General features: G+C 54.8%; 73 protein-coding genes and 1 pseudogene (1 of these 74 cut by a window edge). 37 read left to right on the top strand and 37 right to left on the bottom strand.

Features of this window, described 5'->3' with window-relative positions:
• From IPG22_06535 to IPG22_06390, 30 genes are all read left to right on the top strand, one after another.
• Positions 1-185 carry the end of a DUF1441 family protein gene (locus tag IPG22_06535; GenBank protein MBK6587956.1) on the top strand. It extends 382 nt beyond the left edge of the window, so the window shows 185 of its 567 coding nt (coding positions 383-567); the start codon falls outside the window, past its left edge; the stop codon is at positions 183-185.
• 466 nt (positions 186-651) lie between these two features.
• Positions 652-3,945 carry a phage terminase large subunit family protein gene (locus tag IPG22_06530; GenBank protein MBK6587955.1) on the top strand — a complete coding sequence of 1,098 codons (3,294 nt, stop codon included), beginning with the start codon at positions 652-654 and terminating at the stop codon, positions 3,943-3,945.
• 293 nt (positions 3,946-4,238) lie between these two features.
• Entirely contained in the window at positions 4,239-4,505 is a 267-nt protein-coding gene (locus tag IPG22_06525) for a hypothetical protein (protein MBK6587954.1), read from the top strand.
• Positions 4,502-6,709: a bifunctional DNA primase/polymerase gene (locus tag IPG22_06520; GenBank protein MBK6587953.1), complete on the top strand. Its 2,208-nt coding sequence runs from the start codon at positions 4,502-4,504 to the stop codon at positions 6,707-6,709. The genes IPG22_06525 and IPG22_06520 overlap by 4 nt, the downstream gene beginning before the upstream one ends.
• 52 nt (positions 6,710-6,761) lie before the next feature.
• The gene (locus IPG22_06515) at positions 6,762-6,974 is read left to right on the top strand and encodes a hypothetical protein (GenBank protein ID MBK6587952.1); all 213 of its coding nucleotides are present in this window, start codon (positions 6,762-6,764) and stop codon (positions 6,972-6,974) included.
• The gene (locus tag IPG22_06510; protein MBK6587951.1) at positions 6,974-8,404 is read left to right on the top strand and encodes a phage portal protein; all 1,431 of its coding nucleotides are present in this window, start codon (positions 6,974-6,976) and stop codon (positions 8,402-8,404) included. Before IPG22_06515 ends, IPG22_06510 begins: the two co-directional genes overlap by 1 nt.
• Before the next feature lie 28 nt (positions 8,405-8,432).
• Positions 8,433-8,789 (top strand): hypothetical protein, encoded by a 357-nt coding sequence (locus IPG22_06505; GenBank protein ID MBK6587950.1) that lies wholly within the window; start codon positions 8,433-8,435, stop codon positions 8,787-8,789.
• 83 nt (positions 8,790-8,872) lie between these two features.
• Complete coding sequence (locus IPG22_06500; protein MBK6587949.1) at positions 8,873-9,871, top strand: Clp protease ClpP; 999 nt, start codon at positions 8,873-8,875, stop codon at positions 9,869-9,871.
• A 17-nt stretch (positions 9,872-9,888) separates the two neighbouring features.
• Entirely contained in the window at positions 9,889-10,233 is a 345-nt protein-coding gene (locus IPG22_06495) for a head decoration protein (GenBank protein MBK6587948.1), read from the top strand.
• A gap of 24 nt (positions 10,234-10,257) precedes the next feature.
• Positions 10,258-11,244, top strand: a complete 987-nt coding sequence (locus IPG22_06490; GenBank protein ID MBK6587947.1) for a major capsid protein — start codon at positions 10,258-10,260, stop codon at positions 11,242-11,244.
• Positions 11,245-11,312: 68 nt separating this feature from the next.
• Positions 11,313-11,546, top strand: a complete 234-nt coding sequence (locus tag IPG22_06485) for a hypothetical protein (GenBank protein ID MBK6587946.1) — start codon at positions 11,313-11,315, stop codon at positions 11,544-11,546.
• Positions 11,543-12,259: a hypothetical protein gene (locus IPG22_06480; GenBank protein MBK6587945.1), complete on the top strand. Its 717-nt coding sequence runs from the start codon at positions 11,543-11,545 to the stop codon at positions 12,257-12,259. The genes IPG22_06485 and IPG22_06480 overlap by 4 nt, the downstream gene beginning before the upstream one ends.
• Positions 12,256-12,711, top strand: coding sequence for a hypothetical protein (locus IPG22_06475; protein MBK6587944.1), 456 nt, complete (start codon positions 12,256-12,258; stop codon positions 12,709-12,711). Before IPG22_06480 ends, IPG22_06475 begins: the two co-directional genes overlap by 4 nt.
• 135 nt (positions 12,712-12,846) lie before the next feature.
• Complete coding sequence (locus IPG22_06470) at positions 12,847-13,605, top strand: hypothetical protein (protein MBK6587943.1); 759 nt, start codon at positions 12,847-12,849, stop codon at positions 13,603-13,605.
• 64 nt (positions 13,606-13,669) lie between these two features.
• Positions 13,670-17,710, top strand: a complete 4,041-nt coding sequence (locus IPG22_06465) for a tape measure protein (protein ID MBK6587942.1) — start codon at positions 13,670-13,672, stop codon at positions 17,708-17,710.
• The gene (locus IPG22_06460) at positions 17,711-18,109 is read left to right on the top strand and encodes a hypothetical protein (protein MBK6587941.1); all 399 of its coding nucleotides are present in this window, start codon (positions 17,711-17,713) and stop codon (positions 18,107-18,109) included.
• Positions 18,110-21,499 (top strand): hypothetical protein, encoded by a 3,390-nt coding sequence (locus tag IPG22_06455; GenBank protein MBK6587940.1) that lies wholly within the window; start codon positions 18,110-18,112, stop codon positions 21,497-21,499.
• Between the two features lie 267 nt (positions 21,500-21,766).
• Positions 21,767-22,096 (top strand): hypothetical protein, encoded by a 330-nt coding sequence (locus IPG22_06450; GenBank protein MBK6587939.1) that lies wholly within the window; start codon positions 21,767-21,769, stop codon positions 22,094-22,096.
• A 3-nt stretch (positions 22,097-22,099) separates the two neighbouring features.
• The gene (locus IPG22_06445) at positions 22,100-22,984 is read left to right on the top strand and encodes a LamG domain-containing protein (protein ID MBK6587938.1); all 885 of its coding nucleotides are present in this window, start codon (positions 22,100-22,102) and stop codon (positions 22,982-22,984) included.
• Between the two features lie 11 nt (positions 22,985-22,995).
• Complete coding sequence (locus IPG22_06440) at positions 22,996-23,502, top strand: hypothetical protein (protein MBK6587937.1); 507 nt, start codon at positions 22,996-22,998, stop codon at positions 23,500-23,502.
• A complete protein-coding gene (locus IPG22_06435) occupies positions 23,415-24,164 on the top strand; it encodes a hypothetical protein (GenBank protein MBK6587936.1) in 750 nt (249 codons plus the stop codon). Before IPG22_06440 ends, IPG22_06435 begins: the two co-directional genes overlap by 88 nt.
• A 34-nt stretch (positions 24,165-24,198) precedes the next feature.
• On the top strand, positions 24,199-24,537 hold the full coding sequence (locus IPG22_06430) for a LamG domain-containing protein (protein MBK6587935.1): 339 nt from the start codon (positions 24,199-24,201) through the stop codon (positions 24,535-24,537).
• A gap of 3 nt (positions 24,538-24,540) precedes the next feature.
• The gene (locus tag IPG22_06425; protein MBK6587934.1) at positions 24,541-24,906 is read left to right on the top strand and encodes a hypothetical protein; all 366 of its coding nucleotides are present in this window, start codon (positions 24,541-24,543) and stop codon (positions 24,904-24,906) included.
• 13 nt (positions 24,907-24,919) lie between these two features.
• Positions 24,920-25,243 (top strand): hypothetical protein, encoded by a 324-nt coding sequence (locus IPG22_06420; GenBank protein MBK6587933.1) that lies wholly within the window; start codon positions 24,920-24,922, stop codon positions 25,241-25,243.
• Complete coding sequence (locus IPG22_06415; protein MBK6587932.1) at positions 25,243-27,180, top strand: hypothetical protein; 1,938 nt, start codon at positions 25,243-25,245, stop codon at positions 27,178-27,180. The genes IPG22_06420 and IPG22_06415 overlap by 1 nt, the downstream gene beginning before the upstream one ends.
• Positions 27,177-27,404: a hypothetical protein gene (locus IPG22_06410; GenBank protein MBK6587931.1), complete on the top strand. Its 228-nt coding sequence runs from the start codon at positions 27,177-27,179 to the stop codon at positions 27,402-27,404. Before IPG22_06415 ends, IPG22_06410 begins: the two co-directional genes overlap by 4 nt.
• Positions 27,405-27,417: 13 nt before the next feature.
• Positions 27,418-27,906, top strand: coding sequence for a hypothetical protein (locus IPG22_06405; protein ID MBK6587930.1), 489 nt, complete (start codon positions 27,418-27,420; stop codon positions 27,904-27,906).
• A 2-nt stretch (positions 27,907-27,908) separates the two neighbouring features.
• Positions 27,909-28,301, top strand: a complete 393-nt coding sequence (locus IPG22_06400) for a hypothetical protein (GenBank protein ID MBK6587929.1) — start codon at positions 27,909-27,911, stop codon at positions 28,299-28,301.
• 4 nt (positions 28,302-28,305) lie between these two features.
• A complete protein-coding gene (locus IPG22_06395) occupies positions 28,306-28,683 on the top strand; it encodes a hypothetical protein (GenBank protein ID MBK6587928.1) in 378 nt (125 codons plus the stop codon).
• Positions 28,683-29,078, top strand: a complete 396-nt coding sequence (locus tag IPG22_06390; GenBank protein MBK6587927.1) for a DUF1353 domain-containing protein — start codon at positions 28,683-28,685, stop codon at positions 29,076-29,078. Before IPG22_06395 ends, IPG22_06390 begins: the two co-directional genes overlap by 1 nt.
• A gap of 281 nt (positions 29,079-29,359) precedes the next feature.
• Here the strand turns inward: IPG22_06390 and IPG22_06385 are convergent, their stop codons facing one another.
• The 36 genes and pseudogenes from IPG22_06385 to IPG22_06210 all read right to left on the bottom strand — a co-directional run bounded on the left by IPG22_06385 (position 29,360) and on the right by IPG22_06210 (position 48,356).
• Positions 29,360-29,572 carry a hypothetical protein gene (locus tag IPG22_06385; GenBank protein ID MBK6587926.1) on the bottom strand — a complete coding sequence of 71 codons (213 nt, stop codon included), beginning with the start codon at positions 29,570-29,572 and terminating at the stop codon, positions 29,360-29,362.
• On the bottom strand, positions 29,569-30,021 hold the full coding sequence (locus tag IPG22_06380; protein MBK6587925.1) for a hypothetical protein: 453 nt from the start codon (positions 30,019-30,021) through the stop codon (positions 29,569-29,571). Before IPG22_06380 ends, IPG22_06385 begins: the two co-directional genes overlap by 4 nt.
• Positions 30,022-30,343: 322 nt before the next feature.
• Positions 30,344-30,490, bottom strand: coding sequence for a hypothetical protein (locus IPG22_06375; protein ID MBK6587924.1), 147 nt, complete (start codon positions 30,488-30,490; stop codon positions 30,344-30,346).
• A gap of 1 nt (position 30,491) precedes the next feature.
• Complete coding sequence (locus IPG22_06370) at positions 30,492-30,716, bottom strand: hypothetical protein (GenBank protein ID MBK6587923.1); 225 nt, start codon at positions 30,714-30,716, stop codon at positions 30,492-30,494.
• Positions 30,717-31,043: 327 nt separating this feature from the next.
• Positions 31,044-31,394, bottom strand: a complete 351-nt coding sequence (locus tag IPG22_06365; protein MBK6587922.1) for a hypothetical protein — start codon at positions 31,392-31,394, stop codon at positions 31,044-31,046.
• A gap of 209 nt (positions 31,395-31,603) precedes the next feature.
• The gene (locus tag IPG22_06360) at positions 31,604-31,792 is read right to left on the bottom strand and encodes a hypothetical protein (GenBank protein ID MBK6587921.1); all 189 of its coding nucleotides are present in this window, start codon (positions 31,790-31,792) and stop codon (positions 31,604-31,606) included.
• A gap of 60 nt (positions 31,793-31,852) precedes the next feature.
• Positions 31,853-32,209, bottom strand: coding sequence for a hypothetical protein (locus tag IPG22_06355; protein ID MBK6587920.1), 357 nt, complete (start codon positions 32,207-32,209; stop codon positions 31,853-31,855).
• A 3-nt stretch (positions 32,210-32,212) separates the two neighbouring features.
• Complete coding sequence (gene thyX / locus IPG22_06350; protein ID MBK6587919.1) at positions 32,213-32,905, bottom strand: FAD-dependent thymidylate synthase; 693 nt, start codon at positions 32,903-32,905, stop codon at positions 32,213-32,215.
• Positions 32,902-33,255 (bottom strand): hypothetical protein, encoded by a 354-nt coding sequence (locus IPG22_06345; GenBank protein ID MBK6587918.1) that lies wholly within the window; start codon positions 33,253-33,255, stop codon positions 32,902-32,904. The genes thyX and IPG22_06345 overlap by 4 nt, the downstream gene beginning before the upstream one ends.
• Before the next feature lie 43 nt (positions 33,256-33,298).
• Positions 33,299-33,646: a hypothetical protein gene (locus tag IPG22_06340; protein MBK6587917.1), complete on the bottom strand. Its 348-nt coding sequence runs from the start codon at positions 33,644-33,646 to the stop codon at positions 33,299-33,301.
• A 4-nt stretch (positions 33,647-33,650) separates the two neighbouring features.
• Positions 33,651-33,887 (bottom strand): hypothetical protein, encoded by a 237-nt coding sequence (locus IPG22_06335; GenBank protein MBK6587916.1) that lies wholly within the window; start codon positions 33,885-33,887, stop codon positions 33,651-33,653.
• A 577-nt stretch (positions 33,888-34,464) separates the two neighbouring features.
• Positions 34,465-36,137, bottom strand: a pseudogene (locus IPG22_06330) (DEAD/DEAH box helicase).
• Complete coding sequence (locus IPG22_06325) at positions 36,134-36,325, bottom strand: hypothetical protein (GenBank protein MBK6587915.1); 192 nt, start codon at positions 36,323-36,325, stop codon at positions 36,134-36,136. The pseudogene IPG22_06330 and the gene IPG22_06325 overlap by 4 nt, the downstream one beginning before the upstream one ends.
• Positions 36,322-36,594, bottom strand: a complete 273-nt coding sequence (locus tag IPG22_06320) for a VRR-NUC domain-containing protein (protein ID MBK6587914.1) — start codon at positions 36,592-36,594, stop codon at positions 36,322-36,324. The genes IPG22_06325 and IPG22_06320 overlap by 4 nt, the downstream gene beginning before the upstream one ends.
• Positions 36,591-37,097: a hypothetical protein gene (locus IPG22_06315; GenBank protein ID MBK6587913.1), complete on the bottom strand. Its 507-nt coding sequence runs from the start codon at positions 37,095-37,097 to the stop codon at positions 36,591-36,593. The genes IPG22_06320 and IPG22_06315 overlap by 4 nt, the downstream gene beginning before the upstream one ends.
• Positions 37,097-37,561: a hypothetical protein gene (locus tag IPG22_06310; GenBank protein MBK6587912.1), complete on the bottom strand. Its 465-nt coding sequence runs from the start codon at positions 37,559-37,561 to the stop codon at positions 37,097-37,099. The genes IPG22_06315 and IPG22_06310 overlap by 1 nt, the downstream gene beginning before the upstream one ends.
• A gap of 186 nt (positions 37,562-37,747) precedes the next feature.
• The gene (locus IPG22_06305) at positions 37,748-38,155 is read right to left on the bottom strand and encodes a hypothetical protein (GenBank protein ID MBK6587911.1); all 408 of its coding nucleotides are present in this window, start codon (positions 38,153-38,155) and stop codon (positions 37,748-37,750) included.
• Entirely contained in the window at positions 38,152-38,445 is a 294-nt protein-coding gene (locus tag IPG22_06300) for a hypothetical protein (protein MBK6587910.1), read from the bottom strand. Before IPG22_06300 ends, IPG22_06305 begins: the two co-directional genes overlap by 4 nt.
• Positions 38,442-38,651 (bottom strand): hypothetical protein, encoded by a 210-nt coding sequence (locus IPG22_06295; GenBank protein ID MBK6587909.1) that lies wholly within the window; start codon positions 38,649-38,651, stop codon positions 38,442-38,444. Before IPG22_06295 ends, IPG22_06300 begins: the two co-directional genes overlap by 4 nt.
• A complete protein-coding gene (locus IPG22_06290; protein ID MBK6587908.1) occupies positions 38,648-39,070 on the bottom strand; it encodes a hypothetical protein in 423 nt (140 codons plus the stop codon). The genes IPG22_06295 and IPG22_06290 overlap by 4 nt, the downstream gene beginning before the upstream one ends.
• Positions 39,067-39,393: a hypothetical protein gene (locus IPG22_06285; protein ID MBK6587907.1), complete on the bottom strand. Its 327-nt coding sequence runs from the start codon at positions 39,391-39,393 to the stop codon at positions 39,067-39,069. The genes IPG22_06290 and IPG22_06285 overlap by 4 nt, the downstream gene beginning before the upstream one ends.
• Positions 39,390-39,704, bottom strand: a complete 315-nt coding sequence (locus IPG22_06280; GenBank protein ID MBK6587906.1) for a hypothetical protein — start codon at positions 39,702-39,704, stop codon at positions 39,390-39,392. The genes IPG22_06285 and IPG22_06280 overlap by 4 nt, the downstream gene beginning before the upstream one ends.
• Positions 39,704-40,003, bottom strand: a complete 300-nt coding sequence (locus tag IPG22_06275; protein MBK6587905.1) for a hypothetical protein — start codon at positions 40,001-40,003, stop codon at positions 39,704-39,706. Before IPG22_06275 ends, IPG22_06280 begins: the two co-directional genes overlap by 1 nt.
• Positions 40,000-40,299, bottom strand: coding sequence for a hypothetical protein (locus IPG22_06270; GenBank protein MBK6587904.1), 300 nt, complete (start codon positions 40,297-40,299; stop codon positions 40,000-40,002). Before IPG22_06270 ends, IPG22_06275 begins: the two co-directional genes overlap by 4 nt.
• 11 nt (positions 40,300-40,310) lie before the next feature.
• The gene (locus tag IPG22_06265) at positions 40,311-40,589 is read right to left on the bottom strand and encodes a hypothetical protein (protein MBK6587903.1); all 279 of its coding nucleotides are present in this window, start codon (positions 40,587-40,589) and stop codon (positions 40,311-40,313) included.
• Between the two features lie 196 nt (positions 40,590-40,785).
• The gene (locus IPG22_06260) at positions 40,786-41,274 is read right to left on the bottom strand and encodes a hypothetical protein (GenBank protein ID MBK6587902.1); all 489 of its coding nucleotides are present in this window, start codon (positions 41,272-41,274) and stop codon (positions 40,786-40,788) included.
• Positions 41,246-43,453: a DNA polymerase I gene (locus IPG22_06255; protein ID MBK6587901.1), complete on the bottom strand. Its 2,208-nt coding sequence runs from the start codon at positions 43,451-43,453 to the stop codon at positions 41,246-41,248. The genes IPG22_06260 and IPG22_06255 overlap by 29 nt, the downstream gene beginning before the upstream one ends.
• The gene (locus IPG22_06250) at positions 43,450-43,659 is read right to left on the bottom strand and encodes a hypothetical protein (protein MBK6587900.1); all 210 of its coding nucleotides are present in this window, start codon (positions 43,657-43,659) and stop codon (positions 43,450-43,452) included. The genes IPG22_06255 and IPG22_06250 overlap by 4 nt, the downstream gene beginning before the upstream one ends.
• Positions 43,637-43,879: a hypothetical protein gene (locus IPG22_06245; GenBank protein ID MBK6587899.1), complete on the bottom strand. Its 243-nt coding sequence runs from the start codon at positions 43,877-43,879 to the stop codon at positions 43,637-43,639. Before IPG22_06245 ends, IPG22_06250 begins: the two co-directional genes overlap by 23 nt.
• Positions 43,879-45,036, bottom strand: a complete 1,158-nt coding sequence (locus tag IPG22_06240; protein ID MBK6587898.1) for a site-specific DNA-methyltransferase — start codon at positions 45,034-45,036, stop codon at positions 43,879-43,881. Before IPG22_06240 ends, IPG22_06245 begins: the two co-directional genes overlap by 1 nt.
• Positions 45,037-45,516: 480 nt before the next feature.
• Positions 45,517-45,927 (bottom strand): hypothetical protein, encoded by a 411-nt coding sequence (locus tag IPG22_06235; GenBank protein MBK6587897.1) that lies wholly within the window; start codon positions 45,925-45,927, stop codon positions 45,517-45,519.
• Between the two features lie 12 nt (positions 45,928-45,939).
• Positions 45,940-46,563, bottom strand: coding sequence for a DUF2815 family protein (locus IPG22_06230; GenBank protein ID MBK6587896.1), 624 nt, complete (start codon positions 46,561-46,563; stop codon positions 45,940-45,942).
• A 133-nt stretch (positions 46,564-46,696) separates the two neighbouring features.
• Positions 46,697-47,377, bottom strand: coding sequence for a DUF2800 domain-containing protein (locus IPG22_06225; protein MBK6587895.1), 681 nt, complete (start codon positions 47,375-47,377; stop codon positions 46,697-46,699).
• 8 nt (positions 47,378-47,385) lie between these two features.
• Entirely contained in the window at positions 47,386-47,730 is a 345-nt protein-coding gene (locus IPG22_06220) for a DUF2800 domain-containing protein (protein ID MBK6587894.1), read from the bottom strand.
• Entirely contained in the window at positions 47,645-48,010 is a 366-nt protein-coding gene (locus IPG22_06215) for a DUF2800 domain-containing protein (protein MBK6587893.1), read from the bottom strand. Before IPG22_06215 ends, IPG22_06220 begins: the two co-directional genes overlap by 86 nt.
• Before the next feature lie 100 nt (positions 48,011-48,110).
• Entirely contained in the window at positions 48,111-48,356 is a 246-nt protein-coding gene (locus IPG22_06210) for a hypothetical protein (protein ID MBK6587892.1), read from the bottom strand.
• Positions 48,357-48,555: 199 nt separating this feature from the next.
• On the opposite strand from IPG22_06210, the gene IPG22_06205 reads away from it, so the two are divergent.
• Positions 48,556-49,047, top strand: a complete 492-nt coding sequence (locus IPG22_06205; GenBank protein MBK6587891.1) for a lysis protein — start codon at positions 48,556-48,558, stop codon at positions 49,045-49,047.
• Positions 49,048-49,252: 205 nt separating this feature from the next.
• Here IPG22_06205 and IPG22_06200 read toward each other — a convergent pair whose 3' ends face one another.
• On the bottom strand, positions 49,253-49,555 hold the full coding sequence (locus IPG22_06200; GenBank protein ID MBK6587890.1) for a hypothetical protein: 303 nt from the start codon (positions 49,553-49,555) through the stop codon (positions 49,253-49,255).
• A 529-nt stretch (positions 49,556-50,084) separates the two neighbouring features.
• Here IPG22_06200 and IPG22_06195 point away from each other — a divergent pair.
• From IPG22_06195 to IPG22_06170, 6 genes are all read left to right on the top strand, one after another.
• A complete protein-coding gene (locus tag IPG22_06195) occupies positions 50,085-50,330 on the top strand; it encodes a hypothetical protein (protein ID MBK6587889.1) in 246 nt (81 codons plus the stop codon).
• 1,105 nt (positions 50,331-51,435) lie between these two features.
• Positions 51,436-51,900, top strand: coding sequence for a hypothetical protein (locus tag IPG22_06190; protein MBK6587888.1), 465 nt, complete (start codon positions 51,436-51,438; stop codon positions 51,898-51,900).
• Between the two features lie 772 nt (positions 51,901-52,672).
• On the top strand, positions 52,673-52,990 hold the full coding sequence (locus IPG22_06185) for a hypothetical protein (protein MBK6587887.1): 318 nt from the start codon (positions 52,673-52,675) through the stop codon (positions 52,988-52,990).
• Positions 52,991-53,003: 13 nt separating this feature from the next.
• The gene (locus IPG22_06180; protein MBK6587886.1) at positions 53,004-53,282 is read left to right on the top strand and encodes a hypothetical protein; all 279 of its coding nucleotides are present in this window, start codon (positions 53,004-53,006) and stop codon (positions 53,280-53,282) included.
• A gap of 5 nt (positions 53,283-53,287) precedes the next feature.
• Positions 53,288-53,923 (top strand): antitoxin of toxin-antitoxin stability system, encoded by a 636-nt coding sequence (locus IPG22_06175; GenBank protein MBK6587885.1) that lies wholly within the window; start codon positions 53,288-53,290, stop codon positions 53,921-53,923.
• Entirely contained in the window at positions 53,920-54,312 is a 393-nt protein-coding gene (locus IPG22_06170; protein MBK6587884.1) for a hypothetical protein, read from the top strand. Before IPG22_06175 ends, IPG22_06170 begins: the two co-directional genes overlap by 4 nt.
• Positions 54,313-54,703 lie beyond the last annotated feature (391 nt).

Here is a 54,703-nt window from a genome sequence, read left to right as displayed (position 1 = left end):
CCAAAGTGTTTCAGTCTGTTGCCCAATCGCTGCGTTCGATACCGGACAACCTTGAACGGAAATTGGGCGTCGACCCGACACTTGCCGAATCTGTTGGGGTGTCTATTGACGAGACAATGGGCGACCTGGCCGACGAACTAGAAAAGATTTTCACCAAGTCAAATGAACTTTCCTCCGCGGATTGACAATGCTACTTCTAAAACCGATTTCGTTGCGTGAAGCAAATTCTTTTGTTCTTGAAAAACACCGCCACCATAAGGGGGTGCAAGGGTACAAGTTCGCTATAGCTGCCCTCACAAAAGAAATGCGCGTTTGTGGTGTGGTGATAGTTGGTCGGCCGGTGTCGTACCGCCGGGATGATGGGTTTACCGCAGAGGTTTCTCGCTTGTGCACTGACGGTACCCCCAACGCTTGCTCCTTTTTGTATGCCGCCGCCGCCAAGACGGCGTTTGGTATGGGGTACCGCCGCATAGGCACGTACACCCTTCCATCGGAGGGGGGTGCCAGCTTGCGGGCTACGGGGTGGTGTTTTGTTGGTGCGCGTGGTGGTGGTTCTTGGAACTCGAACACCCGATTGCGGGTCGACAAAGCCCCAACAGAGGTAAAGCATTTGTATGAAAAAGTGCTCCCGTCCTACTTCTCAGATTTGCTATGAACTTTCCGCCGCGGATTGAAAACCGTGCCATGGCTGACATGGCGGGCGCGTTCGCCGCTTTCCGGCCGCCAAAGAGGGTGTCGGTAAGCCAAGGCGCGCACGAATCGCTGTTCTTGCGACAACCTGGCGGGTATGTCGGCCCTTGGGCGCCTGACGAAACGCCGTACATGGTCGAACCGATGAACATGCTTGCCAGCAAGCGGCATGAAGCGGTGGCGTTCGTCGGTCCAGCACGCACCGGCAAGGCGTTGGACGTTGGCACTCCGATACCTACACCCGACGGGTGGACGACGATGGGCGCCCTAACGGTCGGTGACGAAATCATCGCCCCGAGCGGAAACCCAACGAAAGTCGTTTTTGTCACCGGGTACCAGCACGATCGGCCATGTTACCTAGTCGAGTTTTCGGACGGCGAAACTGTCGTCGCCGACGCAGACCATCGGTGGGGTGTAGAGCGGTTCTACTGGAAAGCCCCGAACTGGCGGTATGAAATCAGAACTACGACTGAACTCCTGGCGGACCTTCACTACGGCGTGAAAGCGAACGGACGTGCGCGCTTTCGGTACCACATCCGCAACACAGCACCAATAGAACTGCCGGAAAGGCAACTGCGGCTCGACCCGTACCTGTTCGGGGTGTGGTTGGGTGACGGTTCAAAAGCGCAGGCCACTTTATCCTGCCACGCGGACGATGCAACTCACTACATACCGTTGTTTGAAGCGCAGGGTTTCAAGGCGTCGCCGAGGAAAGATAAAGGGAACACCCTTTTCATACACTTTGACCGCCGCGAGATACTGACCACGCAATGCCAGCGCGGGCATGTGTTCGCCGAGGTTGGGCAGGCAAAAAACAAAGCGTGCATGGAATGCCTCCGCCAAGGACACCACAGACGCAAATACGGCAAGCAGATGGCGCCGCTCGGGATGTTCAATGACACTTTCCAATCACGGTTGACGGACATTGGCGTACTCAACAATAAGCACATCCCGCAGGACTACTTGCGGAGTTCCGTCGAGCAACGGTGGCAACTCCTTCGGGGTTTGATGGACACTGACGGTTGTAGCTCGCAGGAAGCAGCGTCAGCTGAATTTACGACCACGCTTCCCGCACTGCGGGATGGGTTCTGCGAACTCGCCCGGTCCCTTGGTCTGAAACCAAAAACGGCCGTGAAGGCAACAACATGGGAATACAAAGGGGAGAGCAAAACGGGTACCGCCTTCAGGATTACGTTTCCGATCCCTGTTGGGGTTGAAATATTTTCCCTACCCCGTAAGGTTGAAAAGACGCAGCACGCGAAAGTGGACGTCAGCTTCCGAGCGATCGTGGGTATTACGCCGGTCGAGTCTCGCCCGGTAAAGTGCATCCAGGTCGCAGACGAGTCACATATGTTCCTCGCTGGCCGCGCGATGATCCCGACGCACAACACCCTTGGCCTCTTGGACGGTTGGTTTGCGCGTAACGTGGTGTGCGACCCAGGCGACATGCTGATTCTGCAAATGACTCAGGACAAGGCGCGGGAGTACAGCAAGACCCGCATAGACCGGGCTATCGTACACTCCCCGCAAGTGGCCGAACTTATGAGCAAGTCGGGCCACAACGACAACACGCACGACAAGCTGTTCAAGCACGGTATGTTCGTCAAGATCGGTTGGCCCACGGCGACACAGCTATCCGGTTCCGATTACCGCTACGTCGCGTTGACGGATTACGACCGTATGCCGGATGACGTGGACGGTGAAGGTGCGCCGTATGGCCTGGCGCTGAAACGCACGCAAACTTTCATGTCCCGCGGCATGTGCATGGTTGAGTCGTCGCCTGGCCGCCCGATTGTCGACCCGACATGGAAGCCGACGACGCCGCACGAAGGCCCGCCATGCACCGGCGTCGTCGGCATTTACAACAGATCGGATCGCCGGCGGTGGTATTGGCCCTGCCCGGACTGCGGGGAGCATTTTGAGGCAAAGCCTGGGCTTGAACTGTTTGGACTGCCCGACGAGGACAATCTAATCGAGATAATCCGCGAGGCCGATATAGACGAACTGGCGGGAAAGTACAACCGGATTATTTGCCCGCATTGCGGAACGCTGTTAGAGCAGAAGCATAAGCACCCAATGAACCGCCGCGGTAGGTGGGTCGGCGACGGCCAATACATCACGCCGGATGGTGAGGTTTGCGGCACGCCCATGAAATCTACAATCGCGGGCTTTTGGCTCGGCGGCGTAGCGGCGGCGTACCAGAATTGGCACTCCCTGGTAGTTCGATACCTGCAAGGTTTGCGCGACTACGTTTTGACAGGCTCGGAACTTGCTTTGCAGAACACGGTAAATACAGATCAGGGTATGCCGTATCTCAGTCGGTTGCTTGCGCAGTCGGCCAAGGGCGCCAGTGGCCCGGAAAGCCGAAAAAATGGCGGCCTGCAACGGTTCATTGCACCAGACGAAACGCGGTTCGTAGTCGCGGCCGTAGACGTGCAGGGCGGGCAGAATGCGCGGTTTGTCGTGCAGGTCCATGCGATCGGGCCGCACCTTGAACAGTGGCCGCTAGATCGGTTTGCGATAACCGAAAGCACACGAACCGGCGTCGACGGTGGATACGCGCCGATCGACCCTGCAAGCTATCCAGAAGATTGGGACATGCTGAATAAACTTGTCCTTGATGCGACCTACAGGACGAGTGTTGAGGGCCGTGAAATCAAGATAAAGGCAATGGCGATCGACACCGGCGGCGAGGATGGGGTTACGGGCAACGCATATCAGTGGTATCGCCGCCTGCGTGCGGAAAACAAACACTACGGGGTAATGCTCGTAAAAGGTGCCAGCACGCCCACCGCGCCGCTTGTAAAAGAGTCATGGGTTGGCACCAAACGCCACGGCGAGAAGGGGGATATTCCACTCTACTTGCTAAATTCAAATATGTTCAAGGACATGGTTTCCTCGGCGCTCAAGCGAACGCTACCAGGGCCAACATATATGCACATGCCTGGGTGGCTCCCGCGGTCGTTTTACGACGAACTGAACGCCGAAGTACGGGATGCAAAAGGCCGATGGGTAAAAATCAAGAAACGCAACGAAGCGTTCGACCTATGCGCTTACATTCGTGCGCTCTGCGTTCGGCTCGGTGCGGATAAGCCCGCATTTTGGGAGAATCCGCCACATTGGGCGCTACCGCTTGCCGAAAACTCAGGGATTATCATGCGGGAGGACCGCCAGAAGATGCAAGACGGTGGAACAGCAAACGGCCAAACCGCAAATCTACGCCGGCGGTCTACGAAATCGTCATATCTCAAGTAAAAAAAATGCCCCGCACTAGGCGAGGCTAAGTGTGCTGGTCAGGCACTTGGAGAGAGACAAGGAAATCGGCCACGTCTTTCCGTGGTGTCATCCGGGATACGACTATATGCAGGCACGAAGGCAACTGCATACTCCCGGAGGCGTTCTGTAGGAGGTCATGCCATGCTACAACCGCAAGTATACTTTCGCAAATGCGAAAGTCAACCCTATTTGCTTGTTGCAAAAACTTTAGCAAAGTGTAAAATCGGCATCCTCAACCAACCAACTGAAAATAAGGGGATGACGTGGAACTTTTGAAGAACTTTAGAAAGGCCGCAACGCAAGCAGAGCGCGAGCAGTTGGCCGATGCACTTGGAACGAGCATTTCATATCTGTTTGACCACTTGGGAAAGCACCGGCGTATTTCGGTTGACCAGGCCGCGGTTATCGAGGATGTAACGACCGAAATCGCGGCAAACAACGGCGGCACGACGCCGGTAATCCAACGGGAAAACCTTTGTGCCGCGTGCGCGAAATGCCCGCTGGCGTGTTCTGCAAGGGCGGCCCAGGAATTTGCATGAGCGATCGTTTCGGGGCAAACCCCGGCGATTGGGACCACTTCGACCTCGTTTGCGAACTGACAGAGGATTTGTTGCCGGTCGTAAGCAACCCACATGCCAAAAAATCACCTACAAGCAAGATCGCAGGCCCAGGCAAGACCCCCTCACGGTATAACGGGCGGGGGGAAATGGCTGGCTTTCCCGAATGGACACAGCACCAGGCAACCGGCGAGGACATTGCCCGTTGGTCGAAGATCGAGGACTATGGTATTTGTATCCAGACGCGCCGCATTCACGCTATTGATGTGGACGTGGAAGATGCCGACGAGGCCAGCGCAATCGCCACGGCGATCAGCCGACACGTCGCCGACCTCCCGCTGCGCAACCGGGCGGATAGCACAAAATTTCTGCTTTCTTTCGAGTTGCCGGGTGACTTCACAAAACGCCGCTTCAAAACCAAGCACGGCGTAATCGAGTTCCTGGCGAACGGGCAACAGTTCATTGCTTGCGGCACGCACCCCAAGGGCGCTCGGTACGAGTGGCCCAACGGATTGCCGGCGATCTTCCCCAAGCTGACTGCGGAGCATTTTGAGCGCATTTGGGCCGACCTCAATACTCAATTTGGCATCGAGGATAGCGTCGAAGTCGCCAAGGGAATCACCCCGGCTACGAAACGCCTTGCGGCCGACACAAAAGACCCAACAGTTAGCTATCTTGTCGAAAACTGGACAGTTTTTGGCATCGACCGCAGCGGCCGCGTCGACATTGAGTGTCCGTTCAAGGACGAACATACCTCGGACTCAGGTGAAAGCGCCACAAGCTATTTTCCCGCCGGCGTCGGCGGGTTTGAACAAGGCCATTTCAAATGCCAGCACTCGCATTGCGCCCACCGGACTGACGGCGAATTTAGCGACGCTATCGGGATTGGCGCCGCTGATTTCGACGTGATACCCGACTTGCCCGCTACGCCCGGGCAGAGGGTAAAGCAACCGATCCCTACGGCTATCAACCTGGCGCGGAAGATAAGCAAAAGTGGCAAGGTGACGATAGCAGCTACGCGCTCCGCGGTCCTTGCGGGTATTGCCAGAAGCGACCTGTATGGCACTTGGGTTGGATATGACCTATGCCGTGAGGAACTGATGGTCGCGGAAGTCATTGGCGACAAGACTATGGAGAAACGGCCGTTTTGTGACAAGGATTACTACAAGATTTCGATAGCCCTTGAAGAAGGCAACCCACCGTTTGAGCATGTACCTACTGAAATGGTACGCGCTGCGGTTGAGGTAGCCGCGGAGTTCAACGTATTCGACTCGGCAAAGGAATGGCTAAATAGCCTGCATTGGGACGGTGTTGAGCGCGTAGAAACTTTCCTCCCGCGGTACTTCGGCACGGAGGATACACCGTACACACGCGCGGTCGGGATGTATTGGTGGACAGGGCAGGCCGGCCGCGTGAAAGTGCCTGGCATAAAGGCTGATATGGCACCGATTGCGGTAGGCGGGCAGGGCGCCCGCAAGACTTCCGCTGTCCGGGCTATGGCACCAACGGAGCAGCATCATTTGGAACTCGATTTGAGCAAAAAGGACGATGACCTATCGCGTGAAATGCGCGGGAAACTTGTTGTCGAAATTGGTGAAATGAAGGGATCAAACAGCCGCCAGGTAGAGCATGTCAAGTCGTTTATCTCGCGGCGCGTCGACAAATGGGTACCGAAATACAAGGAATACGCGGTCGACTACCCCCGGCGGTGCATGTTCTTCGGCACAACGAACGATGACGAACCACTACCGGATGACAGCACCGGGCAACGCCGCTGGCTTCCGTTCGTCGTACCTGATGACAAATTGTGCGACTCAGGTGGAATCGAGGCCGACCGCGATCAGCTTTGGGCGGAAGCCCTTGTGCTGTTCGATAAGTACGGCATCCGGTGGGAAGAAGCCGAAAAACTAGGTCGAACGGTGCACCGCCAGTTTCAGAAGGAGGATTCCTGGCAGCACATCATCGAGGATTGGCTTTACTGTTCTGATCTTGGCGAGGCGCCAAAGGCCGACCAGGATGGTGGGTTGCGGTTGCATGAAATCATCACCGGGGCGCTTGCAGTCCCGCCGGCGGGCATAAACATTGGCATAGAGCGCCGGGTTGGTGCTTGCCTAAAGGTTTTGGGCTTCCGCAAAGTCGTCCGCGGCCGGCATAAGGTTTGGGTGCCGCCAATAAAATCTCACTGAGTATCAAATCTGTTTGCGATTGATTACCCTCAACAACTAAAAAGGGAACTCTATGGCCGTCACTCAATCCGATATTGACGCACTGAACGCCGCTATCGCCTCCGGCGAAAAGCAAGTTGCGCTCGGTGCGCAGCAAGTCACATACCGTTCAATCAACGAGTTGATTGCTGCGCGAAACGACTTGCAGGCAAGGCTAGACGCTGAGAACGCCGCGGCCGTAAAGTCGAAGCAGACGAAGCTATATTACGCCGGCCGGGGGTACTAATGGCCCGCAAGCACAAATCCCCGCGCACGCTGCGCAAGGTTGAAAACCGATATGACGCCGCCGGCTCTGGTCGGCGAATGGCCGGTTGGAACGCGCCGTCGACCGGGCCGAACAAAGCCGTGGTCGGCTTGCAGAAAATCCGCGATCGCGTTCGGGATGCCGTTCGTAACGATTGGGCCGGCGCCTCAAGCGTCCGTGTGTGGACGACCAATATCGTCGGCACCGGAATTATGCCCCGCCTACGGACGAAAGAAGCCAAGCTAAAAGAGAAGCTGAACAAGTTGTGGAACAGTTGGGTCCCGTTTGCCGATGCGGACGGCGTGCTTGATTTCTACGGCCTGCAATTGCTAGGCGCCCGTACTTGGTTCTCCGGCGGCGAACTGTTCATACGTGAACGCCCGCGGCGCCCATCGGACGGGCTGCCCGTACCCTATCAAGTGCAGTTGCTTGAGGGTGACATGGTACCGTTGCTAGATACGGCAATCTGGCCGGGCCTACAGGCCGGTAATATGATCTACCAGGGCATCGAGGTTAACCCGATCGGCCAGCGTGTCGCGTACTGGTTCTATAAGCAGCACCCAGGCGACAACCCACCGGCTGCAATGCCGCAAGAACTTACCCGCGTGCCGGCTGAGTTCGTTCAACACTTGTTCGACCCGCAACGCCCCGGCCAAATGCGCGGGGTATCTGACATGGCAAGTATTGCGGCCAAGTTGCGCAACGTGATGGACTTTGACGACGCGGTTCTCGAAAAGCAAAAACTGAGCAACTTGTTTACGCTTTTCATTACCCGGGCACTCCCATCCGGTTCCGAAGATAGTATTACCGGGCTGCCGTTCTCCGGTGACCCGAACGAACCTATCGCTGGCCTTGAGCCTGGCATTTCCCAGGAACTTCTGCCTGGTGAGGATGTGAAATTCTCAACGCCTCCCGACGCTGGCGCGAACTATACCGATTTCATGCGAATGCAGAACCTCGGCGTCGCCGCCGGCATGGGAACGCCTTACGAACTTCTCTCTGGCGATGTGAAAGACGTATCCGATCGCACGCTGCGCGTTCTAATCAATGAGTTCCGCCGGCTTTGCGAGCAACGTCAGTGGTTGTTATTCATTCCTAAAATGTGCCAGCCAGTGCGCGCGTCCTGGGCAAAGTATGCTGAATTGTCAGGAGTATTGACGCCCGACGAAGCGGTAGAAGCCCGTAACGTCGATTGGGCGCCACAGGGTTGGGCTTATATCCATCCGGTCCAGGACGTGCAGGCCAAGCAACTTGAGGTCGAAGCCGGATTCCGTTCGCGGTCGTCGGTCATTTCGGAACGCGGTTACGATCCTGATTCAGTCGACCAGGAACGCGCCGATGAGAACAAACGAGAGGACCAGCTTGGCCTCAAACCTGACCCAAAAACCACCCCGGCCAACAAGCCGGCGTAGGACAGGGTAGCGTTTTTAAGGGATAGGCATGTCCGAAAACATGGAACACAACCACGAACGCAGAATTAGCCTACTTGAGCAGGCGAACGTAGAAACCCACCGCGCTATGGATGCTGCCAATAAGAAACTTGATTTGATTTTGGCGCAAACAACGCGAATGGCCGTTCTTGAGGAAAAGCATCAAGCGCAACAAGTCGACGTTAGTCGGGCGCACGATCGCGTAGCCGACCTTGAGGCTATGGTGAATATGTTTGCGATTGAAACGCGAGCATTTATCGAACAGCACAAGGGCAGAGATAAAGTTCTTTGGGCGCTATCGGGTGTAGTTTTCGGACTGCTAATCAAGGCGCTTTTCTTCGCATCATCGCACGGCATGACGCCGTAAAAAACGACATATCAAATTTCGCTGAGTATCCACGCGCGAAAAAATACTTTACAAATACGGAAATGCTAATCAGGGGCAATGACATGAAATGGTTTACCTTCTCGGCCAAAGCGGAAGATTCCGTCGAAATTTCCATTTTTGACGAAATCGGCATGTGGGGCGTTTCGGCCAAAGAGTTCATTGCTGAACTCAAGCAACATGCCGGCAAAGCTATCGCGCTATCCATCAACTCTCCCGGCGGTTCGGTATTCGACGCCCTGGCGATCTACAACGCCCTGCGCAACAGCGGTTCCGAAGTCACGACAAAGGTAATGGGTGTTGCCGCATCGGCCGCCTCCCTTATCTTCATGGCCGGCGACAAGCGTATCATGCCGGAAAACACGTTCCTGATGGTTCACAACCCCATGACGGGCGCGTATGGCAACGCCGACGAAATCCGCGATTTGGCTGATGTTCTCGACAAGATCGCCGCTTCCCTGATTGGTACTTACGTTTCTCGATCTGGCATGGACGAGGCCGCGGTGAAAGATTTGCTTGACGCTGAAACCTGGCTGAATGCTGCCGATGCAGTCGAAAATGGCTTCGCTACTGAAATGCAACCGGAAATGAAAATCGCCGCCTCGTTTGACCTTGACCGCCTGCCGGAAAACGTGCGCATGGCCTACACGCCGGAGCAACCGGACCCGCAAGGTGAGTCCGAAGGCGGCGAGCCGGAAGTTACGAATGTTCCTGATACCGCCTTGGTTGACGAGATTGCCGAATGTGTAGCATCCGCCGGGTTGTCGGCCTACGTTCTTGATATTGCGCTGCGCCCGGATGTTACTAGCCTGGCTGATGCACAAGCGGCGGTTAAGGGCGTGCGCGAAGTCGTCGCCCTCTGTGCCCTGGCCGGGAAGCCGGAACTCACCGCCGCGATGGTCAAGGCCGGCACGCCGGTTGACAAGGTACGCGCTGAACTGCAAGCAGCACTTGCCGCCGATGATGCGGCCACGCATACGAGCAATGTGCAAAAGAGTGGTAGCCGCAGCGGGGCCGATAGCGGCGCCTCGGTGTGGAATAAGATTTTTCCCCCCGCCGTGTAACTTGAAGGAGTTTGAAAATGGCAAAAACCGAAGCCCGGCGCACGGGCGATTTTATCCTGTCGGAAGCATCCGGCACCCGCAGTCGTGATGAAGTGACTATTGCCGCCGCCGCCGCCGCCCTTGAGGTCGGTACGGTTATGGGCAAAATCACCGCATCCGGCAAGTACGTTGCGTATGACAATGGCGCTTCGGATGGTAGCGAGGTCGCCGCTGGCGTTCTGTACGCCGCCGTAGCCGACTCCGCGGCCGACCAGAAGGGCGTCATCATCGCACGCGATGCCGAAGTCAACGCCTCCCGCCTGACGGGTTCCGATACCGCCGGTGTCGCCGACCTCAAGGCACTCGGCGTCATCGCCCGATAACCCCAACGACAAAGGAAACGAAAAATGGCAACTCTTGACATTTTCAAGGACGACGCTTTCAGCCTCACGTCCCTGACCGCCGCAATCCAGAACATCCCGTACCAGCCGGGCCGCCTGGAACAACTTGGCTTGTTTGGCATGGCAGAAGGTCTTACCAGCACCACGGCGATGATCGAACAGTACGATGGTGTTTTGGCCCTCGTCCCGGTTTCGCAGCGCGGCGCCCCGGCTTCGCAAATGACCCGCGGTTCGCGCAAGATTCACACCTTCTCGGTTCCGCACCTGAAACCAGAACAAAGCGTTATGGCCGACGAAGTTCTCGGCGTTCGCGCTTTTGGTACGGAAAGCGAACTCGAAACCATCGCAAAGGTTGTCGGCACGCGCCTGGCTACCATGCGAACCAACATCGAGTACACCAAGGAATCGCACCGCATGTTGGCCCTCAAGGGCTTGACGGTCGACGCCGCAGGGAACCAGGTTGATCTGTTCTCGACCTTCGGTGTCGTGCAAGACGTGATCGACTTCGCGCTCGACGTGGATACGACCAACATTCGCCTCAAGATTCTGGCGCTGTTGGAAAGCATCGAGGATTCGCTTGGCGGCCTGTCGTTCTCCGGTGTGCGCGTCTTGTGTGGCAAGACCTTCTGGTCCGATCTTATCGAGCATAAGATGGTCAAGGAATCGTACCTCGGCACCCAGGCCGCGGCGACTCTCCGCGGCGACCCGCGCATGGAGTTCACGTTCGGTGGTGTTACTTTCGAGCGTTACCGCGGCACCTCCGCTGTCAAGATCGAGGACAACGACGCCTACGCCGTTCCCGAAGGTGTTGTCGGCCTGTTCATCGCGCGCAACGCCCCGGCGGATTACGTTGAAACGGTCGGTACGCTCGGCCAGCCGATGTACGCGAAGCAATGGGAAATGGAAGCCGGCCGCGGTATCAAGATGGAAGCCCAGGCCAACCCGTTGCACCTTTGCACCCGCCCGAAAGTTGTCAAGCGCCTGACGGTGTAACGATGACACTATCCGTATTCTCGCGGATGCACGCCCGCTTGCTTTCCCGATTGGGGGAGCAAGCGGTTTTGCGTGGCGCCGTTGATTGCACTGTAAATATCGAGCGCGGCGTTGTAGTCAACTATGAAACTGGCGACGACAAGTTCGTACAGAGCGAGGTCGCAGCGGTCGTTGACATTGCGAATATCTCGTCCAAATTTTCCCCCGCGCCTGGCGACACCCTCGTAATCGGGGCAGAGTCCTACATCATCGACGCAATCGCCGCCGATAACGGCTACATGGCGCGTTGTGTGCTGCGGTGAACTTCAATGTCAAGATTGACACCGCCGAACTCGTAAAGTTGGTTGGTGAACTAGGCAACGCGGCCCAAATTCTTAGCGAAGGTGCCGCGGATGGTGCGAACAAGGCCGCGCGGGTAGCACGCGAAGCAACAGCGCAACGTATTACCTCGCAGGTTTACTTGGAGCCAAGTTACGTTGACGACAAGGTTGTTTTTGCGCGGGAGGCTACCCCAGGAAAGCCGCAAGCTGTACTTGAGGTTTCAGATAGCCCGGTTTCAATGGCACGTTACGGGGCGCAGCAACGCATTCAGTCGAACGTGTGGACGGCGGCCAAGTACGCGGCTACGTTTGGCACGGTCGCGGCACCTGTTCGCCTACCGTCCGGTAAGGTCGCGCAATGGATACCGCGAACCGGCGATCAACTCCGCGGAATCTCCGCAGGGTCAAAACAAGCCGGCATCACCGCCGCGGTTTCGCGCAACAAGGGAACCTCAACATTCTCACACGTTTTCTTGATGCCCGTACTTTCTGGCAAGGCACATGAGGGCCGGTGGGGCGCATTCTCCCGGCCCAAAGGTGGTGGGAAAGCCCGCGCCTTGTATGGCCCATCGGCATATCAAGTGACAAAGGGTGTTTGGGCGCACGACTTCTTAACCGAAGTTGGCGACTTTATGGAGGCCGAAGTTACCGGCGAGGTAACACGGCGAATAGCGAACGAATTGGGGGCAACATGAGTACAGCAAACGACATTGCACTTGCGGTATCCGCGCGCCTCGCTACCATTTCGGTAGCAAACGGATTCAACACGGACATTGGTTTGAAGTCATACCGTGGGCGCAAGCGCCTGGACAAAACGCACATGCCGTGCACGGTGCTGATTGAGCGCGATGACAAACCAAGTGGGCAGAGCCTACAACGCTTGCCGCAAGTAAAGGTAAACCAACGCTACGTTTTGGAAGGCCACGCGCCATGCAACGCGGATAACCCGAATGATATGGGCCACAAGATTATCGCCGATCTGAAAAAGGCGATCTGGTCACAACCGTTTACCTACGGCACGGAGCAACGTGCTATCTCGCTCATGTACGAGGGTAAGTCAATCGCCCCGCGCGAGGACGGTTTGGACGTTGTTGCAGCCGCGGTTGAGATTTCAGTCGATTTCGTAGAGCAATTGAGCAACCCGTAAAATCTCGCTGAGTATCGCAATCGTTAAAGTTGGCATAGAGTCAGATCGTCAAGACTTATTCCGCGCATGAGGATGGTCCTCAAGCGGTGTTGTTAAAGCCCGCACCCGCGGCGTAATTGTTTAGGAGAAAGTAAAATGGGTTCACGTGGTTTCCTCGGTGCTGGCGACCTTTACGCCCGCGTATACAATCCGGCAACTTCGCAATACGACCAATGGGCCGGCCCTTTCGAGTCGTCGAAGTTTGAAATCAAGCCGAACTCTGACCTCAAGGAAATGACCTCCCGTGGCCGTTCCACCTACGGCCAGGTCATCGAGTCTGTTCCCCTTCCGAAGCCGTCCGACCTGTCCGTTACGTTCTCGGAAGTGAACAAAGATTCAATCGCAATGGCTCTGTTCGGTACGGGTTCCGTGCTGAATCAAGGCTCCGGTAGCGTTACCGACGAGTCGCAAACCGCCGTTCAAGGCAAGTGGGTCAAACTCCTGCACGACAACATCGCCGAAGCGGGTATCGTTGTCACCAACTCGGCCGCGACCACTACCTATGTCCTTGGTTCCGACTACGAAGTCAACTATCGCCTGGGTATGATTCGCGCAATCTCCGGCGGCGCTATCGCCGATAACACCGCGATCAAGGTGGATTACAACTACAACGCGATTTCCGGCACGTCCATCGCAGGCGGCACGCAAACCCAGATTCGTGCGCAATTCAAGCTGGACGGTGTCAACTTCGCCGACCAACTGCCGGTAATCGTCGACGTTTGGGAAGCGGTGCTGACCCCTGACAGCGCCTTCGACTTTCTCCAAAACGACTTTGCGGAAATCGCCCTCAAAGGCCGGCTCAAGACCCCCGCCGGCAAGACCGAGCCGTTCAAGGTTGAACTTCGCTCTGCTTAATCTTCCGTGAGCATGTGGGCGAACCTTTTAGCGAAGGTTCGCCCTTTTATTTGGCAGAATGCAAATGGCTAGTCAAAATCGCACGATAACCCTGACGCTTAATGCGCAAACAAGTGGCGCGGATAGCGTTCGTGATTTGGCCGCTGAGATTCAAAAACTCGGTAAAAAGGGCGGTGATGCCGCGCCGGAATTTGAAAAGCTGAGTGCTGAGTTAAACGACCTTGCGCAGCGGCAAGATGCGGTAGCCACATTCAACGAACTCAGTACGGCAGTAGAGCAGTCAAAGGTTGCGCTAAACGCGGCAAAGACCGCCGCGAACGCTGAAATAACCACGCTCCAAGGACTCAAGCAGGCGCTTGACTATGCCCGCGATTCCGAGCAGTTATTTGCAATCGGAGTAAAGGATAGTCAGGAAAAGTTGCGCGAGGCGAACCAGGCTGTATTGGTCGCCCGTTCGGCCTGGTCGGACTATGTTGCAAAAATCGGCGGCGCCAAGAAAGCCAACGACGAGCAAAAGGTAACACTCAAGGAACTTAGCCAGGCTATCCGTGAAGCAAAAGCCGGCTACGATGCGGCCAAGGTAGCGGTTGGCGCCCTTGCGCCGGAATATGAAACACTGAATACGGCTACGACCGCAGCGGCCGCCGCGGTTAAGGCGCAGGAATCCGCCCTTGCCAAAACGAACAAATCGGTTACGGAAGCAAGCACCAAGTACGATAGTTTGCGCGACGCATTGCAAGGCGCCGATACCGCGCTAGGCAAGCTAGGCATTGATAGCAAGAACACGACTGCGGAGCAAGACCGCCTTACGCAATCAATGTCGCGCCTGACTACGCAGGCCGACCAACTGAAATCGCGGCTGAACGAGTCGGGCAACAGCGCCCAAACCGCCGCGCAAAAGATCGCTTCGGCCTTCGCCGGTACTGGCGTCCAGGCGGCCGACAAGTTGAACGCCGAAATCTTGAAGATAGACCAGGCGCTACTAAAACTGGCGCGAGATACGTCGATCAACGAGACTGAGTTCAACAGTGCATTCACCGCTGGAAAGGCGCGCATTGCAGAACTGAATAGCGAACTGCGCCGCGCCGACACCGCCTCAAAGGGCTTCGGTTCGTCCATTTCCAGTGCGTTCAAATCATTCGGTCCGGCAACCCTTGTTTTCAACGGAATTACCAGGGCGCTTGACCTGTTCGTCGAGTCTGCGAAGAAGATACCGGAGATTACGGCGCAGTTTCAGACGATGGAACGAACGCTGCGAATCCTCACCGGAAGCACGGAATCTGCCCGCAAGGAAATGGCTTACATCATCGGCGTTGCCGACCGTGTAGGTACGGGCATCAAAGGTGCCGCGGATGGGTACATAAAGCTGACGGCGGCAACGAAAGATACGAACCTTGCGGGTGCGCAAACAAAGCGCATTTTTGAGGCGGTGTCGGGCGCTATGGGTGTGCTTGGGGCATCCTCCGACGAAACCACAAACGCCCTGCAAGCGGTAACTCAGATTGTTTCAAAAGGCGTTGTCTCAATGGAGGAATTTCGCCAGCAACTCGGCGAAAGGCTCCCCCAGGCACTACAGGCAACGGCCAAGGAACTAGGCATATCAACCGCCGAACTCAACGATCTTATTTCCGCCGGCAAACTAACAGCGGATGACGTGCTGCCGGCCCTTGCATCCGGGCTTGAGAAGGTCTACAAAACCGGCGAACGAAACGATACGTTGCGGGGGCAATGGGCGCAATTTACAAATTCGTTGCAAGAAGCCGCCGCAGCAATCGGTAACACCGGAATCGTTGAGGGATTGCTGAATATCGGCCGCGTGGCAACAACGGTTGTTGTCGGCCTTGTGGAAGGGTTCACCTTTGCCGGCCAAACGGTCGCAGCGGTCATGCGCGGCCTCAAGTGGAATGGCGACTTTGCGAAGGAAATGGACCAACTGACCGACAAGGCCAGTGCGTTCACTGACAGCATGGGAAAAATGGTCGGAATCGCCCCGACCAGTACAAAGGCTATTGTTGAACTTGCGAAAGAGGCAAAGGCCGCGGGGCAAGAATTTTTTGTCCTCGGCGACGGTACGAAGGTAGCGACGGCCACAATCCTTGAGGCTGGCGACGGTTTTATCAAATTCGTGCTTGAATCCCAAAAGGCGCTGGCCGCCGCCGAAGGGTTCGCAACGTCCTCCCGCAAATCGGCGGAAGCAACCCGCGCGGCCGGCGAAGCTACGATCACATCGGCTAATGCGATTGGAAGCGAAACGGACAAACGGAATGCCGCTACTGCCGTTGCGGATAAGAACGCGGCGGCCTTGGCCGATCTTGCGGTAGCAGAGGGCAAGGTACTTGCGGTTATGGAAGAAGAAGCCCTACAACGGGCTATTGCGTTGCGGGATGGGCAAGCAACCTCAGACGCGCACAAAAAGCAACTCAACGACCTTGGGTTAGAGATAGGGAAGCGCAAGGCCGTTGTCGAAGGCGTAGAACGCCAGGCCGAAGCGCAGCGACTATTGGCCCTTGCCACAAAGGCATCGGCCGAAGCCGACAAAGACAACGGAAGCCGTGCGGATGCTTTGCGGGAAAAATATCTCGGCCTGATAAGTGCGACTGAAATTTTGCGCGATGTGCAAAGAAGTGGGATTGAAGTTTCAGCTCAATTGAAAACAGCGGAGGAACAAGCCGCGCTTGCGAAGAAACTCTATATCGACGCACTCGGCGACGAAGCGATCGCAACGGAGGCCATTGCACGCATATCCGGCAATGAGAAGCAGCAACGAGAGGCCGCTATTCTAACGGTGCAACGGCATTTACAGGCTATGCGCGATGTTGGAGAAGCCCGCACGGACGAGTACCGCAAATCTGAATTGCAACTCGCGCAGTTGCAGATCGAGCGCGAGGCGCTAAACGATAATTCCGGCGCCCTGGTCCAACTGCGCACGGAGTACGAAAATACGCGCGCCAAGGTTGAGGAACTGCGTCTTGAAAAGGCCGCCGGCAAGGAGGTATCTGACGAACTCACCGCCGCCGATCTAAGAGCCGCCGAAGCCTCCGCGATGTACGCCGACGCGCTCAAAGATCAGAAAGAAAAGATCGACGCTGTTAAAAACGCCAAACTTGGCGAACTCGATGTGAAATCCGCGGGCATCCGGGTTGAGATTGCGACCCTCAAGGGCTACGCTGATGTAGCAAAGGCGATGGGCGATGAGCAGGGTGCCGCACAAGCATTGATGCAGATTAAGCGCCTGGAAATCCAGCTTGCGCAACTTACCGCAGAGGCAAAGAAACTTGAGGCGGAAGCCTCTAAAAAAATCGCCCTTGCGAAGATTGAGGAAATCAAAGCAACCGGCATTATGACCGATGCAAAACGCGCAGAGATTAGGGCGCTTGAGGCAAGCGTGAAGGTTAAGGAGGCGGAAGCGCAGATCGCAGGTATTACCGCAGAAAGTTTGCGAAACCTCGCCGGGGTAACGGAATCAGCGGGCGGCGCGGCCGATAACGCATCAAGCGGTTACAACAACATGGCTGATTCCATGAACAATGCTGCGGATGCTGCAAAACGCTTGCGCGAGGAACAGGCCGGGGCGGGCGGTACAAACTCTAACGGGGTGCGCACCGCTACGCTATCCCCGGTCGGCCAGCGCACGGCCGGCGCGGTCGACTTTACGGAAACACTCTATAAGCGCGGCGCGAGTATTGAGGAACAGAAGTTGGCGCAAAAATACGTTGGCGAACTGTACCAACGCAATCAAGCGACGTTTCTAACCGGCAATCTCGGCAACGAGCAGAATGCCGCCCGCTTGCAAAAGTTGGCGATCAACGACGCAGTAGACAAGGCGATCGCGGCCGCCAGGCAAGAACTCAAAACCGGCCAGGCGGTAGACCTTGGAACATCGGTTAGCGACATTATCGCCAGAAACAACTCACTTACCCCGTTGCGCGGCGTTGACGACATGATTTCCCGTATCAAAAACGCCGGAAACGAGGCCAAGGCGCAAACGATCAATATCAATGTTGGTAGTCGATCGGCAAAGGTGAACGTCGCCTCGAAACAGGATGCGGATGCACTCGCCGGAATTTTGCAGCACCTTGAGTCAGAATCTACGAGGACATTCTAAATGGCTATCACCCTGACTTACGGTTCGACGGTTCTTGACCTGCCAGACGACCTTTTGTGGATCGACCGACATACTTGGTCGCCGGTTACGCAAAGCTACGCGCCGTCTATTACCGGCGGGGCGATCATCGACACTGGCGAGAAAACCGCAGGCCGGCCGATCACCCTTGCAGGTGACGAAAGCCATGCCTGGCTTACTTATGAGGTCGTCAGCCAATTGAAGGTTTGGGCCGCAATCCCAGATTGTCAAATGTCGCTGAGTATCCAAGGTGCGGCCTATCCGGTAATTTTCAGACATTACGAACCGCCCGCACTAGACCTTACTCCGGTTGTTGATTACGCGGCACCCGACGCGGCTGACTTTTTCTACGGGCAACTAAAGTTCATGGGAACAAATTAAATGGCAATCAACGCACCGGACATAAAGCTACTTGAGGCCGAAATCATGGCCGACACCACGGACGGCGGCGGCCGCCGTACCTCGCGCATTATTCCCGATGGTGTCGCGGGAAACATTTTTCCGAAGGTATCGCGCCTTGATTCGGTATACGGCCGCGTCAATCTGCGCAAGGTTTACGGCACGGTACAAACTGCCAATGTCGACACCTACGCCGGCGCGCACGCGATCATCACTGACGCCCCGGACAACGCGCAAATTTCGACCACACTGTTCAGTACGGGTAGCGAGTTCGACATTCGTTCTGCGGCGCGCGACCGCATCGAATCCTATGTAACGTCCTCGTCAGAAAGCCGTATGACGTTGGTTGGCCGCCAGTTGCCTGGGCAACAGTCTATCTTGACATACCAACGGGTTGAGGAACCGCTACCGGAAATCGGTGAGGTCTATTGCCTGAGTAATGAAACGGGAACGGTCGTAACAACGCAGCAATATGTTCGTATCGGCGACCTAACCCACGAGGTTCGCACCTTTACAGACGAAAAAGGGGAGTTTCAGCGCCGCGTTATAAACATCGACATTGGCGTACCGCTGCGGTATGAATTTTCTGGACCAGACTCACCTAGTCGGTATTCCGGCCCGGCCCGCGCGTCCAAAGTGCGCGAGACAACGGTTGTCGACGCCGCCCGGTACTTTGGTATTCAGCCATTCGCGGTGGCGGCATCGCACAACGCGCTTACGGTTAACGTAAAGTCTGTTTATACGCCGGTGGTTCCCACAACGAACCGCGAAATTGCAATTTCCAACGAGAACATATCCGACGCACTGAGCATGGTCGCGGCTACAGCAACCCCGATAAGCACCACTTTGCCAGCCTTTTCGGTAGGGCAAACGCGCTACGTTCGCCGCGGTATTCTGCCAGGGTCGTTGACTGTATCAGGAACCGGCGTCACGACAGTTACGGATGACAAGTTGGGCAACATTTCCAACAGTACGTTTATTGGAATTGTCGACTACGAAACTGGCTCGATTACGCGCACCGGCGGCACGGCATACGGCTACGACTTTACAGGCACCTACATCCCCGCTACAACTTTCATGCAACCGGCGCACACGCGCGATATTCAAGTAGATTTGAACAATCGCGGTACGGTTTATACCGTAACGCTCAATCCCCTTCCGTCGCCGCAAAGCATCATTCTTGACTATCGCGCCCTCGGAAAGTGGTACCGCTTGCGCGACAACGGCGCCGGTGTATTGGCTGGAACGGATGATTCCTACGGGGTTGGGCAGATCAGTTACGTCAACGGGGCGCTTGTAGTTACGCTCGGTGCTTTGCCTGATGTGGACTCGTCAATAATAATTTCGTGGGGGTCACCTTCGCACTGTGCTGTGCGCTCCGGCGCGACGAGTGATGCGGCTACGAAGATGACGCAGAAAATCACGCTTCCAGATTTGCCAATAAATCCCAATAGCGTCAGCCTTACCTATACCGCGAATAGCGTCAGTTACACCGCAACCGATGACGCTACCGGCGTTTTGACAGGTGACGGCGTTACCGGGAAGGTTAATTACACAACCGGCGAGGTTTCACTTGAGTACACCATTCGCCTCCCCGGTTCAAATACGAACGTAGCATTTGCGTATGAGCAAATCACACCAACGAATCCTTTGATTCCTACGGTGCAGTCGCTTTCAACGACCTCTGCGGCGACTACCAACCTTGCGGATTCTATAACCGCGGGGTCACTTGTTGGCACGCTGTTCTTTGCGGGACAGGCTAACGTATTCGACTTCTCAGGGAGTCTTGAAGTTTTTGACAAAGGTACCGGCCTCCTTTACGTCAGGGCGAATCAGGCGCTTGAAACAACTGGACGCGGAACCGCAATCGCAAAGACCGAAACCGCGATTGGTACGGTCAACTACTCAACTGGCGAAATCGTTGTCAACTCCACGGTCCCGGTCTACGTAACATCATTCAACCCGCTTGATAATACCTGGATATTTGACCATACCGAGATAGTTTCCGTGTCGTATGGCCCGGCGAATTGGGGCTGGAAATCGGCTGGCGCGGCGGGCGAAAATACGGCAACAACTTATGATGCTACCTTCGCGGTTTCGCCGATTAAACTTGACCTGACGACTACTATTGCGGACAACATTGTTCCTGGTAGTGTCATGTTCTCCACCGGCGGTAAGACCTTCATCGACCGTAACGGAACGCTATACACGGATGTTTCTGCGACTACGGGTTCTGGAACTGTTGCAGGGTCTATCGACTACTCCACCGGCGTAGCGTCTATTTCCTACTGGACAAATGGCGCCGCACTCACGTTGTCGGTTCAATCGTGCTTGACACAATACGGCATCCCCAATTCGTTTTTGTTTTACTTCCGCACGCCAGGTTCGCCGATTCGCCCGGGTTCGTTTTATGTGCAGGCAACGACGACAAAAGGCGCTTTGCTCAGTGCCTCGGCAAACGATAACGGATACATCGTCAGTTCAAAAATCAATGGAACCGTAGATCAGGAAATGGGCGTTGTTCGCCTGGCCTTCGGCCAATGGGTAACAGCGGCCGGCAACGAATCAGAATGGTGGTACGACGCTGCGAACATCGTTGGTGCGCAGATTTTCAAACCAGAACCGATACAGCCGAATACGCTAACCTTTAGTTGCGTCGTTCTATCAAACCTGCCACTTAACGCCGATATTCTCGGCCTGGACCCCGTTCGCCTCCCGATGGACGGCCGCGTTCCGATCTACCACCCGGCGGATGTGGTCGTAATCCACAACACGGATCAAACAGTCCTCACCAATCCGGTCGTAGCAGATACGACCTACGCAGCCGGCCGCACGGACCTCGCGGAAATTTGGGTTGTAGATCAGAACGGGACAAAGCTGACCGCCGGCCAGTATGCCTACGACCTGGCCGCCGGAACGATCACCCTGGCCGCCGACTTCACCGCGGGCGCCCTGGTTCAACCGTTGATTATCAAGCACCGGGTTGAGGACATGAGCCTCGTAACTGACGTGCAGATCAACGGGCAACTAACGCTCGCCTCGCCGCTTACCCGCGACTACCCACTCGATAGTTTCGTGTCCTCCGCTTTGCTGTTTGGTGACATGAACGGCCGCGTAACCAACCTGTTTGACCTGCTTTCGTTCTCTGCGTGGTCCGATACCCCCGGCACCGGCGCGACGGCGCAGTTCAACAACATCGACTACCCGGTAGAGGTTCTGAACAACGGCTCCGTTACCGAACGCTGGCGTATCAATTTCACATCGACCACGGCGTTCCAGGTCATCGGCGAAAACCTCGGCGTTATCGCAACCGGAACAACAGCCGCGGACTGCTCCCGGCCAACCAACTTACGGGGCAACCGTATTTCGTAATCCGCGCAGGGGGATGGGGCGCCGGTTGGAGTGCCGGAAACCAATTGCGGTTCAATACTATCTCCGCAGCCGCCCCGATCTGGATTGCCCGTACCATTCTCCCCGGAGCTACGCTTGAAGGAGATTCGTTCTCCATGCAAATGCGTGGCGACGTTGATGCTGTCTAATAGAGGAAATTGACATGCCCGTAATGAAACTCAAGGTAGCCCTCCGCAACGCCATAGCCCAACTCATTGTCGATGCAATGAACGCGGGGCCGGTCCCGGCGTGCTCAAGTTCTATACTGCCACCCAACCGGCAGGACCAGCCATAGCGATCACAGATCAGGTGCTCCTTGGCACCCTCACCTGTTCCGACCCGGCAGCAACTGTCACCGGGGGCGTTATTACCTTCGATTCCGTCACCCAAGACTCAGCAGCAGACGCCACGGGCACAGCTACATGGGTTCGGGCAGAAGACAGCGATGGCAATGCAGTGGCCGACTTCGATGTAACCAACGAAGCAGGTACTGGTGCAATTAAGATCAATACCGTGAGTATTTTCGCGGGCGGGCCAATTCAAATGACCAGTTTCACCATTACGGTCGGAGGGGCGTAAGAGATGGCGAAGGATGCCTACTGGCCTAACGTAACCCTAGCCCTTTCGCTTAATGGTGTCGAAGGGTCGCAGTCGTTTCCTGACGGTAAGGGTAGGGCCGTAACGACAAATGGTAACGTCCGCATTGACACAACAAAATATGCCCCCATTGCTAACAACACTGCATCTGCATATTTTGACGGAACTGGTGACTTTCTAGGCATCCCAAACGGTAGCGGGTTGTTCGACTTTGGGACGGGCGATTTTACAATTGAAGGTTGGATCAACCCCGGAGTGGTCGGAAGCACTCGTCGTTTTCTTGCCACACATAACGGCTCGACAGGGTGGTATGTCGAAGTCAACACAGCAAACCGACTGACTTTCGCTAGTACTGCCGGTGCTGTCTCGCAAGCGTCTGGTGGTTTTTCTATAAATACTTGGTATCACTTTGCAATTGTTAGGTACGCAGGGACTTTAACATTTTACATCGACGGAACGGCCAACGGTAGTGGTTCTTTGTCGGGTTCGCTTACCTACGGTTTGAGCCTACAGGTTGGGAGGTTAGGCACTCAAGACATCTATGGGTTCATAGGAAACCTCGATGATATTCGCATAACAAAGGGTGTTGCGCGTTATCTAAGTAACTTCACTAGACCGACAGAGCCGTTCCCGAACGGTGGTTATGAAGTCGCTGGAACCGTTGTTGATAGCAACGGAAGTCCTGTTGCTCGGACTATCCGCGTCTACGACCGCGTAACTGGCGTGTTAAACGCAGTCGGCGTAAGCAATGCCGCTTCCGGCACCTACAGCATCCCGATTTCGACAGCAAACGAAGTCCAAGTCGTCCTCCTAGACGACCTCCTCGGCACAATCGAAAACGATCAGATTCTCCGCACGACCCCGGTTTAAGGAATAAGCAAATGGCTTCTGTCTCAGGAACGGTAAAGGACGCACTTGGGAATTTCACCCGCCGCCTAGTTCGTCTGCATAGAAAGTATGACGGTGCGTTGGTTGGCGAGGTTCTATCAAACCCCTCGACCGGGGTATTTTCTGTAACAACATCCGACCAGACGAAGCACTATGCCGTCGTCCACGATCAGGATTCTTGGCTGACCTACCTCCCGTTCAATGGCGCGAACAACGACACGGTGTTCAGCGAGTGGGGTGGGAAGTCGGTAACGCCTTATGGCAATGCGAAGATTTCGACTGCTCAGAGCAAATTCGGTGGTGCGTCTTTGTACCTTGACGGGACGGGGGATTACCTGACGATTCCTGTAAACAATGAACTGACTTTCGGGACGCTGGATTTCTCGATTGAGGTTGGGTTCGCCTCGATGCTATTGGAACGGAACGGGCGATCTTCGACAATCGCGCAGTCAGTACCGACACGGGCCTGTACCTCGGTGTTAGTTCCACGGGATACCTAACCGTATTCGGCAACAACGCGACGATCCTGACGGCAACCGGAACGGCTATCGCGGCAACGACATGGGCGCATTTTGCTCTGGTCAAGTACAACGGAACGATGGCCCTGTTCCTCAATGGGGTGTCGGTTGGTTCCGCTGCGTCGTCCTACGTTATTACCTGCCCCGGTTCGGTGGTCATCGGTCGCAAGCTCGGCAGCACGACAAACGACTTCATCGGGTATATGGACGACCTGAGAATCCAAAAAGGAAAAGCCCAGTACGGCGCGGACTTCATTCCGCCCACCGTGCCGCACTACACTGTTCAAGAGGGTGACCCCTACCTGAATAACGTGGTCCTTGGGTGTCACTTTGACGGCGCGAATAACTCAACGGTATTCACGGATTCAATATCTGATAAAACCATTACGCCATACGGCAACGCGAAAATCTCAACCGCCCAAAGTAAATTCGGCGGCGCGAGTGCTTATTTTGATGGAAGTGGCGATTATCTGTCGATTCCCCACGCGCTTGACCTGTCGTTCGGTGCAGTTGGTACGGACTTCACAATTGAGTTGTTTATTCGTCCGTCTGCGTTTGGCGCGCAACAAAACATCGTCAACAAGCAGGCTACGCTTGCCACGGCCACTGGATACCTCTTGCCCTTTCCCCCCAGGAGCGCCTAGCTTTTACGCTGGGGACTCGTCAAACGGTTGGGACGTGTCCTTGGTCAGTGGGAGCAATTTGTCCGCAAACACTTGGTATCACTTGGCGGCCACAAGGCAAGGCTCGACGTACCGCTTGTTTGTAGACGGGACTCAGGTAGCGACAACAACCTCAAGCATAACCATCCACGACAACGCCAACAGCCTCTACATCGGTACAAGCACAGATGGGTCAACCTCGCCGGTAAACGGTTACATCGACGATTTGAGAATCACCAAAGGCGTCGCCCGCTACACCGCAAATTTCACCCCACCCGCCGCCGCTTTTCCAGAAGTTATTGAAACCTACGGCCAGCAGAACGCCATGATCTTTGACCATCTAACGCCGGTCTAAGTCATGGCATACACGCCCCCCGCGCCGAACGCCGCGAACTTTACCGCTTACCCGGAGTATCTTGAGCCGGGTAGGGTAAGGCACGCCTTCAAGTTTCCGGTTGATGTTTACGTTTCGCCAAACGCGGCAACGCTAGTCTTTAGCGAAACGTGGTATTCGCGCCCAAATGGACTTGTTGCGAATTTCGTTGTTTCGGTCCAGGCACTAACGGCGGCGGTTGCAACCGGCGCATTTACCTTTGAGTTTTTTGTTGAAGGCCACGCGACATATACAAACTCGGCGGTTTCTGGAAACGGCGCTTTTACATTCGACTTTGGCTTTGAGTGCCACGCCAAGCACGGCGTAAAAGGTGCGGGAGCGTTCTGGTAGGTTTTGGGTTTGAGTGCCACGCCAAGCACGGCGTAAAGGTGCCGGCGCTTTTATGTTCGACTTCGCACCGGCCGGCCACGCAACTGTATTGCGATACGAACTCACTGGCGAGGTACGCAACGGTGGGATTTTGGTCAACCGCCTGGTTCGTGTTTACCGACGCGACACCGGCGAAATGGTCGGCGAGGCCAATACGGTGAGTGGGCATTTCCAGGTCAACGCCGGCTTTGTAGAGCGCGAGCATTACGCAATCCCTATCGACCTGGCGAACGACGCGACGGATTGGCTTCCGCCATGTGCTAACCGCCTTGTCTCTGTTTTGGCATCGGATACCTAATGCCAGCACAACCCGGCGGGAACGTCCTACTCGATTACGGCAATCAAGGCGTACAGCAAATTGGCAATGCCGCGGTGCTGTCTTATGACGCGCCGGCAACAACTGGCTCGCACCCAATTGGGCTACAGACGCGCGCAACGTGGGGTAAATCCCGCGGGAAACTCCGCGCGCTAGATTCGGGCTTCTCCGCAACGGCGAAACTTAATCTTGAGCCGACCGCGCCCTGGGTGAAGGCGATAGCCCAACGCGCGGAATCTCGCGCCGAATGGCTCAAGGTACTCAAGGGTGATACCCGCAGCGACAACGCATGGGCTAAGTACGGCACGAGACTCGCCGGCGATAGAAAGAGCGCATGGGCGCTTGCTCGCCCGAACGATGACCAAAAGCTATCAGCTTGGGGCGCTTACGGCGAAATGCTGAACGAGGACCGCTACGGTGTCTGGAAAGGGTCTAAGGCGGTCGACGCAATGCGGAAGGTCATCTACGGGCCTTTCCTTATCCGTACCTACGTCCCGATACCATACCCGCGCCCGAACGGCTTTGCGGCCAATTTCGTAGTAGTGGGCGGCTCGCCAATCGAGATTCAGATTGTTGACACCGTAGCAAATCAGTATTTGCCGATTGTCGCCGACTTCGGGCTAGATACCTACCGTCCCGCATTACCTCGGCGACCCCTGCGCAGATATTCCCCGCCGCAAAGTGGCGCCGCGAATTTCTTTATTGACGAAAACGCGAATCGCCAACTTCTCGTCAACGGCCTTGGCGAGCCAATCCTATCGGGGTCAAACCGGGATTCAATTCGGCTGAATCCGTGGGGGGTAAGCAAGCAGGTAGACGACGCTACGCAAATGCCGTGGTTGCGGTTTTCGCGGCCGCTAAATCCAGGATGGGGAATCGCCATTCCCGGCGGTGTCGTTCTCCCGGCGCCAGGCGAAACAATCGTTATTCCGACACAAAGGACTTATATCGTGGTCAACGACATTCTCTTTACCCGCGCGGACGACAATACGCCGATACCGGCGACGGCGCTAAATATCGCATTCGATTGCGATTCGTGGCTGCCCACCTTCTCGGCAACCGTTCCTGAGTCGGCCCGCGATGCTGTCATGCCCGACCCCAATCCGGTTGAGGTCTACGCCTACATCAACGGCACGGAGTTCCGGTTCTTCGTTGAGAAGGTCACTCGCAACCGGCAATTCGCACAAAGCACCGTGAGCATTTCCGGTCGTGGGATTGCCTGCGAACTCGATGCCCCATTCGCCGCGGCGGTTCAGCGCACAAATACCTCTGAAATGACCGCACAGCAGTTGATCGACGCAGCACTGGAATACACGACCTATACCCAATCCTGGAACATCACGGATTGGCTCATACCGGCGGGGGCGTTCAGCGCATTGAGTACGCCGGCCGCGGTTGCTGCGGCGGTCGCCCAGGCTTCCGGTTCGGTGCTGCAAGCCGATTGGTCGGGCCGTATTCTGCGGATGATGCCACGCTATCCGGTCAAGCCTTGGGATTGGGCCGGTGCTACACCCGAATACGTTATCCCGGCGTCCATCGCGCAAACCGAATCGGTCGAATGGCTTGAAAAACCCGAATACAACGTGGTCTACGTTTCCGGGGTGAGCCAGGGCGTCATCGGCCAGGTGAAGATCACCGGCACGGCCGGCGACAAACCGGCGCCTATGGTAACGGACCCACTGATTACGCATACGGACGCCGCCCGCCAGCGCGGTATTTCGATTCTCAGCGACACCGGGCGTAAGGCAATGATGCAGATTTCAATGCCGATTCTGGATACGGTAGGTGTGATTGATGTATGCCGCCTGATTGAGTTCAGCGACGGCGCGAATACGCGGCGCGGCATTGTTCGTGCGAACAACGTAGCGGTTGGCTGGCCGACCGTCCGACAAACACTGACGATCGAGGCGGCGGTATGAGTACGACAAATCTATGGAAGCGGCTGAAACAACTCCTACCGGAACCGCCGCTATTGATCGGCGTAGTCGATTCAGTTTCGAGTTACGGCGCCGTAGTTGAATTACCCGATGGGAGTTTTGTATCCGTCCGGGGGGCGGCTTCCATCGGGCAGCAAGTGTTTATCCGCGACGGGGTGATTGAGGGTATTGCCCCAACGCTAACGGCTGTTCTCATTGACATTTGAAAGGAGCATAGAAATGGGCCTTACCTTTGACCAGGCGTTCGACCGCCTTATCTCGCATGAGGGCGGTTATGTGAATAACCCGAATGACCCCGGCGGCGAAACAAAGTTCGGAATCTCCAAAAGGTCGTATCCGAATCTGAATATAGCCAAGCTGGATATTGACACAGCACGCGCAATTTACCGCGCCGATTTTTGGGACTTGCTCGGTGAAAACGCGCATCCGGCCATTCGCTTCCAGGCGTTCGACTTTGCGGTGAACTCCGGCATCACCACGGCCCTCCGCAAACTGCAATCCGCGATCGGGGTTGCCGACGATGGGCATTTCGGACCTGTCAGCCGCAAGGTACTGGCGGCGATGCCGGTATCTGTGGTGCTGATTAACTACTCCGCAGAGCGCCTTGATTTCCTTTCTCGCCTTACTACTTGGGTCACTTTTGGCCGGGGATGGGCGCGTCGTGTAGCACAAAATCTGCGGTACGCCGCAATTGATACGGGAGTTTGAAAATGAAACGAGTTATTTCCGCTGTTGGCTTCGCCCTTGCAATCGTCATTGCACTTTCCCTCGCGGCCTGCCAAACGACAAGTGGCGTACCGCCAACGGCGAGTGAGGTTATTTCCCGCGCCTGCCCACCTTTGAACGCGACTATGGTAGTCCTCGAAAACTCCCCAACGGTGAGCGACAAACTACGCGAACGGTTGAACGAGGTACACCCCCTGGTAAAGACCGTATGTTCCGGTGAACTCCCGGCATTGCCCGCCGACCTGCACGCGCTTGAGGACGTTGCAATTCCGGTAATCATCGACGTTATCGCTGACTCGTCCATGAACGACAAGCAGAAAAACGTCGCAATCCTATCCGTAGCGGTCGCCCAAGCCGTTCTAGCCAGCGTGAGGTAAGCGAATGATCGTCACAGACTTTTTCACCGCCCTACAAGCTGGCAAGGAACTCGCAAATGCGGATACGTGGAAGAACGCCCAGGCGCGCGGCGCAAAACTCGCAATGCTTTTCGGCGCCTTGCTCCCCATCGCCCAAATGTTCGGGCTTCTCGGCAATGTCTCGATGGAGGAAATGCTTACCATTGCTAGTGCTGTCTCTATCGTTGGCGGCCTGTTCAATTGGTCGGCCACGCTCGTATCAACCTCGCGTATCGGATTGCCGCCCCCTCCTAGCAATGGAGTTCCCAACCGGGATGACGGAGTACGAGACAGCCGAATTGGAGGCGATGGAATACGCGACGCCAACCCTACGGATACGTTGTTGGATATGGACTATAAATAATGGCTCACTTTCTCACGAACTTGTCGGCTGAAATTGTCGACGCGGATTTCGCAGGCGGGCGGGGGCTTTGGCAGATCACAAAGCCACTCGTCTATACCTCTGACGTAGCAAATCGGACGATTACCGTCCCGGTTGGCTTCCAGACGGATTTTGCCAGCGTGTTGCGCTTGCCCATCATGTACTCGCTATTCGGCGACACCGCCCACGCGGCGGCCACGGTACACGACTATCTCTATCAATCGGGAATGCTCCCACGTCCGACCGCGGATGCCGTGTTCAAAGAGGCAATCGGCGTCAGTACGAAGCTATCCGGCATCAAGCGTTGGCTAATGTGGGCGGCGGTTCGCGCCTTCGGCGGCTCGCATTTCGGCGACCAGAACGCCGCAACTACTTGAGGACTTTGCGTGCACGAACTTTTTACGTTTTGCCAAACAGACAAACAGCGGGAAATTGTTAATGCTATCCTGGCCCACGGTTCACACAGGAAAGCGGCAATTGCCCTTGGGATAAACAGGACAAACGTAGACAGTGTTGTGTCTCGTCTAAAGGTTCGCCAGGCCAAAGTCGCCAACCCCGGACCCGTAAAGATTTTCGTCATACCGGACGTGCAGGCAAAACCCGGTGTGCCGTTGGACCATCTTCGCGCGGCCGGTAACTACATCGCCGAATTGGGAGATCATTTCCGATCCGAGTGGCGTTCGCAGATGTTGAAGGAGGAGACGCGCTTGAATTTCAAGGCACAACGCCCCATCTTCAGGTGGCTGAAGTAGGCGCAGTTGCCGCAGCGCTTTCCTTGGCTCGCCAGTTCGCTGGCTGTTTTGATCGAGGTCGGACAGTCGCTGTTCCATAGACGGACTGCCTCTACTGCTTCTCGCTTTGCGTCGCTCATGGATTAGCTCCCAAGCACAGCACCGCCCGGCCAATCTCTCGGTCGTCAGAATCCGGCCCGCTTATTGAAGCGCAGGCGTCTTCGCTATAGACCCAACGCGTCCCATTGCCATCTTGATAAAAAATCGCTTCAAGTCTTTCACCTGCCAGTGTTTCCGGTGTCCATTCTCCTGAGCGAAACTCATCAATCAATTCCTGAAACTTCTTTTGTGTCATAGTAGCCTTTGCGTTCTGCGTGTAAGAATCACTATCGGCCTGTTGCCAATATTTTTGACCAAGGCTCCACGCTCGGAACAGCGCTTTTGTCGCTTTGTCTTCTAGCGCCTCCCGTAGCATCACCTCGCGCTTCTGACTGGCGGAGAGTTGCTGGCGCAGGGATTCAGCCTCAGACATATAATCGTCAGCAGTCTTTTTCCAGTCGACTCTTGCAGGCTTTGTGTCTTCGATCATAATTTCCCTCTTATATGTATTGAAATAATCTCGGACATACGAACCATCCGAACAGGATTGATATTGCTAACCATATGGACAGGATGGTCATTTCCAGCGCCTAGATAGACGAATGAACAGCCAAGCATAGAACCATGCCAGTAGGCCGATTCCGATTGATTTAAGAACGATCATTGTGACGGTATCCAAGTGCTTCAGACACGATCAATCCGCTATATGTGTCTTTTGCTATCGTGTTTCCGCACATATGGAGAAGTGCTTTACGCAGAGCCTTGATTTCATCATCCTGCTTGCAAGTGCGTCAGTCAGTTCGTCAATCTGATTAAACAGCTTTGTCATGGCTACCGAGATTGTAATAACGATCTTCGTCCATTAGATACCTCCATTTGAGCAAAAAATTCCAGCGGAACCCGAAGGCTCGACGCTGGATAAACTCGGCGTGTGCCGAGGTCGGAGGAGACAACATCATTCTACTCATTTAAAGTAATCTGCGAGTGCCTGAATGTGATTGACACCAGGTATTCAAGCGCATCCCGCAGCATCACCTCGCGCTTCTGACAGTCGTTATATTCTTGGCTTGAAATACGATTGCCTTCAAACCGACGATTTAGTTCGGCTTCAAGTTCGGACTGTACTGCTATAACCCCAGCGTTGTAAGCATCTCTGCACCAATGAATAATGTCTGCTGGTTCCATATACTTAGCATGACTACTGTGCCAATCTTCAAAGCCCCTGCGTTGATTCTTTGCTGTATGAGTTACCCATGGCGCTAAGCACATCCTCTATTTTCCGCGTAACCTCGGCACTAGAGTCGTCGCTACAATATATCTCGCCAATCAATTTACGAAGCGTCACTTCTCGCTTCTGACTGGCGGAGAGTTGCTGGCGCAGGGATTCGATTTCTTGTTGCTGTCGTACAACTGGATCCACAACGGCAAAGTTAGTAACTAGGCAAGTGCACTGTGGGCCTGCATAGCCTCCAACACCGGCGAATCGCGGCAATCCACATTTAGGGCAGTTAGTTACCATTTCGTCAGTCCTTTCTGGGCGTAGAGTGGGATCGAGTATTGAGCCATTCTCCCAACGACCACACCATTCCATACATTCTTTACTGCGTGGGTAATAACGTCAGCATCTGGGCGATTCTCGTGAAGCCAAGCAACAGGCTCCTTCTCGCATAGGGTGTACTCGCCAAGGTCAGCGGTGGCGGAGAGTGCTTCTTCTGTCCTCTGGATTGGCCTCGTCTGTGCTTGATGGTATTCTAGCGCCTCCCGCAGCCGCAGGTTATCGGCCTGCTCCGCTGCGAGTTTCTTTACGCACTCGGCCAGCTTGCCGAGAAGTTCGGCTATATAGTCGCACTGAACTTGGCTCATTTCACACCCCCAAATAGCCAAATGATGTCCAGCGACAGCATGGCCCAAACAACTGAAAAACCTACGGCACTCAGGCCGGCGAGATATTTCATTCGCCAACCTCCCGTAGCATAACGGAAATAGCATGATTGAAACCATGCCGGTATCCGGCGACGTAGGAAACAAGTCCGACCAGGGCGACGGCGACCCCGGCGACGATTGCGATAGTATCAATCCCCATAGTAGTCCCTCCGCGGCGACAGGCGCAGCGACCTGCGCAGCAACACGACGATAAGCCCGGTCACAAGAAGCAAAGCGCCGCTGGCGGTCCCCAACTTGTTGTCGATCAGGTACATGGCTGCAAGGCCGCCGGCGATGTACGCCTTTGGAAGAAAGTTGTAAAGCCAGGTTGGAATCATCTTGAACCTCCTTTGAGTTGTTTCAACTGCCCTCTGCTTATCCAGAATTGTTCGTGAGTCTCAACGGCCAGGTTGAACAGCTTTGGCCGCTACCTGCCCGCCTTTCGCCGCAATTGCGCCGTCCGGTGTCAGTAGCGCGATCGTCAGCGGTTCGCCGTTCAGCGTTATCGAGAAACCGGAATCGAGTTTTGCGGAGTAGACCGGCACGTTATTCGCCCTTTCTTTTCTTCGCGGCCTGTTCGTACTCCCAATCGTGGAAGCAATCGGCATCGCACCAACGGGGTTGAGAGTTCGCGTTCTGCGGCAAATGTTCGCCGCAGTAAAGACAGTTGCCGGTAGCGGCCGGGACTTCGGGTTGTCGCATGCCGGAGCAGGGCGGCATAGGCCGCTTCGTTTTGCTCGTCGGCGCGGTCGCATACATCAGCCATTGTTTTCCCCCATGAGTGCCGCCCAAGAAACCGGGAAGTGGGGGGCGACGATTTCCGCAATACGCTCGGCAACCTCTCGCGTTTCGAGTTGCGCGTGCGGGTCCAGGCGCAACTTGCACGCCCGGCAAATGGCCGCGAGGGACGCGGTTTCAATCCACTCGGTCATCATGTTTTGCGGGAGAATCGCGCGGGCCTGTTCCGGCGCAATACCAAGGGACAACAGTTCCTCGTACCCGGCGAGTGCGGTCGTCATTACCTGGTCGAAAATTTCATTCGCCTTTTCCATGATCTCCGTGGGGGCGACGCCGGCGGACCCTTGCTTTACGGCTTCGGCGCGCATTCGCCAGATCAACCGGAAAAAGTCTGGTTCAGAATCGACGTACCGGCGGGAGGTTTCATTGCGGGTAATGCCAATCATGTGCTTGAACCACTGGCGCGCGACGAAGATAGGCGCCCGGATATGCAGGCTGATCTGCGGATGGCTGAATGGTGTCCAGTGCTTGTGCTTCGCCAGGTAGCCGATCAGCTTTGTGTCTTTGTCGTTGAGTGTCGTTTCAAGAAAGAAGCCCTTGCGTTCGACATTCCACACGCTTTGCTTTGCCATGCTCACACGCGCGGCATTGACAACAGAAAGGTCCGATCCCATTACGCTAATTTGCGTGGCGGAAATACCGTTGAAGTTCATTTCAAGTACCTCGCTTGCTGGCGGAAGAAGTCTTTGACTTCCAGCTTTTCGAGTTTTCGTTCCAAATCCGGCAAGACGTTCTGGCGCATGTACGCCGCGGATTCGCGCATTTCGGCTTCGTGGCGGCTTGCAGTAAGCAAATCGCGGCGGGCTTTCCACAATTGCAATTTTACGAACATTTTTTCTCCAAAAAAGTATAAGTTGTTAGCAGTTGCTAATACTGCGGAGTAAATAAATTGCCCTACCGCGGGCGGTCTTTCTCGGCCAGTGCCTTGAATACTTCGGTCGAATAGCGAATCGGGATTGTAGCAAAGTTCACTAATGCTATGCGCATTTTTGCAAGTTGCCAATTAAATTGTTTTGGCAAAGTGAAATACTTTTGAATTTCGGGTGTCATTTTTCGCCCCCAATCCATTGCCATTGCAGGGCCGACGACCCGCGGCCGGTTGGCTTGTTATCCGGCAAGCGGCGCACAAGTCCCTTTTTTTCGTAGCGGTACAGTTGGTTGAGACATGCCTGCGCGAAAATATCAAGATGCAAAGCGCCTTCGGGGGCAGTATGCGGCTCGGCAAAGAAAGCTGCATAGCGGGCCTCGGCCTTGCTCGTCTTTTTCGCCCCACGGTCCTTGGCCGCCTTGGAAACTTCGGCTGGCGATTTGGTAGGGGCTTTTTGCTTAACCGCCCTGGCCTCTTTTGATAGCGCATCGGCAAGTTGGCCGAACGTAGAAGAAAACATGCTCATTTGCCTATCTCCCTTGTAGCCTGGCTTCGGCCTTGAGTGCCGCGTATGCCACGCAATCCTCAAGCGAATCGGTGTGGGCGGCTACCGTTTGGCGGTCGCGCACGTCCTTGAGTAGTTGAAGCAAAAGCCACCCCTCGGATTCTTGAAGATCGCGGCCGGTGATGATGTTGAAAGCCGCGACCGTCTTTCCCATACTGCGCTCGCCGCCTTCTTTGTCATACTGCTTGCCGCGGGCTTCCATAATGTCGGCCGCACGAAACAGGATATTTAGGGCCAGGGTGTGCTTGTGGGCGGCGCTAAACGTGGATTTGCTGGAACTCACGATTTAACCCCGCTTACGGTCGAATCGCCGTTGTACCGGCCGCGAACCGCATAGCCGCGATCGCGGCGGGTCGGATTGTGGAAGATCTTGCCCGATTCGGCGAGCGCAGTCGGATCGGAGCGCGCAGGTTCTTGAGTCCGGAGGACCCCGTTCCAGGCGGACGCACCCCGCGCCAGCGCCCGGGCCGGCGGCGCCGGAACTGCGGACCTGCGCCCGCCGGGGTGATTCTCCACCGGGCGAGGAAAACGCCGTGGCGCGGGGCTCCCAGTCAGATACGGCGCCCGCTTCCCGCGCGAGACGCCGGCGCTTGCCGCCGGACGAACGCTTCGACCATGATCTATGCCCGGGAACGTCAAGCCCGCCCATTCACACTTGAGGCAACGCCCTCGATAACCCCGCGCTCCCACAAATTCGCAAAGTTCGTTGTAAGAAACCAGACTCATTTTTTAATTCTCCATGTGTTGTTTATCAAACGGCAAACGGATTTTAGCAAACGCTAAATGTTCGTGCAATAGTTTTTTCGCTTCATTGCGTCAAAAAGGGCTTCTTGTACCGAACATTTTTTCTCAAGCACTTTTTGAACGGCCTCGTCAATTGTCCCTTCTGCCACAATATCGTATATCAGTACCTTTCTGTCATGCCCGCTTTGCAGTTGGCGAACAGGCCCAATGCGCTCGGTAATCTGCTCTCGGTACTCAAGATTGAAATCGGACGAGAAGAAAACAATGATGTTCGTAATGTCTTGCATTCCGTCATAGCCATGCCCGATGCTGGCCGGGTGTCCGAAACCGTATGGCGCCTCGCCGGTCATAAACTTCTCAAGGCCGGCATCAGTCGCCAGATCAACGCCCGGCGCGGAGAAGACACGGGAAAGGCGCGAAGCAACCGCGCCAGGTCAGATTTAAAGTTGTAAGCGACCAACAGGGGGAGTCCGCCGGCTTCTTCGTAAATATCCTCAAGCGCCTGTAACTTCTCGTCATGGACCTCGGCCCAATCTTCGGTTTCGGGGTCCGTGTAAATCGCTCCGGCGGCAAGCTGGCGACATTTCATGGTCATGCTGCTTGCGGTGAATGCCTCAATGCCCTTGTTTCCGATCTCGATGTACATTTCGCGTTCCATCTTTTTATAGAGTTCGCGGGCTTTGGCCGGCATGTCGACCATAACGGTAAATCGCAGCGGCACTTTAAGATCGGGAAACCAATCTTTAGGGTCCAGGGCCAGGCAAATGTCAGCGATTCTTGAATTTATCTCGGCTTCCGCACCTATTTTTGGCCGCAACTCCCCAAACTTATCGTTTTTGTGCTTCATTACACGCTCAAACCATCTTTGTTCAAACGCACCATACGACCGGCCAAGTCGCCGACCGGCATCGAGGAAAAACAGTTGCCCCCACAAGTCTTTCAACCCGTTGCTCACGGGTGTTCCGGTGAGTTCCATAACCCGCCGCACCGCGGGGGAACAGACTACCCGCGCCAGGCGATCGGCCCGCAAGCTACCGCCCTTGGTTCCGTGCAGGTACCGCGAGCCGTCCTTTCTCTGGCGTACTGAAATTCGCAGGCTCTTTAGTTTGGTCGCCTCGTCTGGAACGACATTTGCAAAGGGCCATTTGCTTCCAAAGTGATCGAGAAGCCAGGGTATTTGTTCGTAGTTCGTTGTGAATAGCGGAACGTCCCTTGACAGTGCCGCAAGTCGCTCTTTTTCGTTGCCGACGATCGCGGATATTTCAAGGTGTCGGAAGTCGGCCCACTTGTTGACCTCTTTCGGCCAAGTGTATTTCGCAACCCGCTTTGGCGCGAATATGATGGTTGGCCGCGTTTCCCCGGCGAGATATATTGAGTCAAGTGCTGCAAGGGTAGCAACGGTTTTTCCCATGCCGGGGCGGGCGAATAGCGCGCAACGCAAGTTGTTGACAAGGTGATCGGTCGCCAGTTGGCCGTAAGCGCGGGGTATCACTTCAAAGACCTCCGGTTCGCCATGCTCAAAGTCCGAGCAGTAGTCAGCCGGCGGTATCTGGTCCGTTGGGTCACGCCAGGACGGTGCGCCGCAAAATACGCAACGGAATGGGGCTACCGGAGTGTGCCGGTGGAAAATGCGTTCCCAACCCTCGCGGAAGGCGTCGGTAGCCGCTTTGGTCGTGAGCGAATCGCCGGTAATATCGTTCCGGCTCATGCTACTTGGTCCTCTAATTCGCGCTCGATTGGCGGTACAAGAACAATCACGGTTCCCCCTGGAAACTCACCTTGCGCAAGTGCCGCGGCTTGGGCGAAGTCTTTTACTTCTTCGTGTTGCAGTTTGAAAATTGATGATTTTCCGGCAGCATCGCGCACCACTATGCGAAACTCTTTTGGTGTGGTCATTTCAGTAACTCCATGAGCGCGTCGACTTCTTCGTAGGTGCTTACAACATCAACCGTTTCGCCAAGGGCGCGCATTCGTTTGTGTTCGCGTGCTTGTCCAGGGCGGGGCTTGCCACCTGGTCGCTTTACCTCTACCCAACTACAACGCGTTGGGTGCATGATTCTCCGGTCGGGGCAATGCCGACGGCCGACCCATTCGGCTTTGCGCACGTCGCCTCCGTTCTCCTGCACACGCTCGATAAGGTAGGTTTCAATGTCGTTTTCGATCACTTCTGTAAACCTTTCGGTGCGTAGAGTGGGATCGAGTATTGAGCCATTCTCCCAACGACCACACCATTCCATACATTCTTTACTGTGTCGGTAATAACGTCAGAATCTTGGCGCTTCTCGTGAAGCCAAGCAACAGGCTCACCGAGCCACGCCTTGAGTGCGGAGTCATCTGGCTTGATGACGAGTGCTTTCATTGCCACAATAATATGCGGTGCGTTTGATCCAGCAATTTCTTTCAGCGCCTCATCCTTCAGTTTAATTGTGGCTAGTGCTGCGGCTAGTGCTTCTCCTTGCGAAGCGAGTTGCTGGCGTAGTTCGGTTATCACTTCTTGTGCGGAATTCCCTTGTCTAGCAAATGCGTCCATAAGATTTTGACGCTGTTCCTCTTTTTCATCGAGTTGCTGGCGCATGGATTTGATTTCATCGTTGCACGTATTGTGATCCCGTACTTTCATCTTTCCTCCTGTGTAATGTGGAAGGGCGCTGTCACCGCCCTTGGGCATTACTTCGGCTGTGCCTGCTCACGTGCGACGCAGGCCGGCGCTGCCTTGGCATACTCGCTGGTGCAGAGAACAGCCAGCGCGTCTTCCTTCAGTCCGAGACCGGAGAAGCTGCGACTGGTTTCACGGATTCCGCACTCGTCGTCTTTCCAAGATGTTCCAACTGAAAAGCCAAAACCGACCCCAGCGCCACCAACGGTACTGGACCCCATACAGGGGGCAGTCGGGTAGACGTTCCCACTGAATACGCTTGGGACGTTTTTGATGGTGTAGTCATTTTGCTCGATCCTCGTGGTGGTTTGAGTCGGGATGGGGGCCGCATTGACCGTCAGCGAATTGCCACCGTTGCTCAGGGTGTTGCCGCCCGAGTTGGAAGTGGATTTGCTGAGCGAGCCCGAGTTTGCCGAGCCGCCCCCGGCGAAAGCCGCCGCGTTGTTGCGGACGTCGGTCGAGATGCGATTGGACACATCGACGTTGGTGAATTGCGCTTGGCCTTGACCCCTGAAGCTGACCCTGTGCCTGACCTTGAGTTTGTGTCAGAATGCCGCCGTCACCGGGTGGATTGTCGTTGCCGATGCCGACAGCAAAGGCTGACCTCATAGTCAGGGATGAAACAGCCACGAGGGCCGAGAGAACAAACACTTTGATGCGCTTCATTTCACTACTCCTTGCAATGATGACTGTGGCCGACAGTCGGCGGTGTTGCTCATTTCAAGCCACGCCTTGAGCGCGGAGTCGTCTGGTTGGATGGCGAGTGCTTCAGTAGCAATACTGCTACACTCACCTGCGGATAGAATGCAACCGTTGTCTGCTTCCAAGTATTCAATTTTGGAAAGCGCCTCGTCCTTCACCTTGATCGCGGCCAGTGCTGCGGCGAGTTCATGTTCCATCGCGTCTAGCTGTTTCCATGCGTCGAACTTTGCCTCAACATTGCCGTTTGCTACATTTTTGGCTACTTCAAGATCATCAAGTGCTGCGGAAAGTCGCTGGCGCAGGGATTCGTTCTCAAGTTCCTCTTTAGCGAGTTGATCGCGGTATGCTTTGAATAAATCACTGTTCATTTCTTCAACTCCAAGGAAAAGTTTCTCCACGCCGGACGTTGATGTTTCTCGTACTCGGCAATCTGCTCATTAGTCATTTCTTCTGGGCAGTATTCCAGCATGAGTTCGTCAATCCTGGCTTGCGCGGCTGACAGTTGCTGGCGCAGGGATTCGACAAGATCAGCACGGATGTACTTCACGTCCGATTCATGGACGCGGTCTTGGCACCATGTAACATGCCCAAGCCACTCGCTATCTTCGTCGTCGCACACCTGAAGATATATTGCGTCGTGTTTCGTTGATTCGCTCATAGCTTCGGCTCCGTGACAGCGCGTTGATGTTTTTCGTATTCCGCTAGTTGCTCCTGAGTCATTTCATCAGGGCAGCATTCCAGCATCAGTTCGTCGATCTTGGCCTGCGCGGCTGATAGTTGCTGCCGCAGGGATTCGATCTTTGCGTCATCTGCTTCGCATGGATAGTTATTGAACAAGTGGTTATCAGACAAATCCTTAATCATTTCCCTTGCTCCTTTGCTGCGCGGTAGAGTGGCATACAGCACTTTCCTTCCGGGCAATGCCCTAACCCCTCCGCACCGTGGTCTATTGCGTACTGACAGCGACCGTCGTCACGACAAGGCTCCGCATGGCACAGGCGCACGTCCTTTAGGTCATCTGTGGCGGCGAGTGCTTCCTCTATTCCTAGAACTGTGCCAAATTCAGGAACTTGTGCCACGCAATACTCAACCGCTATCCGCAGTATCACCTCGCGCTTCTGACTGTCGTTATATTCTTGGCTTGAAATACGATTGCCTTCAAACCGACGATTTCGCTCGGCTTCAAGTTCGGCCTGTGCAGCGGATAGTTGCTGCCGCAGGGATTCGATCTCTTTCGTTCCTGACTTGTATCCAAGTTCAAACCAGTAATCTGAGTTACTCATGGCTTTGGCTCCGTGGCGGCGAGTGCTTTATCGCAGACATCGAAAATCCGCTTTGCTTGGAACGGGTGGTAACTCCATGACATTCCGCCCCATACCCGCAACCCTTCGCACTGGTGCCTGCTGTATTTCAGCGCATCCCGCAGCATCACCTCGCGCTTCTGACTGTCGTTATATTCTTGGCTTGAAATACGATTGCCTTCAAACCGACGATTTCGCTCGGCTTCAAGTTCGGCCTGTGCAGCGGATAGTTGCTGCCGCAGGGATTCGATCTCTTTCGTTCCTGACTTGTATCCAAGTTCAAACCAGTAATCTGAGTTACTCATGGCTTTGGCTCCGTGGCGGCGAGTGCTTCAATGGCTTGCTGCTTTGCTGCTTCGCATACACAGTGGCCGTCGTCACCCATATCATCAAGAAGCTGGTCGAGCGCATCCCGCAGCATCACCTCGCGATTGATGTGGTCGGCGAGTTGCTTAGATTGTTCCTCATATTCAAATGCTAGTTCCATTCCTGCCTTTTGCTCTGAAAGCCATTTGCTTTGCAGGTCATTACAAATATGAATAAGTTCGTGACGCTCCATGTACTCGAATGGTTTGGCTGGAGAAAGTTCGCCAAGGAACTTGTCTAGTTCGCTCATTACCTTTGCTCCTTCGCTCGATGACACGCACACTCATTACCTACCTCTTTGAGAATATTGAACGTGCAAGTATTTGTTACTTCTCCCTGTTGTCTTATCCAATCCCGCAGTAGCACCTCGCGCTTGATGTGGTCGGAGAGTTTGCTTTCCCGTTCAGCCACACGACCTGCATCGAATGCGATGGCGTAGAAGCGTTCAAGTGCGTATTCATTCGCTGAATACTCCGGGCGTCCTTTAGCATCTTCATAGCAGTAAAAGCACTCTTTAGCTAAGGTGATGACTTGTTTGTGTGTGGTCATTTCATTTTTATCCCGGTATTGGCGGCGCCGCAGAACCACAATTCGCCGCCGATTGTTATGGGGTGATCGCCGCGGGTTAGGCACATCGCAAGGGTCTTTTCGAGCGAGGCGATGTAACCGGCCTGCTTTGAAATTTTAGCCTCAAGCCTGGTTTCTTCCGCTTGCTGCCCCGCCTCCGCGCGCTGCGACAATATGCTGTTTGCGAACAGCACGATAGCCATGATTACCGCGCCTTGTAGCACTGGCGAAAGGACGAGGCGAAATCCGGGGGAGTGAAAAATACCGGGCGTGTACATTTTGCTTCTCCTTATTTGCCCATGTAGGTTTTGCGGTACTCTCTTTGATACGCAATCAGACGTTCGCGGTTTGCTGCGTAATACTCCTTTGCGTAGGCCGCTTTCTTTTCGGGGTCTACGCCTCTCCCGCGGGCGGCGATCCTCTCGCGGTTCGCCTCGTAGTAGGCTTTCTGGCGTGCGACGATCTTCTCGCGGTTCTCTGCGTAGTAGGCTTTCTGGCGTTCGGCAATCCTCTCGCGGTTCGCCTCGTAGTAGGCTTTCTGGCTTGCTTTCCTCTCAGTGCTACCCATTTGGTTTCTCCTAGTTGATTTAGTTGGTGCGAAACGAACTTTATCAAACGCTAAACGTATCGTCAACAATTATTTGCAGATTGCTAAATGCTAGTGCGTCGCTATTCAGTGCTTTGTTGTGCTTTTGTAGGTTCGTTCTATAGTGGACAATCGTAAGGTTCCAGGGAACATGCAACCCGCTAACATCGGCGCCGTCCTATGTTACGCCTTTAAACGGTATGATGTGGTCAACGTGTATAGCATCACCGGATAGTTCGGCGATTTCGCGGGCCAGCTTGTATACCTCTGCGGTTTGGCTAATGTACGCTTTGGAAAGGCGGGATGCACCTTTGAATAGTCTACGTGCGTTGGCATGCGCGTATATCCGCGCCTTGTTCGTTTCACGGTAGGATTTCTTCTGCATGGCTAACTTTTCCTTGTTTGCTTCATTGTAGGCTTTCATCCGCATGGCTACCTTTTCCTTGTTAGATTCATAGTAGGCTTTCTTCCGCGCTAATATCTTTTCCCTGTTTGCTTCATAGTAGGCTTTCTTCTGCATGGCTACCTTTTCCTTGGTCGATTCATAGTAGGCTTTCTGGCCTGCGACGATCTTCTCGCGGTTCGCCTCGTAGTAGGCTTTCATCCGCATGGCGACCTTTTCCTTGTCTTTCACCACATCAATCCTTTCTGTACCTGTTGCTTTCAAACCCGGCCGCAGCAAGCGGTAAGCCCTTGGCCCAGGCGGGGTTATCCGACATGAGCGCGGCAAGGTGCGCGTCGGAATAGCAGGGAAGGTCGACCGCCTCGGTAATTTGCTCGTCATGTACCGGAATCTTGATTTCATATCCGTAATCGAGGATACGGCGCACCGGGGCTTTTAGAACGTCGCGGCTTCCGGCTTGCGTCACGTTTTCCGCCAGTTTGCCGGAATACGTCTTGAGCCTGTTCCATTGCCGGCTGAACTGATTGATACCCATGTAACTGAGTTTGCCGTTTTCGTCGTACCGTGGGGATGGGTAGCACAGCTTCCGGCCGGATGGTAGGGTAAGTGTCATCCATGCGCCCAATTTTGTAGCGGAAATCTTGCGGGCATAGAACGTGCGGCCGGGGGTGTCAAGCGCCAGGCGGAACGCCTGTTCCAACTCTTTCCAGAAGCCGACTGTTTCGGGATGGGCTTCGCGCCAAAGGCGCTTGAACGAGTCGCAAACCACATAGGTTTTCTTCTTCATTCCGTAGTCACGTTTGGTTTTTACTGCCCATTCGTGTGCGCGTTCCGCTTCCCGCCAAATACGTTCGGGGATGTTTCCAGCCGCACCCTCTGCCATTTGATCCAAGTCGATTCCATAGGCAACTGCGAAAGTTACGAACGCACCTACGCCGCCCTCGTAGCCAAGGGCCAACTCCATAACTTTGCCGATTTGCCGGAACGAACCATCCCCGGAAGATTTGTTCTCCATGACGGCCTCTGGCGTGATGCGAAACGCCTTTGAGTAGGCGAGTGCATACAGGTCATAACCCTTGCGCGTCGGTTCACCCTTCTTATCCAACTTGAGTTCAACAGGATTGCCGGAGAGTACGGCGTCCCTGATCTGATCGCCGGTGTACCAGTTGCCGTCAACGCCCATGCAGGTGTCGAAATCGGCAAACGCCTGCAATTTCCATGTCTCGCCCGCGAGCCAGGCCAAAAACCGGCCCTCGATGTTCGACAAGTCAGCGACAACGAGTTTCTTGCCAGGGGGTGCTATCAGGCAACCGCGAACGGCTGATGATAGTAGGCGCATAGGATCATCGAATACCAGATCGGCGCAGTCGGCCTTGATCGCCGCAATACCCGCCTCGATGACGCTCTGCTTTAGCGTCGGCCTGGGGAGGTTCTGCAACTGCACTCCGCGGCCGGCATCGCGGCCGGTGCGCATGGCGCCGCAAAACTGGATTGTATTTCTCAATCGGTTGTCCGGGCCGGTAAGTTGCTTGAACTTTTTGTACTTGCTTACGGACGTACTGCTTGCCGAAAGGCGATTGTTCAACAGACTTACGACGACCTCCGGCAAGTTGTGATCGGATGCAAGCAAACGCTCCACATTGGCACCCCGCAAATCTGGTAGCCAAACGTCATACACGTCTGAAAGTAGGCGCAGAAGGGCATCCCGTTGGGTAGTCGCCTCGATCGCGCCTTCCGATAGTTCATTCGCCTCAACAGCAAGCAGGCTCTTTGCGCGTTCGGCGGTAGTAATTGCGCCGTTGACCAGATCAATATCGACCAATACGCCCGATCGGTTTATGTTCTGGTCCATGTGCCACAAGTCCAGTTCGCGGAGGGCGGTTTCGCTTTCTGTTCCGTAGTTCCAGTTGGGCATCAAGCGGCGCACTTCGCGCATGGCCGCAACGTCATTTATCGCATACTCCACGAACCGCGCCCATTCCGCCGGGTGCGTTTCCCTGGTCGCACGGCGCAACTTCATGTTCTTTGGCCGCGGTTTGCAGAACAAGTGAACGAGTGCTTTGCCGTCTTTGAGTTTCGCCATGTCATCGGCGACCTTGAAGATTTCGCACAACTTGTCCAGGCCGCCGGGTAGGCTATGTGCCAATGCGTGCGCCATTGTACATTGCCACCTTTCGGCCGGAGTTGGGAAGCCGTTGAAGTGCAGAACCGTCCGGTCGAACGTGGCATTGTGGGCGATCAGCGTAACGCGCTCGTCAAGTAGATTGTCCTCAAGTTCGCTAGGCATACGCGCGCCGGTGGTAGCGTCATAGGCAACTACCGGGCGGTCGCCGCGGGCGTAAGTCCAGATCATTATTTCGGCATCGCGGGCGTAGTTGTCAGTTCCGTTGCGAATGTCCGTTTTGCTGAATGTCTCGGTATCGAGAAAGAACGGGGCACTCATTGCAGAACCGTTGCGTTTGAGTTTCGCAGCACCGCCAGAACATCAACGATTATTTCTTCTGGCGGGACGCAACATACCTCACTGAATTGGGTAACAATCTCTGCCAGCGACTCAAGGACAAAGACCGAATCGCGGGGGAATTTGATGCCGCCGACAATTTCGCCCTTGGCGCTTTCCTTGAAGTCAACGAAGAAACGATTTGCCATTATCGAAAAGCCTTTCGCAAAAACTGTTAAACCAACGGCGAATAAAGTAACTACGGGCGATCGAAATAACCGTAAAGACCAGGCCGATGCCGAAAGCGTCACCGACCGTTACCCGATACCCGAAAGCAGGTAGGACGATCAGATTAGCTATCAGGTTGATGCCGAAGCCGATAACCACGTTCACCCAGGCTTCGATAAGGGATTGCATTTTCGACTGCATTACAGTAAATCCTCCACTACCGCCGCGTACACCCGGCTTGTGGCGATGTTGAAATACTCCAATTCGCGCTCAATGCCGATAAAATGAAAGCCGTCCATTACGGCGGCGCGGCCGGTGCTACCGGACCCCATAAACGGGTCAAGAACTACACCCCCAGGCGGTGTTACCAACTTGCACAAATATCGCATGAGGTCGGTTGGCTTGACGGTTGGGTGGTTGTTCCCTTTGGTATCCGTGTTCTCGGTCTTGCGCAACGTATTTCCGTGCTGGAATTGCGGTCCTGGGTTGTCTACACCCGCGTGCCGGTCTTTGCTACTCGCCTTGGCACAGTAGAAGAACCGCGCGGCGTTGGGGAAAGCGCCCAAAACATCGGTACACCCATCATGGATAAGATTCGCCGGCCAGCGGCCAGGTGGGATTACCGCCTCGCCTACGCGCTGTTTCCAGCCACCCTCATGTAGCCCAAGGTTTTGCCCGCCTCGATTTTCCGGTAGGCGCTCTGTTACGCGGTGGTTACTCTCAAAAGCCGCGGCGTCGGCGTCATCGGTAAGGGGTACGCGGGATGCGTCTATGTTCAGCCCGCCGGTGCCGTGTGCAAGTACGTTTGCCGCAATGGTCTTTTCTGAAATAGGTTTGCGCGCGACGGTGATTGGCTCAAGGGCGGGTTTAAGCGCGGTACCCCAACCTTGCCATTGCTTTGCGGCGTCTGTTGCGGGGGTGGTTTCAACCACTGTCGCGCCAAACCCTTTTCCATTCTCAACCTGGCACAAGGTTTTATTCGCAGTTCCTTTGCGTACACCAACCACTTCACGCTCGGCGCCGGCCGCCTTGTCTATTGCCTTGCTCACATCCATAGACTTCGGGAATCCCGACCCGTATACCCAGGCGATCAAATCCCGAATCTCGAAACCAGCGTCCTCGATGTTGACGGCCATTCGGTGTTGCGTTCGCGTGCCGGCGAATGAAAGCAAGTGGCCGCCTGGTTTGAGTACGCGCAGGCACTCTTTCCATATTTCGACACCGGGGATAGCGTAATCCCAATGCTTGTTCATAAACGCCAGGCCGTAAGGCGGATCGGTAACGATCGCGTCAACTGAATTGCTCGGTTGTTCGATCAGTAGCTTTAGGCAATCACCATGTAGTAGCTTAACGGACATTACAAACCATGCCTTTTCAGCCTTTGTTTCGCGGAACTCAAACAGGCCGCCGTGGACCGGGTGCAGGATTGCGAACAGGCGCGCAAGGTACGGCGACCTGTTGTTGTTCAGCTTCCAGCCTTGTGGTACCGACTCGGCAATCGCGTAGTGGTGCCGGAGGACATGCAAGATGGTCCTGGCTGAGTAGTGCTTGAATCCGCGGGCTATTACATGGTCCGCTTCCGAGACAAAAGCCTCCCAAACGTGAAAGTTGTCGGATAGCCAATCGCTGAACTCAAGCGGGAAAACCCCAAGGTTCGCGTATGCCGTATCTACGACTTCACTACGACTAAAACTGGCAATGTGTTTCATGTCACTTCTCCTTTTGTGGTTTTTTAGACGCCGGTAGGTGTTCCCGCACCCCGTCAACTCCTTTCTTAAAAAGGTTTGTCGGAACCGGCGTCTAAAAAACCGCCTCAAGCGAGGCGGGGAGGGGGTTTTTCAACAGGCGACGGGGGAGGCTTTCAGCATTCCAGTGGCAATTTGCCGCTGGCGCCGGGCCATTTCACGTTCACCATTCGATACGCCGGCGTAGCGACCAGACGACGAACTGCCCCATTTCTTGCCGGAGTGCTGCCCAAGTCCCTTGCCGCGGGAGCGATACCCTTGCGCCGCGTTGAGTGCTTGAATGTACTCAGCCGAACCGGAGAGCGCCGCGGCGAGGGCCGCCATGAGCGCACGCGAACGGTAGAAAGGTGAGGATTTCTTGCCGGAGTGCTGCCCAAGTCCCTTGCCGCGGGAGCGATACCCTTGCGCCGCGTTGAGTGCTTGAATGTACTCAGCCGAACCGGAGAGCGCCGCGGCGAGGGCCGCCATGGGCGCACGCGAACGGTAGAAAGGTGAGGATTTCATGGCGGCGCCCCTTTAGAACAGATCGTTGTCAGACGTGCTTGAAGCCGCACCGCCGCCGGTGTCGCCCAGGTCGTCAAACTCGTCGGGGGATGCCACGCCACCGCCACCAAACGATTCGCCGTCAGAGTGGAACTGGACACCCTTGAGGGAAGCGTGCACGCCCTTTTTCTTCATATCGGACATGCCGTAGATTTCGATTGACGCATTGACGTAACAACCGGAATAGGGCTTACCATCGGCCTCGGTAAGCGGGGTCTTGTCCTTGTCAAGAATCGTCGGGCGCGTGGCGTTCTTTGCGGAGAAGTAAAGTTTGCCCTCATACCCGACATAAACCTCGCCGGAACTGGAAAGGCGCGCATCACCGTTGCGGAGGCACTTCTTTGAGGACTCAAGGGCGGCGAGCATTTCCTTGCCCTTGCCCTTCCAGGTTTCGTTCGCAACCTCGATCATTGCGGCGGCGGCCGTAATCGGCGTGCGGACGTTCTTACCGTCGACCGATGTGACTTTGTAGACCTTTGTTGTTTCTTCCAGAATGAAGTCGGCGCCGAACTTTTTGGTTTGCCCTTCTTCCATTGCTTCGGCATTGAACAGTTGGTGGGCAAACGAGAGGCGGGCGCCTTCGATAAAGAGTTTCATTTCGTGTTTCCTTTTCTGTAAAGTTGCGGGCGATTTTCTACCCGCGGTTTGGTGATTGCTAAAGTTACGGACGTGCTACAACAGATCGTTAGCGGATTCGCCGACCACTTCAAAATCGTCGGCGGGCTTTACGTTAATCGCCTGGCGCATATCTTCCAGGGCAACAACGGTCGGCGTACCATCGGCGCGAGTGATTCGGGCGGCCAGTTTCTTCCACTTGCGCGGATTGGCTTCGGCGATCAGCTTTTCGGCCCGCGTCGGGGAAACGAGATTGAAGGTGGTACATTTGGTCTCGCTTGATTCGCATCGCCTTCATTTCTTCTTCAACCTCTGCGGGGTTATCCCACGCGCGATTCCCGGCACGGCCCTCTACGACTTTCAACCCTTCGGCCTCGCCGATTTCGCCAGCAAGTGCACCGGCAATGGTCTTTTGAGAAACAGCTTTTGACCACTTTTCGATCAAGGGAAGAAGCAGGAACAGCTTGGCAAGCCGCGCTTTGTCCTCCGGGTAGTGCGTTTCGGCGGTGTCCGGTGTGGAATCGAAGTCCATGCCGACCGCTTCCGCAACGACCTTTTCCAGCTTCGGGACATTCGGCCTTCGCACGGCAATAGACGCATTGCTTTTCACCGGGGTAAGGTATTCCGAAATAGTGTCAATCGGCTTCCCGATAAGGCCAAGTGCTTCAAGACCGGCCGCGAGGCACCGGGTTTGTGCGGCCTCAACCGCGGCATCGTTCTTGAAATCCCATTCGGACGGTGCGTTTCGGACGTTCGGCTGACTGATTACCAGGCGAATTGTGTTGATTGTTTGCATGGTATCCCCTAGAAAAGATCGGCGGCCGTGTTGTCGATGTGGATAGCACCGACCAACTTGCCCTCGTTGTACGCTTTCAATGCCGCCAGCGCATAGATAATCAGTTGGTGATTTCCAAACGCTTCGACATTGTTGCGGCCTGTCTTGAGGTCGATCACGATCAACTCGCCGTGGCGTACAACAATCGCGTCGGCGGTCCCGATTGCATCCGGCTCCCCGGTGATGCTGGAAATATCGAGTCCCTGTTCAATGAACAATTCGCCGGTATCACCAACATGACCCCAAACCGTGTCGAGATAAACCTGCACCGTGCGGGCGTGTTCCTCGTCGAAGGTAAAGTCGATACCGTCCACCTTTTCCTGGTAGCCGATGTACGACTCCGCAGCGCGTTTTGTTCTCAAGGCACAGGGCCGCTACGTGATGTTGGAACGTACCCTCCGACGCCGCCATGCCGGCCTGGTCCTTGTTGCCAGCCAGCTTCTCCATTGCGATACTGCCTACGCACGTCATCCATTTGTAGGCGGATGACGGAGAGCAGATAGCGTGCTTGCTAGGTTGCGGGGCGGTCATGTCAGGCAACCATGCGGCTGAGTTCAACGTCGAAAGCTGCCAGGCGTTCGGGGGCGATTTCACTTGCGCGGGCCGCACCGTAGGATTTCAGGAGCGCGACCACGGCATCACGCCCCAGCCTTGGCGACCGCAGCGGTCAGAATCGGCGCACGCTGTTCCGCCGTCATCGGCTCTTTTTAGCCGGGGAGGGGGATTGCTCGCCGGAGGTCGATGCCTTCACTTCCGGCGCAGCGACTTGTTCCGCAGTAGTGGGGGTATCGGCAGGTTCCGTAGCAGCAGTTTGCGCGGGGGCTTCTTTCGACTTTCCCAAAGCCACCTTCTCGGCCTTCGGACTACCGGCGGATTTCAACGCGGCGACCAGTTGAAGAACAGCGGCGGTGTTTTCTTGCAAAGCGAGTTCAAGGCTCATTTGGTTTCTCCATGTTGTAACAGTTGTTAAAAAATATGCAGCAAGCGAACTTTAGCAAGTGCTTTCCAAAATTGCAAACTATTTTTAGCAAAGTATAAAGATTCTGACGAAGAAAAACGCCGATAACCCTTGTGCTGTGGGCCTTTCGGCGTTGGAAAAATTTACGTTGCCAGCCTGACAAGGCGTTCGATAATGGCCTTTGAACCTGCCTTTCGTTCCTGATCTGAAAACGGCGGCAATCGTCGCGCTAATCGTGGGCGTGGCCGCATTTGGCGGGGGGTACAAGGTCGCCGATTGGCGTTTGACGGGGCAATACACCGCCGAGAAGCTAAAGGCCAGCCAAGACGCCGCAAAGGCCCTCGCCGACATGACCGCCGACCGCGATTTGCTGGCCGGGAAACTTTCGGTCGCGAACGACAAACACACCAACGAACTAAGGAACGCCCAAAATGAAACGAATCGCCTTCGTGATCGGCTTGCTAATAGCTCTAGCGGGTTGCGCATCGCTGCAACCTGCCCCGAATCCCGCCTCGGCCCCCAAGCCGCAAGCGGTGTCCGCGTGGATACTGGAACCGGGGCCGAACTTGATTCAACTGCTCGACGCGCTTATTTCGCCCTTCGCGACGGAATCGACCGAGCAAGCGCCCAGCTTGCCGCCTGCCCCCACGTGAAACGCACCCCGGGCGGGTAGAAGGTTTGCCATTCGGCACGGGCGCGGGCGAGGTCTTGGCTAATCGCCTCGCGGCGGTAGTGCATGGCCGAAAGGGTTGCCGGGTCGGTCACGAACTGGCCCGTCTTCGTTTGCTCGGCCAACTCGGCCTCAAGAGCGCGCATTCGCAGGGTAGCGACGAGGTAGCGCGCGGCTCGAATCAATTTTTTACGCATGGTGCCTTCCTTTACAGTTCGACATAAGAGTTTTCAAGGGCGCTTTTGATTGCCGAAATTAAATCTTTTTTACTCCCCGGCCGGTCGCATAGCGCGATAACTTCTTGGATCAATTGCGCCCGAAATTCGCTTTGTTCAATAACCCTTGCGTAGGTTTTTTCCAACCGCGATTCGATTTCTTCGGCGGTTTCTTCGCCTACCAAATCACCGAGGCGTTTTGCAAGTTCCTTTTCGGCGGGGGTTAGGTGCCCTTCTGTTTCCAGCGCGGCCAAAAGGTGCGGCGAGTCCATGCGCTCCATTAAAAAGGGGTTCATTGCAAGCATTTTCCTTACCTTTCGTTGTTGGTGGCGGCCAGGGTAGTAGTTAAGCAGAAGGACAACCGATCGGAATCAAGCAGGGTTGCTTTGCGCAGGTCTACCGGCGGGTCTTTTTGGTCTAGCTTATGCGGTGCTTCGTGCGCAACTGCGTTTCCGTAGGAATCTGCGACAACCAACCTAACCGAGCGGGGGGGGATAATTTTGATCGTACTCCTGGGGCTTTCGCCAATGAAACGGTTGCGTTCGCGCCGGTTATTTGCGAAAGCGTACTTGCGTTCGTGTGCCCTAACTGCTTCGACACGGAGGTAGCGCCGCCGTTGTCCCTCAGATACGCCCGCAGGTTGTCTCTGCGTATATCGTAGACCGCCTTCAAATGTTTCGTCGCGTTCATGGTACTTCTCCTTTGGCTTTGAGCCTAGCTTTTTTTTTCAGCACTAATTTGATACTGAGTTATCGTTATATCAGTTGATTTAGTGTTTAGCAAGTGTTAAATTTGGCAAATTGCAATGTGGCATAAGGCTACCCAATGAACCAATTAAGAGTATTTCTGAACGCTGCGACGAGCGAGGAAAAGGCAATGCTTGCGGAGTTGTCAGGTACGACGCTCGGCACGCTTCACCAAGTTGCCGGAGGGTATCGCAAGAACGGCGAGGCGGTTGTCCGCGCTGGCCTGGCAATGCGTATCGAGGCCGCAGTTGCGGTTTTGCGCAAGGCGAATCGCTCGTTGCCTGAGTTGTTCCGCACCGACCTCTCACCGGAATGCCGGGAGTGATTTTGCCAAACGCTGTCTCGGAAACAAGACCGCGGGGGTGATTTTGCGGTGATTGCGGATTGACCATGCATTTAACCGGGAGGAGACTTTTTCGACCGGGGGTGCAAATTTTCGACGGAGCGTTTCTCGTTGACGGATCGCAATATGCCCAAAGTAATAGCCGATTGCAATACTAAAAACGCGCAAGTAGCTTGTTGCCCAAGATATTTAGCATTTGTTTTTGATTTTAGCCAACGAAACCGCCAAGTAGCTGACGAAAGGGTAAACTTGAAATGTCCGATAGCGCATTGAAACATTGGTGGGCGGGTAACAGTACCTTGCCTTTTTCGAAGCCGCGGAGGTATGGAATGCCGCAAAGCGACATACTGATATGGAGGCCGCCGAGAAGGACGCTACGATTGCGGGGCTACAACGGACAATCGCAGAATTGAATGAAAATCTTCATCGCGTAAGTCACAAGTTGGCATAGATTGTTGCCAAAACGGACGCCGGCCATACGGAAATGCGCGACTCCATACCTCCTTTGCAACGTGAAGGCCGGCGAACAGTGCACGGCGCAATGTAGAGGTTTGCCACAACCTATCCAGGACGATCGAAGCCCTGCGGGCCTCGTCTTGCGCCCTTGCCGAAGGGCAAGTGCCAAAGGAGTAATCCACCAAAGCGGGAATACCCGCCCGGGTAATGGGTTGCGGCTCGCGTGCTGCTACCCAATCGGCCGCCAGGTAGATGCGGCTAGGGGGTTAGCCAAAGCAGTCTCAACAGGTCTTAGCCTGGTCGGGGCGGGCCGCCGACCCGCTGAGTGTCCGACTGCCAGAAGCAAAATTGCTGACAAAATTCAAGATGGAAGCACTTTTTCCAAAAACGGATTGCGATTTGCGGGCCACTTTTTTACCTGGATTTTCGATGGTCGATCGGCCAAAAACGGTTTCGACCAGGTTCGGCCATGTCGCTAGCATTTTCTAACCTGGCGCCGTTAGGTTGAAAGCCAATAAAAACAAAGGTTTAGCCTCGTTTTCCTGGCGCCGGACCTGCCATGCGTTCAACCTGTCAGCCTGGCGCCGGACCTGCCATGCGTTCAACCTGTCAGCCTGGCGCCGGACCTGCCATGCGTTCAACCTGTCAGCTTGGCGCCGGACCTGCATGCGTTCAACCTGTCAGCCTGGCGCCGGACCTGCCGTTCAACCTGCCGCCCCGGGCCTGCCATGCGTTCAACCTGTCAGCCTGGCGCCGGACCTGCCATGCGTTCAACCTGTCAGCCTTGGCGCCGGACCTGCCATGCGGTCGCCTGCGCCGGACCTGCCATGCGTTCAACCTGTCAGCCTGGCGCCGGACCTGCCATGCGTTCAACCTGTCAGCTTGGCGCCGGACCTGTAATGCGTTCAACCTGTCAGCCTGGCGCCGGACCTGCCATGCGTTCAACCTGTCAGCTTGGCGCCGGACCTGTAATGCGTTCAACCTGTCAGCCTGGCGCCGGACCTGCCATGCGTTCAACCTGTCAGCCTGGCGCCGGACCTGCCATGCGTTCAACCTGTCAGCCTGGCGCGGCCGAAGCTTGGCGCCGGACCTGTAATGCGTTCAACCTGTCAGCCTGGCGCCGGACCTGCCATGCGTTCAACCTGTCCCTGGCGCCGGCCCATGCGTTCAACCTGTCAGCTTGGCGCCGGACCTGCCATGCGTTCAACCTGCAGCACATGATCAAACAAGCGGTCGCCGGCGTATAGATGGATAAACCGCCGCGGATAACCTGGCGTTTTTTGGGCGTTTTCACCCGCTCGCAAAGTCTGTAAACGCCTACGTCTCAGGCGTTCCCAACTATTTTTTTGCAATGTGCTAAAAAATTGTTGACACTGCGTAAATTAGACGTATAATCTGTATTCATGGGCAGAAGCAAAAACGCCCGAAACCGCGCCGGCACAAGAAAACGGCGTTTTTAGGTAGAAGCATTTAGCAAATGCTAAAAATTTTGGAGAATTACACCATGTCCGTTTACGAAACTTCAACGCCACAAGCTTTTTACGCAATCCGCGCGGCCGCTATGGTTAACACGGCCGGCCGCTATGCCGCGAGTCAATACGCCAAAAAACACGGCGTTTCCGGCCTGTATCGTTTGGCGCGTCAATTGGCGGCAGTTTCAAAGTAACTGAAAGAGGAAAGCAAAATGAATCATCAAATTTTCGAGACAGGCGAAAACCGCGGCCGCTATATGTCTCCAGAAGACTGTTAGTCAATATGTTGAAATTGGCACGGATCGTCTCGGAAATCTCGCCAAATTGTAGATTCGGGTTTAAACCATCGCCGTCAGAATAAGCGGCGTCTAACGAAAACCGTAAGCATTTGGATAAATGGCGCCGATATTTATCGACCGGCCGCAATTACCGAACGGACCGTGCCTGAATATGATAAAGAATCGGCCGCAATTGGTTCAGCTAATAGTTCGGCCGGTGTTGGAATTGTTCGACAAGGTTAACGACATGTCGCATCGATGGAACCACCCCAGAAAAACGGCGGATATAAGCCATGAACTATTGCCAGTATCAAGCGTAAATGGCGATCAACAGCGGGCGTATATCGGCGGGGTTGGCGATTCTGCTATTAAATCCGCTTTACTGGCAATTGCTAAGGCGGCCGGCGGAAAGAATATACAACTTGTTTCCATGTAAAAATGATAAGACCATGAAAACCAAAAACCTTTATTTTATCGAAGTTACGGATACATACGGCGGCGAAGCAAATTATTCATGGGTACTCCGCTATATTATCCATGCCAATAGTGAACGCGGCGCAATTTGTAAACTTGCGCGGCATGACGGCGCCGGATGGAAAAAAGAATATGAAGCGGGCGATTTTTCACGCGATAACCTGTCAGGCGCTTGTGTTTGCTGTTTCGTTGAATGGATTGATGATGCGCGCCGAAGAAATGCGCGGGCACTATTCCCGCATTATGGAGATTAAATAAAATGCGCACAATTGAAAAAACAGTCTACCTTTTTTCGGAATTGTCCGACGAGGCAAAGGAAAACGCCCGCGAATGGTACCGCCTGGCGGCCGCCGATGATAATTATTTTTCGGAATGCGTTATAAATGATGCCGTTTCTATGGGCGCCATTATTGGAATTGAAATTAGCCATAAGACCTGGAATAATTCATACGGATTTAGCGGAAAATCTCCGGCCGTTTATTGGTCCGGCTTTTCAAATCAAGGCGACGGCGCCTGTTTTGAAGGGTTTTATTCTTACGCAAAAAACGCCGTTAAAAAAATCGCCTACGAAACCGGAAATGATAAAACCCTAGTAGACATCGCCAAAAGTCTACAGGAAATTCAACGCCGGAATTTTTACGGACTGCGTGCGGATATTACGAAATCCGGCCGTTATTACCATTCCGGTACCATTCGCGCGGGCGTTTCTGACAGAAACGGAAACGAGGTCAACGCGAAAATTGAAGCTGATTTAGTCGAATGCTTCCGTGATTTTGCCAATTGGATTTATTCTAACCTTGAAAAAGAATATGAATATTCAATGTCCAATGAAGCGGTCGACGAGGCAATAACCTGTAATGAATACGAATTTTTGGATAATGGAGAAAAAGCGTGAACGATAAAACTAAAATTATTTCCGCCGTTTTTGCTGGATACTTGTCGGCCATCATGTTTACCGATACTGGCGAAACAGATCAGCCGGCCGCCGATGCAGAATTTTCAGACTTGGCAGAATTTAAGGCAATGGCCGCTTGTGCGGATTTTCTTGTGTATTGTGCTGACCTTGGTTTGCTTTCTGAACTGGAAAAAGAATTAGCCCGCCAGAATCGCGCGTTTTCCTGGGATAGTTTCGGAATTGATTTTTGGCTATCAAGAAACGGGCACGGCGCCGGCTTTTTCGACCGTGGGCTAAACGAGGTCGGCGATAAGCTACAGGCGGCCGCAGGGACTTTCGGCAATACTTATATATACGAAAACGACAATTCGACAATTGATTTTTACTAATAAAGGATAGAATCATGCTACTTCATGCCGAAAACAAATCACTAGAAGAAACTGCGCAATACTCGCCAGAAAAATTGACGCGCGACAATATCGCGGACCTTCTAGCAGAATTGGACGCCTGGCGCGCAATGGCGGCCTGGTGGTGATATGCCGAAACGCCAGAAGAAATAGCGGAATACATTGCAGGACTAGAAGAAACCGCCGGCGGATGTAACAACGCGGATCATAGCGAATTTCCCGATTTGAAAGAATATTTTGAGGATACCGTTAACGCTATGTGCGAGATTAGCGGCGCATGGCCGTGCGCATCAGCTTACGATCAAAACCTTAGAAGCGCAGTAATTGAATGTATTGAACGCGGCGCAGAAATTATCGAAAATGAAAGAGGCTA

The sequence above is a fragment of the Acidobacteriota bacterium genome (assembly GCA_016703965.1).
In the GTDB taxonomy this organism is placed as follows: domain Bacteria; phylum Acidobacteriota; class Blastocatellia; order Pyrinomonadales; family Pyrinomonadaceae; genus OLB17.
The sequence above is the reverse complement of the archived record's forward strand: the minus strand, read 5'-3'. Positions and strand labels throughout refer to the sequence as shown.

Excerpts from the sequence above, each read along its gene's own strand:
- IPG22_06530 (MBK6587955.1), top strand. The coding sequence starts at position 652 with ATGAACTTTCCGCCGCGGATTGAAAACCGTGCCATGGCTGACATGGCG.
- IPG22_06520 (MBK6587953.1), top strand. The coding sequence starts at position 4,502 with ATGAGCGATCGTTTCGGGGCAAACCCCGGCGATTGGGACCACTTCGAC.
- IPG22_06515 (MBK6587952.1), top strand. The coding sequence starts at position 6,762 with ATGGCCGTCACTCAATCCGATATTGACGCACTGAACGCCGCTATCGCC.
- IPG22_06510 (MBK6587951.1), top strand. The coding sequence starts at position 6,974 with ATGGCCCGCAAGCACAAATCCCCGCGCACGCTGCGCAAGGTTGAAAAC.
- IPG22_06505 (MBK6587950.1), top strand. The coding sequence starts at position 8,433 with ATGTCCGAAAACATGGAACACAACCACGAACGCAGAATTAGCCTACTT.
- IPG22_06500 (MBK6587949.1), top strand. The coding sequence starts at position 8,873 with ATGAAATGGTTTACCTTCTCGGCCAAAGCGGAAGATTCCGTCGAAATT.
- IPG22_06495 (MBK6587948.1), top strand. The coding sequence starts at position 9,889 with ATGGCAAAAACCGAAGCCCGGCGCACGGGCGATTTTATCCTGTCGGAA.
- IPG22_06490 (MBK6587947.1), top strand. The coding sequence starts at position 10,258 with ATGGCAACTCTTGACATTTTCAAGGACGACGCTTTCAGCCTCACGTCC.
- IPG22_06475 (MBK6587944.1), top strand. The coding sequence starts at position 12,256 with ATGAGTACAGCAAACGACATTGCACTTGCGGTATCCGCGCGCCTCGCT.
- IPG22_06470 (MBK6587943.1), top strand. The coding sequence starts at position 12,847 with ATGGGTTCACGTGGTTTCCTCGGTGCTGGCGACCTTTACGCCCGCGTA.
- IPG22_06465 (MBK6587942.1), top strand. The coding sequence starts at position 13,670 with ATGGCTAGTCAAAATCGCACGATAACCCTGACGCTTAATGCGCAAACA.
- IPG22_06460 (MBK6587941.1), top strand. The coding sequence starts at position 17,711 with ATGGCTATCACCCTGACTTACGGTTCGACGGTTCTTGACCTGCCAGAC.
- IPG22_06455 (MBK6587940.1), top strand. The coding sequence starts at position 18,110 with ATGGCAATCAACGCACCGGACATAAAGCTACTTGAGGCCGAAATCATG.
- IPG22_06445 (MBK6587938.1), top strand. The coding sequence starts at position 22,100 with ATGGCGAAGGATGCCTACTGGCCTAACGTAACCCTAGCCCTTTCGCTT.
- IPG22_06440 (MBK6587937.1), top strand. The coding sequence starts at position 22,996 with ATGGCTTCTGTCTCAGGAACGGTAAAGGACGCACTTGGGAATTTCACC.
- IPG22_06425 (MBK6587934.1), top strand. The coding sequence starts at position 24,541 with ATGGCATACACGCCCCCCGCGCCGAACGCCGCGAACTTTACCGCTTAC.
- IPG22_06415 (MBK6587932.1), top strand. The coding sequence starts at position 25,243 with ATGCCAGCACAACCCGGCGGGAACGTCCTACTCGATTACGGCAATCAA.
- IPG22_06410 (MBK6587931.1), top strand. The coding sequence starts at position 27,177 with ATGAGTACGACAAATCTATGGAAGCGGCTGAAACAACTCCTACCGGAA.
- IPG22_06405 (MBK6587930.1), top strand. The coding sequence starts at position 27,418 with ATGGGCCTTACCTTTGACCAGGCGTTCGACCGCCTTATCTCGCATGAG.
- IPG22_06400 (MBK6587929.1), top strand. The coding sequence starts at position 27,909 with ATGAAACGAGTTATTTCCGCTGTTGGCTTCGCCCTTGCAATCGTCATT.
- IPG22_06395 (MBK6587928.1), top strand. The coding sequence starts at position 28,306 with ATGATCGTCACAGACTTTTTCACCGCCCTACAAGCTGGCAAGGAACTC.
- IPG22_06390 (MBK6587927.1), top strand. The coding sequence starts at position 28,683 with ATGGCTCACTTTCTCACGAACTTGTCGGCTGAAATTGTCGACGCGGAT.
- IPG22_06385 (MBK6587926.1), bottom strand. The coding sequence starts at position 29,572 with ATGAGCGACGCAAAGCGAGAAGCAGTAGAGGCAGTCCGTCTATGGAAC.
- IPG22_06380 (MBK6587925.1), bottom strand. The coding sequence starts at position 30,021 with ATGATCGAAGACACAAAGCCTGCAAGAGTCGACTGGAAAAAGACTGCT.
- IPG22_06375 (MBK6587924.1), bottom strand. The coding sequence starts at position 30,490 with ATGATGTTGTCTCCTCCGACCTCGGCACACGCCGAGTTTATCCAGCGT.
- IPG22_06370 (MBK6587923.1), bottom strand. The coding sequence starts at position 30,716 with ATGGAACCAGCAGACATTATTCATTGGTGCAGAGATGCTTACAACGCT.
- IPG22_06365 (MBK6587922.1), bottom strand. The coding sequence starts at position 31,394 with ATGAGCCAAGTTCAGTGCGACTATATAGCCGAACTTCTCGGCAAGCTG.
- IPG22_06360 (MBK6587921.1), bottom strand. The coding sequence starts at position 31,792 with ATGATTCCAACCTGGCTTTACAACTTTCTTCCAAAGGCGTACATCGCC.
- IPG22_06355 (MBK6587920.1), bottom strand. The coding sequence starts at position 32,209 with ATGCGACCGCGCCGACGAGCAAAACGAAGCGGCCTATGCCGCCCTGCT.
- thyX (MBK6587919.1), bottom strand. The coding sequence starts at position 32,905 with ATGAACTTCAACGGTATTTCCGCCACGCAAATTAGCGTAATGGGATCG.
- IPG22_06340 (MBK6587917.1), bottom strand. The coding sequence starts at position 33,646 with ATGAGCATGTTTTCTTCTACGTTCGGCCAACTTGCCGATGCGCTATCA.
- IPG22_06335 (MBK6587916.1), bottom strand. The coding sequence starts at position 33,887 with ATGGAAGCCCGCGGCAAGCAGTATGACAAAGAAGGCGGCGAGCGCAGT.
- IPG22_06325 (MBK6587915.1), bottom strand. The coding sequence starts at position 36,325 with ATGACCACACCAAAAGAGTTTCGCATAGTGGTGCGCGATGCTGCCGGA.
- IPG22_06315 (MBK6587913.1), bottom strand. The coding sequence starts at position 37,097 with ATGCCCAAGGGCGGTGACAGCGCCCTTCCACATTACACAGGAGGAAAG.
- IPG22_06305 (MBK6587911.1), bottom strand. The coding sequence starts at position 38,155 with ATGAACAGTGATTTATTCAAAGCATACCGCGATCAACTCGCTAAAGAG.
- IPG22_06300 (MBK6587910.1), bottom strand. The coding sequence starts at position 38,445 with ATGAGCGAATCAACGAAACACGACGCAATATATCTTCAGGTGTGCGAC.
- IPG22_06295 (MBK6587909.1), bottom strand. The coding sequence starts at position 38,651 with ATGATTAAGGATTTGTCTGATAACCACTTGTTCAATAACTATCCATGC.
- IPG22_06290 (MBK6587908.1), bottom strand. The coding sequence starts at position 39,070 with ATGAGTAACTCAGATTACTGGTTTGAACTTGGATACAAGTCAGGAACG.
- IPG22_06285 (MBK6587907.1), bottom strand. The coding sequence starts at position 39,393 with ATGAGTAACTCAGATTACTGGTTTGAACTTGGATACAAGTCAGGAACG.
- IPG22_06280 (MBK6587906.1), bottom strand. The coding sequence starts at position 39,704 with ATGAGCGAACTAGACAAGTTCCTTGGCGAACTTTCTCCAGCCAAACCA.
- IPG22_06275 (MBK6587905.1), bottom strand. The coding sequence starts at position 40,003 with ATGACCACACACAAACAAGTCATCACCTTAGCTAAAGAGTGCTTTTAC.
- IPG22_06270 (MBK6587904.1), bottom strand. The coding sequence starts at position 40,299 with ATGTACACGCCCGGTATTTTTCACTCCCCCGGATTTCGCCTCGTCCTT.
- IPG22_06265 (MBK6587903.1), bottom strand. The coding sequence starts at position 40,589 with ATGGGTAGCACTGAGAGGAAAGCAAGCCAGAAAGCCTACTACGAGGCG.
- IPG22_06255 (MBK6587901.1), bottom strand. The coding sequence starts at position 43,453 with ATGAGTGCCCCGTTCTTTCTCGATACCGAGACATTCAGCAAAACGGAC.
- IPG22_06250 (MBK6587900.1), bottom strand. The coding sequence starts at position 43,659 with ATGGCAAATCGTTTCTTCGTTGACTTCAAGGAAAGCGCCAAGGGCGAA.
- IPG22_06245 (MBK6587899.1), bottom strand. The coding sequence starts at position 43,879 with ATGCAGTCGAAAATGCAATCCCTTATCGAAGCCTGGGTGAACGTGGTT.
- IPG22_06240 (MBK6587898.1), bottom strand. The coding sequence starts at position 45,036 with ATGTCCGTTAAGCTACTACATGGTGATTGCCTAAAGCTACTGATCGAA.
- IPG22_06235 (MBK6587897.1), bottom strand. The coding sequence starts at position 45,927 with ATGAAATCCTCACCTTTCTACCGTTCGCGTGCGCCCATGGCGGCCCTC.
- IPG22_06230 (MBK6587896.1), bottom strand. The coding sequence starts at position 46,563 with ATGAAACTCTTTATCGAAGGCGCCCGCCTCTCGTTTGCCCACCAACTG.
- IPG22_06225 (MBK6587895.1), bottom strand. The coding sequence starts at position 47,377 with ATGCAAACAATCAACACAATTCGCCTGGTAATCAGTCAGCCGAACGTC.
- IPG22_06210 (MBK6587892.1), bottom strand. The coding sequence starts at position 48,356 with ATGAGCCTTGAACTCGCTTTGCAAGAAAACACCGCCGCTGTTCTTCAA.
- IPG22_06200 (MBK6587890.1), bottom strand. The coding sequence starts at position 49,555 with ATGAACCCCTTTTTAATGGAGCGCATGGACTCGCCGCACCTTTTGGCC.
- IPG22_06195 (MBK6587889.1), top strand. The coding sequence starts at position 50,085 with ATGAACCAATTAAGAGTATTTCTGAACGCTGCGACGAGCGAGGAAAAG.
- IPG22_06190 (MBK6587888.1), top strand. The coding sequence starts at position 51,436 with ATGCGTTCAACCTGTCAGCTTGGCGCCGGACCTGCATGCGTTCAACCT.
- IPG22_06185 (MBK6587887.1), top strand. The coding sequence starts at position 52,673 with ATGGCGCCGATATTTATCGACCGGCCGCAATTACCGAACGGACCGTGC.
- IPG22_06180 (MBK6587886.1), top strand. The coding sequence starts at position 53,004 with ATGAAAACCAAAAACCTTTATTTTATCGAAGTTACGGATACATACGGC.
- IPG22_06175 (MBK6587885.1), top strand. The coding sequence starts at position 53,288 with ATGCGCACAATTGAAAAAACAGTCTACCTTTTTTCGGAATTGTCCGAC.